The following is a 52521-nucleotide window of genomic DNA, read 5'->3' as shown; positions in this document are numbered from 1 at the left end:
TAAGCTTCTTTTCCAGAAACTCATTTCCTTCAAAGCTACCGGTGACGGTGTAGACTGTTCCATGGATCTCACGTTCGACTTTGATCTCGGGAATCCAGTATGCCGAAAGATTCTTTACTGTAATGTGACCGGCATCGTCAATTCTTGTTTCTCTCATTTTTGGCTGTTCTCCTTTTTCTATTTCTCCGGACAAAAAGAGCCGGGTCACATAGAAACGCACCGATAGACGAACCCGGAGAGTCCGCCAAAATCGATATGTGTCTATGTAACCCGGCAGTCAAACAGCCGGCAGCTGCCCTAATGCAGCTCACTGTATCTATCCTATCCGACAGATACTTTATATGAGCCGAGAACTCACGCCCTTTCGGGAAGAGAACCGGCAACGAATCGGGATGAACCCGATCCCCCCAAGATCCTTTTCAGGACCGATATAAATATACCAATACGTTTTTGCACTGTCAATATACCTGAAAGCGGTTGACGGTTTAAGACGTCAACGTCCTGCTTGGCCAATCTTTCACTACTTGGCGAGCAGGGCATTGGCGTCCACATTTACTACTTGGCAAGCAATGCATACCTGTATGATTCGGTACTTGGCAAGCAGGGCCTGCACATACAGGTTTTGCAAATTGGCGAGCAGTGTCCGGATGGATGATCAGTACCTGGCAAGCAGTGTACAGATCCGGACCTGCGCCAATTTCTGCACTGGCTCGTTGGGAACACATCCCAAACCCAGAAATCGCACTTCGTATGAGCTACGCGTTTTCACGCTATCATATCATCCGTTTTGCAACTTTTTACGCTTAAGATTGCAATGAATGAATTGCCTTGACAATAGTTAAACCATAGTCTACGAGAAAGCTTTTTTGTTTTTCTGAGAATGTACTTCTTTCCGTAATTGATTCATTCGTGGAATGTCTGAAGCATTGCATCTTTTTCCGATAGCCTGTCACTGTTTCATTTGAAATGAAATCGCAACAAATCGATGAATAATCTATAGTGACAAACTTCCCATCCTTTTTTAACATATTCTCGATAAGATTTGCTATCTCTGCAAGTTTTTCATCTGTACTCATATTATCAAAAGAGGCATTCCGATTAGAAATCTCAATAAACTTTTGTTCAATCGCATCTGCCAATTCAATATGATCTGTTTTTTGCTCAAAGGTAAGATTTGCGATATATACTCTTCTTGTCGCATAACGTACAGTACCGCGATCATCATTGCCTTCAGCAATAATCCTGTTTCTAATCTGTCCGTAAGTGAATTCACTTGGCTCCATCGGAGGGCGTGCCAACAATCGAGGGAACTCCCTGATTTCAAAACCCATTTTATACAGATAATAAGTTACAAGATAAAACCAACATTTCTTTTCGTTATCATAATACGATATTTCCGGTTGGCATAACTCTTTGAATTTGGTAATAGCTTCTTCTACATCAAAGACTTCAAACTCGTAGTCATTCACTTCTTGTGGTCCATCAAACAGATTAAATATTTGATTGACATTTTTAATTGAGTCATAAAACCTGTAATGATACTCTGCTTTCGCTATATTAGAAAAATAAAAAGCCTTCAAATCCATACTTAGCACATAATCCTCATTTAATTATTCTCTTCTTACGCAGCTACTCTATACCGCGTGTACACATATTCGTAAATACGCTGACGGTATTCGGAAATGCTGATCTCATCATAGCACTCCGGCAGCTCAGCCCAGAGCGTATCACGGATCAGATTATCGACTGCAGCCTTTGTTTCCTGTTTGTCTGTCCAATGATCCAGCTCAGCAATCTTAGCCTTGATCTTCTTCAGAAGGCTTGCGGCAACTTCCTTGATCTTCTTGATGTCCGTTTTGGAGAGATCGTCCCGGAAAAGCATATCGTAGAGGGACAATTCTTCGTCATTCTCGAAGCCCTCGCGGACATACCGCTGCTCCTCCTTATCCAGGCTATTGGCCAGATCCATCAGATCCATAAAGGTTTTTTCAATGGTGGCGCGATCCTGCTCACTGTTATAATCCGTAATGATCTGCTGATACCGTTCATAATAATTGATACGGTCGGGATTGTTGAAAAGCAGGCGGTCCAGCTTCTGCTGAATCAGCTCCTCCAAATCTTTCATTACAAGGTTCTTTTTCTTGACCTTTGCAAATTCCCGGCGCAGCAAATCAAAGTCGATAGCGCTGATATCAAACCGGCGTGGCTCTTCTTTGACCATAAGCGGCACATCGTCTATTTCAACATACTCGCTGATAATGGAATTGATTTCCACCATCAGATCGGTCGTATCAACGTGACGGCGCTTTTTCTGCAATTCCGCATAAATTGCAGCGATGGCTTCATACTCTTTCCGGGTCTGCCCGGTAATATCGTCACGGTCCGTGTATTTCATCAGGCGGATCAGTTCCGTGGCGTATGTGGAGAATGACTTTTTATCCTCGATGGTGCCGCACACGGCATTGGCGGCGGTCTGAAGAAGCGACAGTTTCATAAAATCGACTGCGGCTATCAGATCAGCAAGCTCAAAGTCGCGCTCTCGTAGGAAAGCCTTTGCTTTTTCGATGGTATCGAGAACACGGGCAATCAGCTCATCTTTATCAACAGTCGGATCGCCGCCGGGTGTGTTGATGTTTGCTGTGTAATCTGCCAGCGCCTTGCGGAGCGCTTTCACGATACCGATATAATCAATGATCAGGCCGTTGCTCTTTCCCTCGTTTACACGGTTGGCACGGGCGATGGTCTGCATCAGCGTGTGCGCTTTCAAAGGCTTGTCCAGATAGAGGCAGGACAGGCACTTCACATCAAAGCCGGTGAGCCACATGGCGCAGACGAACACAACGCGGAGAGGGTTGGACGAATCTTTGAATTCCTTGTCCAGTTCGCGCTTTTCCATCTTCGCCCGGTGATATTTGATATCCAGATCCCATTTTTTGAAGGTCTGAATCTCGTTCTGCTCCTGACTGATGACAACTGCCATCTCAGTTTCTTGCATCCACTTCAGCTTGCGCTCCAGTTCCTGCGCCTCCTGCTGTGTGGCCATTTTGATCTTCGCTTTCAGGGCTTTGATTTCTTCCTTCCAGTATTCCTGAACGAAGTTGTACATACGGACGCAGGTAACCTTGTTCAGGCAAACGAACATTGTCTTGCCACTGGTCCACAGATCGGAATAGTGACCGACAAAATCCTTTGCGATGGATCTCAGACGCGGCTCTGCCGTCATCAGATGGATTTCTTTTGCAAATTCCGCTTCCAGCTTGTCCTGTTGGTCGACGTCGATATCGGCATTCTCGATAGCGTCAAGGATACGGTCGGTGATCTCAGGATTGTGAAGATCGAGTATCTTTTCGCCGCGATTCTCATAATAGAGCGGAACGGTAGCACCGTCCTCCACGGCGCGTTTGAAATCATACACGGAAATGTAGCCGCCAAAAGTACGGGCTGTGATATTGTCGCTGGACAGAAGCGGCGTTCCGGTAAAGCCGATACGAGCCGCCGTCGGGAGCAGCTTCATCATATTGTCGGCAAAGATGCCGTACTGACTGCGGTGCGCTTCATCGGACATGATGATGATATCGTGGTCCGGGTAAATCGGCTGCTCGTCCGGTCTGTTGAATTTCTGTATCAGCGTGAATATGAAGCTCGGATTGCCTTTCAGCTTTGTAACAAGGTCGCCGCCGCTTGTGGCGATAAACTGTGAAGCCTTCGTTTTGCCGAGCAGACCGCAGTTTTCAAAGGTATCGCTAATCTGCTTGTTCAGTTCATCGCGGTCGGTCAGCACTACGATGGTGGGAGACCCGGCAAACTTGCGGCGGACCTTCTGCGCGAGGAATACCATGGAATAGCTCTTACCGGAGCCTTGGGTATGCCAGAACACGCCCAGCTTGCCGTCGTTGAGCTTTCTCGCCTCATATGCCTTGACCGCTTCGTTGACACCGAGATACTGGTGGTTACGGGCAAGAATTTTCACCGTGTTGCCGCCGGAGTGGTCGTAAAGAATGAAGTTCTCCAGTAGATCGAGGAAATTCTCTTTTTTGCAGATGCCGCGCAGCATGGTCTCCAATGCCACGCTGCCTTGTTCTTTTTCATCAAGGCGCTTCCATTCATGGAAAAATTCATATTTGCTGCCCAGCGTGCCAACCTTGGCCTCGGTGCCGTTGGAGAGCATGAGAAATGCGTTGTAATAGAACAGATGCGGTATCGTATCCTGATAATCGGTATAGTTGTCATCGTAGGCGTTCTGCACGTCTACGGTGTTTTTCTTTAATTCCACGAAAAGGAGCGGCAGACCGTTTACAAAGCCGACGATGTCCGTGCGGCGGCGGTAGAGATCACCGTGTATCTTCAGTTCTTTGACTGCAAGGAAGTAGTTGTTCTCCGGGTGCAGGAAATCAATCACAGCGGCTTTTTTCGTTTCCGTTTTGCCGTCTGGGCGCTTGACCGTCACGGGGATGCCGTCGCGGATCAGAAAATATTTCTCTTCGTTGATCTGAAGCAGCGACGAGGTGGAAAGACGCTTCTCCAAAACAGCCGGTGCTTCAAGCATCTGATCGGCAGTGATCCACGGATTGAGCTTTTTCAGGGCAGCACGGAAATAACGCACAAGCAGAATCTCCTTGTACGACTTCCTGCCGAAAGTGCCGTTTTCGCCCAGCACCTCCGTGTTATATGCAAATTTCACATCCCAGCCAAGTTCGTCCCGGAGAAGGTTTCCGGCACTTTCCTGCACAAGAATGTTTTCAGAATAATCGTAGCTCATGCCGCCACCCCCTATCCTTCAACAATTTGCTTCTTTAATTCATCGAATGCTTTTTTGCGTTCTGCCTGCTCTAATTCCATAAATGCAAGAAGACACATTTGATAAGTTTCATCATACCAATGCTCCAATTGCCCCTTGTTAAGTTCAGATACGAATCGCTTATATTTCCCTTTATTTGAGGGATCAACATTGTTATGTCGCAAGTTCAAATTATTGAAGAGGAAAAACAGATCGTCTTTCAAAGAAGATGAGATTTTCTGCAATTCGTTAGATCTTGCTTCAAGTATCTGGGCGAGTTGCAGAATAATATGCTTTTTCTTTTCAATGTCACCTTTAAGGGCATAATGATCATATTCCAACACTTTGTATGATAGTTCTGTCGGAATCAGATTGTTTTCTGATACAGCAATAGCTGCAGGAGATTTTTCAATGAAGATGGTTTTTCCATCATCATTTGCAGATGTGTATCCAATGGCTTCAATCACAAGTCGGATTTGTTCGAGAATAAATGGAATATTCACTTCCATAGATGCAAAGCCACCATATCCTCCAGAGAAGTCCGCCGCTTGGAGGCCAAAGAGCATATTTTGTAGATATTCGCAAAATGAAACCAGATAATCAATATCGAAATCGTCCGGATCGGCTTCGAATTTGAACCCATATTTTTGATCGAATTCTTCTATGCTAAGGCATGTACCACGAAAATAGAAATGTGCAAAATTCTCTCCAAAAACTTCATATAATGATTTTGTTCTATGATCAAAGGCTTTTTGATGTAATATTGAAAACAACTTACTATATTCTTGTCGAATATCTACATTGCCTTCTCTCAACACTTGTGCAAAAGACTTCCTCATATCACACCTCGATTTCACCGCTCATCAGCTTTGGAAGCAAACGATCACGGGCCTCTTGTGAACAAATAATCTGTTCTTTCAAACGCTCGATTTTCTTCTGAATTGCCTCACAATTGGAATTGTATGCCTGAAGAATCGAATCTTCTGGTATATACACCAAGATATCCTCTAACATATGTTTTGTTAAAAACTTTATTGTTGAGCCGCTGGCACCTTGGAATAATTGCCGCATACTTTCTCTGACAGCGTGATACAGAAGATACAAATGATTCTTATCATACGGAGAAAAAACATATGTCCGCTGATATGCCTCAAACTGCCCTCGGTATAATTTCACGTTAAAATCACCATTACCGGCAAGGATAACCGCATCACAATCAAAGGAATATGACGGAGCCTTAATCGGCTCTTGTGCGCAGGTGAAAAACAGATACTTACCATCGGGTGCTCCGAAATTAGCGTCTTTTTTTCCTGTCACGATAGGGGCAATAGAAGCAAGCCCAACTTTTTTCCACCCCTCCGGAACACCGTCAACAATCGGTGTGTCCTCATATCCGGGGAAGCGGAGATTGACAAACCACTCCTTATACAGCCGCTGCGCCGCTTCTTCAAGCAGTTTGATTTGTTTTTGGTTGTTTTCGATAAGGTTGTCGTAGGCAGAGAGAATCTCACCAATTTTTCGTTGAATATCAATATCAGGAAAACAAACTTCTATATCATTAAATACATCATTATTTACGCGTTGCCGTCCTGTTGCACCGGTCATGGAGTTTATCATGCTCTGCTTAACAAAATCAGTCATCATGAAGTAGTAAAGATACTTATTATCAACAGAGTCATCTTTAGGCCGAAATACAAGATATTCAGTTGACCCAAAACCTGTTCCAATATTCTGGCAATAAAAACGTTTTCCGTTTTGGAGGCAAGGTGTTATTCTTGCTATCACCGTGTCGCCATCTTGAAATTTCACACCTGAATCAAATGGCTTCGTTTCAACATTATCCGGAGAACGATAACAAGTGCTCACATTAGCCATTTCAACGAAAGGATAGATATGTCCCTTTGTCATAGTTATTTTAGGATTTAGATCAACACACTCTAAAAATCTCATATTCCCATCTCCTTCATGTTCTGCGAGATGGTATCCATCAGATCATTGGATTCAGCCTGCAGAGACAGGAGATCCCGATGGATTTCAGCCATGCGCTCGGCAAAATCCACACCGTCATCCTCCACAGGAGCCACACCGACGTATGCGCCGGGTGTGAGGGACCAGCCTTTTTCTTCAATTTCTTCAATACTTGCCAGCTTGCACAGGCCGAGCACGTCGGCATAAACGCCGTCACCGAACTTTTCATAAAGCCAGTGCGCCTCTTTGGCAACGGTCAGCATATTCTCGATATAAGCGATCCTGTCATCGTACTGCTGCTGAACACTCTTTTTGTCACGCTTTCCGGCGTCCTCCACTTCGGCTTTCGCGGCCTTGCGGAGAGCGGAGAGTTTCTCTTTCAGCGCGGATACGATATCGGCAAAGGAATCCTGAGAGACGGCATCTTTAAGATCGTCATTTTCGGCAGCTTCGGCTTCTGCGTGCAGATAATCGTGATACTCCTGCAGTAGCGCAGTATACTTTTCGGTTTCGCCTCGATAGAGCCATACGATAGCGCTAAGATTTTTGAGCTGCCATTCGTTCCACTCATTCAGCGTGCGGTCAACAATGGTGTAGTAATTCCGGGCGTCGATGAACAGCACCTTGTCGCGGATGGATTCGCTCTTGGCCTTGTCAAAGAACCACAGAGAGCAAGGCAGCGACTTGGTATAGAAGAAGTTGTTGCCGACGGAGATCATCACGTCAACGTGACCGGTGCGGATCAGCGCTTCCCGGATATCCTTGTCCTTGCCCTGACTGTCTGTGGCGGAGGACGCCATAACAAAACCGGCGCGGCCATGTTCGTTCAAATAAGAGTAGAAATAGGAAATCCAGAGATAGTTGCCGTTGCTGACTTCCTTGTTTTTATTCACGGAAGGCAGACCGAACGGAAGCCGTCCGGCGCTCTCGCAGGATTCGGCTTTGACCTTATCGACGTTGAAAGGCGGATTCGCCATGATGTAATCGCAACAGCCGTTAAGATTATGCGCGTCATGGTAGAAAGTGTTCGCTTCGTCACCGGATTTGATAACGCCAGTGAGACCGTGGACAGCCATGTTCATCAGGCAGAGCTGCGCGTTGTATTCCACCTTTTCCTGCCCATAGAAGGTCATGGTGCTGTTGGCGTTCATACCGGCAGCGTTCACAAAATCACCGCTTTGCACGAACATACCGCCGCTGCCGCACGCGCAATCGAGAAGAACACCCTGTTTCGGCTCAATGATATTAACAATCATTTTTACCAGTGACTTCGGCGTGAAGAAAACACCGTCATCAGATGCGATGTTTTTGGCGAACTTATTCAGGAAATATTCGTAAATGCGGCCTATGATATCGCCGCCGACGTCATCAAGGGCACTGTTATTGAAAATACGGAGAAGCTCTGCGAGAAGCTCATCGGAGAAGTCCGTATAGCTTTTCGGCAGGACACCAGTGAGCTGCTCGCTCTGCACCTCGATGAGCCGCATGGCATTGTTGACCACTTCACCGAGGCTGTTCATCGGATTACCGTCTTTGTTGACAAGACCGGCGGAGGCGATGTTCTCCGGCAGATTGACGAGATATTCGTACTGTGCTTCTTTCGGAAGAAACAGAGCGCTCTTTGCGGAAAAGTCACTGGCCTCAACGGGCAGCACCCGACCGCCGCGAGATGGACGGTCCTTCAGAATTTCCGCCTCTACCTTTTTGAATCGGCTGTACGCATAGCGTAGGAAGATAAGTCCCAGCACGGGCATACAGTATTGATTCGAGGTCAGCTTGGACCCGGCTCTCAGGAGATCGGCGGATTCCCACAGCTCCGCCTCCAATTTGCGTATGTTAATCATCTTTATCTTCTCCTTCCGGGTTTTCGGGTATAAATTTCATCATATCATTAGGAGAGCAGTCCATTGCAAAGCAAATGCTCTCTACCTTATCCAGGGCAATGTATTGCCCGCTCTTAATCTTCGTAATAATGTTTGCGGATATTTTCGCACGTCGCATAAGCTCAGCATTGGAAATATCACGTTCGATCATCATATGCATCAATGGTTTATAACTAACGGCCATATCACCAACCTCCTTATCTCGACCTAATGAAGATAATATATCACATTTCTGTGAATAATTCAATGGATACATTATGGGCTTGAATCGCTGGTTTCAGAATCGCAGAAAGGTATGTTTTATACTTATGCGGTTTTCTTCGGTTCGCTTTCCGGAAGGAAGGAAAGATAAGTCTTTCGCATATCAGTAATAATACTATTAGTCTTAATTGAGTGTGATTTTCACACTTCAAGAAGTTTATTTTTCACACTTCAAGAAGTCTCGTTTTTACACTTCAAGAAGTGTCATCACTGCTGTGTCAGTCAATAAACCTGATAAAATGGCAACAAAAAACGGACTGCTGTAAAAACAACAATCCGTTTTTGTTTGCCAACCCGCTCAGACAGATGCCCAAATCGATTTTGATTCAAAACTTTCTTATGAGCACCCGCCGTGGTTTTTCTTTGGCTTTTTTATTAGATGCGGTCACGCCCAAGGTTAACAGCCGCACGGCTGTTAACTGCGGCGGATGCGAGCGCCGCCATGGGGTCCCCGAAAATCTATGATTTTTGGGGTGTTCGAAGGCGGGAGGAGCGAGCAGGAGCCGCCGCAGCGGTCAAAATCGACAGCGACGTTCAGGAGCGTCCGTCGATTTTGGGTACCGCAAGGCGTGCGGGTCGTTGGTTCGATAAGTGAGACTCCAAGAAGACGAGCCGTAAGGCGAAGTCTGATTGGCAAGTCGAACTTATACACGGAACCGTTTTCGGTACCGCAAGGCGTGCGGGTCGTTGGTTCGATATACTATAACGTTTGCAAAATATTTACCCTTTCAACAATTCATCAAATGATTTGTTTAATACCCGGCTGATCGCAATAAGCTCAATGTCGGTTACAAAACGCTTACCCGCTTCGATTCTTTGTATTGCGTTTTTATCAATGTCCAAACCTATCAGCTGTAATCTGTCGGCAAGCTCTCTTTGCGAGATTTTTATAGCTTTTCTATAAAATGCAACATTTTTACCGCAAATATTGTTTTTATTATCGGGGGATTTGTTAATAAACATATCATTTTCACCCTCTTTGACATTCGGTGCTTGTCATTATTGAAATAATATGATATACTTCCCCATAGAATGACATTCACTGAATGTTAAAATTGTTTTAAGGAGCTGATTATTCGTGGGTAATAAAATAGTTTATGAAAATCTCAGGGGGCACAAAAAGTATTAAATGTTTATGAAGACAAGATAACACTAACCCATATTAAGAATTTCCGTTCTCTTTTGACAAATGATATATTCAACGGCGAAAAGGAAATATATCCGCGATATAAATTCTTTTCAGTTTAAAAAGCCGTCCGACTTAATTTTATGGTATATTCAGTTTGAGGTTCCCGAAATACATATTGGCAGTAATTTTGGAAGTGAAAACAGTTGGACATTCGAACGATCATTAGAGGAAAAAGCTTTTGAAGCTGTTGATTATGTCAGAAAACGTATAAATGAGATTAAGAACAATTTCGGCAAGCCAACAATTGTTAATCAAATCTCTGTCGCTGATGAAATAATAAGATTTAAACAATTACTTGATTCCGGAGTGATTACACAAGAAAAATTTGACAAAAAGAAAAAAGAACTTTTAGGTATGTAACTAATAGAATGTGTTGGAAACAAATTTAGAAAGCGGGGGCTTCATTCGCGCCCCCGCTTAGACTGTAAGTTAAGTTGTCATTTTTGATTCCGGCCTTTCACTTCCGCTTATACGGCTTCGCCTCGTCCGTAAGTCCCGCTAAATAATCCATGCTCGTATCGAGCGCAAGCGCAATGCGGCGGCACTGCTCGAAGGTCATATTGCGCTTACCCGTTTCGATTTTCGAGTAGTCGCTTTGGTCTATGCCCGTTAGCATCTGCATTTTCACTTGTGAATACCCGCGTTGTTTGCGAAGCTCCTTTAAGCGCGTCATTTTGTCACCCCAAAACAATTATGGCAAAATGACCTATTAAAATCAGGGTGAAATTGACCTATAATCAAAGACGAACACAACGGGAGGGAATATCATGTTCGATTACAGGCCGCTTTATCATATACTGCTTGACGCTTCGGAGGAGGCCATAAAAGAAATTGACGCGCAGAACTTCGGACGTGCGCGGGATATACTTATAAAAGCGCAGCGGGACGCGGAGGATATCTATATTGAGGCGGAGAAAGAATAAAAAAGAGCCGCACAGCTTCCTGCACGGCTCTGAAATATCCTGTCTCAATACTTCTCCATGAACGTAGTGTACGCCTTATATGCCATATAAACGTCGGCCTTGGCGGACACCTCGAACGGGGAGTGCATCGAAAGTATCGGTACGCCCGCATCGAGCACTTCCATGTCGAGATTGGCGATGAACTGAGCCACGGTGCCGCCGCCGCCCTGGTCTACCTTGCCGAGTTCCCCCATCTGATAGCATACGCCGTTAGAGTCGAATATATCGCAGATGCGCGCAACAAGCTCGGCGCTCGCCTCGCTCGTGCCGCTCTTACCGCGCGCGCCGGTGTACTTCGAGAGGGCAACGCCGCCGTTAATGAAGGCAGTGTTCATCTTCTCGGTCACTTCGGGATAATTGGGATCGCACGCAAGGTTCACGTCGGCGCTTAAGCACGCGCTGTTTTGGATTATTTTTCTCACAGGAACGCCGCCTAAAGTATCGCCGAGATCGGCCAAAAGATACTCGATGAAACGGCTCTGCGCGCCCGTATTGCCCATAGAGCCTATCTCCTCGCGGTCAACGAGCACACACAGCGCCGTTTTCTGCGGAGCCTCGAGCGAGAGCGCGGCCATAAGCGCGCTGTACGCGCATACGCGGTCGTCCTGACCGTAAGCGCCGACTAAGCTTTGGTCGAAGCCCACGCTTTTTGCGGGGAACGCGGGTACTGCCTCAAGGTCGGCGCGCATGAAGTCGCTCTCTGTTATGCCGTATTTTTTATTTAAGATATCCATGACAGAAAGCTTTATCTTCTGGCTTTCGTCGTCGTCTTTGAACGGGCGGCTGCCGACTAATATATTGAGGCTTTCGCCTGCTACGACTTCGGTCGCCTTTTTCATCATCTGGTCGCCTGCAAGATGCGGCAGAAGGTCGGTTATCGTAAATACGGGGTCGCCCTCGCTTTCGCCTATGTTTATCTCTACGCATTCGCCGCCTTTTTTGATAACTACGCCGTGCAGCGAGAGCGGTATTGCCGTCCACTGATACTTCTTTATGCCGCCGTAGTAGTGGGTTTTAAATAAAGCGACGCCGGAATCTTCGTAGAGCGGATTCTGCTTAAGATCGACGCGCGGCGCATCGATATGGGCCATAACGATATTCACACCGTTTGAGATATCGCTCTTTCCGATAACGCCTAAGACCACGGCCTTGTTCCTTTGTACCTTATAGAACTTATCGCCCGCCTTAAGGCTTAAATTGCCGTCGTATTTTACAAAGCCGTTGTTAGTCGCCACCTCAACGGCGTAGCGCACGCATTCGCGTTCCGTTTTAGCCGTGGAAAGAAAGTCTATATATCCGTCGCAGAATTCGTTTGCGCGAACGCATTCGCGTTCGTCCATGATCTCATAGGCGTTCTTTTTCTTGAAAAACAGCTCGTCTGAATATTTTTTCTTGTCGTCCATGCACTTAACCTCCAAAAATATATGTTATTTTCATTCCTGATCCGAAAAATAATGCTTCTTGTAAAACTCATATGCCGAATTGACCTTTTTTACGTAATTCTTAGTCTCCGTAAACGGGATATCGGAGAGCGTCGCGCCGTTCTCGGAATAGCGCGAATCGCCGAGCCACTTTTTTACGTTGCCGCGTCCGGCGTTGTAGGCGGCTATCGCCGTATCGACGTCGCCGAAATCGTCTATGAGCCACTTAATGAAATACGAGCCCGTGTCGATGTTTACCTCAGGGTCGAAAAGCAGCTCGACGGCTAAATCGCCGCGGCCGTCCTTCTCGTTTACGAAAAAGTACGTATCTTTCGTTATCTGCATAAGCCCCATCGCGTTCGCGGGGGAGACGGCTTCGGGGTCGAAGCGGCTTTCCGTATGTATTATCGCAAATATCAAAGCCGGGTCGAGGTCGTATTTTTCGGCCGCAGCCATGACGTATTCCTGATATTCGAGCGGATACGACTGCTCCTCTATTTTCTCTATTATATTCTGCTCACGAAACGCGAATATAAGCACGGCAATAATTATTACAACTGCGACAATGGCGATAAATTTTCGCTGCGCCTGCTTCTTTTTTCGATGTCTCTTCTTTTGTTTTACGGTACTGCTCAATTTGCACCGCCTTTTCTCATGATCTCGTTTATTACGGCGTTCGTTTCGATGCGCGCCTCGTCGGGGCCCAGGTCGTTGCGTATGACGTGATCGGAGTTGGATATATAGAACTCGTCGTCGTGCTGAACGCCGATGCGGCGCTCGGCCTCCTCATGCGTAATAGAGTCGCGGTTCATTATGCGCTCTATGCGCGTGTTCTTATCGGCAAGTACGCAGACGACGGCGTCGCACAGCTTGTTGAAGCCGCCCTCGATGAGCACGGGCGCGTCGAACACTATAAATCTTTTGCCCTCCGAGCGGTAACGCTCAATGTTCTCACGCATGAGAATGTCAATGTAATAATGCGTTATGCGGTTCAGAGCGTCAAGCTTTTCGGGATCGGAAAACGCGATCCTTGCAAGCTCGCGCCGCTTTAACGCGCCGTTTTCGTCGAGTATCGAGCTTCCGAAATGATCGGCAAGCTCCTTAAGGCACGGCTTACCCGGCTCAACGATCTCCCGCGCCAGCTTATCCGCGTCTATCACGGGTATGCCGCGCCGGGCGAACACGTCGGAAATGAGAGTCTTTCCGCTGCCGGAGCCTCCCGTAAGTCCGATAAGATACACGTCGTCGCTGTAATTCATGTTTCTGCCTCCTTATGCCGCAGACAGCTTAAAGGGTAACGATATCGAACCCCGCCGCCTTTGACAGCCTGTTGTTTATAGCCATGCCAAGCCCGCTCGTATCGGCGTCGGCATATACGAATATTTTCCGGGCAGGCTCCGCGTCAAACGCGCGGAGCGCCGCAAATATATGCGAGCTTTGAGAAAGCATATCGCCGCGCCGTCCGTAGGTGTGTATGAACGGTGTGAGCGCACGAAAGAGCGGCTCGTATTCCTCGAAGCACATTATGCCGAGAGTCTTGTTTTCTGTATGCGCCTCGATATATCGAAAAACATCATCCGCACTGCCGGTTATGAGCGTTACGGGCGCTTTCGGCGCGTAGTGGCGGTATTTCATGCCGGGGGAGAGCACACGTTCGTCCGCAGAGGGAACGCGGTTAAAATCGCCCGCTTTCGCGTCGGGCGAAACGGTGCGTATCATCTCGAGCGTCACGCCGCCGGGACGAAGTATCACGGGCACGCTGCCAGTAAGATCAAGCACCGTCGATTCAACGCCTATCTCGCATTCGCCGCCGTCTAAAACGGCGTCGATGCGCCCGTCCATATCCATAAGGACGTGCGAGGCCGCCGTGGGGCTGGGACGCCCCGACGTATTCGCCGAAGGAGCGGCAAGCGGAAGCCCCGTCGCGCGTATGAGCGCCTGGGCCGTCTTATGCGAAGGGAATCGTACGCCCACGCTGTCAAGACCGCACGTTACTATATCGGGTATGACGGCGCGCTTTTTGAGAATTACCGTAAGCGGACCCGGCCAGAAAGCGCTTGCTATCTTTCGCGCCGTATCGGATATGTCTTTGCAAAGCTCGTCGAGCATTGATATATCCGCAATGTGTACGATGAGCGGATTGTCCTGCGGACGACCCTTCGCCTCAAATATCTTTTTTACCGCCGCTGTGTCGAATGCGTTCGCCGCAAGACCGTAGACCGTTTCGGTGGGCATGGCGACGAGGCCGCCGCGCTTTATTATGTCGGCCGCCTTTAAGACGGCGTTCTCGTCTTTATTTGGGTCAAGCCTGAGCGTTTTCATAACGGTTTCCTTTTTAGCTTCAGGCCTGTGTGCTCTGATTGAGCTTTTCGGCCTGGTCGTTCGTAATGAGCGCGTCTATCATTTCGTCGAGCGCGCCGTTTAAGAAGGCCTCAAGCTTGTAGAGCGTAAGGCCGATGCGGTGGTCGCTTATGCGTCCCTGGGGATAGTTGTACGTGCGTATGCGTTCGCTTCTGTCGCCCGTGCCGACCTGGCTCTTTCGCTCCTTAGCTATCGCGTCGGTCTGCTCCGCAAGGCTTGCCTCGTAGAGCTTTGAGCGCAGCACCTTCATGGCCTTGTCGCGGTTCTTGTGCTGGCTTCTTTCGTCCTGGCATTCAACTACTATGCCCGTCGGCAGGTGCGTTATGCGTATTGCCGATTCCGTTTTGTTTACGTGCTGGCCGCCCGCGCCCGACGCGCGGAACGTGTCTATCTGAAGGTCAGAAGGGTTTATCTCGACCTCGACGTCCTCGACCTCCGGCAATACTGCCACGGTCACGGTGGAGGTGTGTATGCGGCCGCTAGATTCCGTTTCAGGTACGCGCTGAACGCGGTGAACGCCGCTTTCGAATTTGAGGCGCGAATACGCGCCCGCGCCGTCTATCATAAAGGAGACCTCCTTTATGCCGCCGAGCTCCGTTTCGTTTATGTTGATTATTTCCGTTTTCCAATGCTTCGTTTCGGCGTACATCGTGTACATGCGGTAAAGATTGTAGGCAAAAAGCGCCGCCTCCTCGCCGCCCGCGCCGCCGCGTATCTCTATGATAACGCCCTTGTCGTCGTTAGGGTCCTTGGGCAGAAGCAGTATTTTAAGCTCTTCCTCGATTTTCGGTATGCGTTCGGAAAGCTCGCCAAGCTCTTCTTGAACCATCTCTTTGAAATCGCGGTCAAGCTTTCCCGAAAGCAGCTCGCGCGCCTCCTCGGCGCCGTCAAGCGCGGATTTGTATTCGTTTATCTTTTCAACGAGCGGCGTAAGGCTCTTTTGCTCCTTCATAAGCGCTTTCAACTTGTTTTGGTCGGAAACTATCTCTATATCGTTCAGTTTTTCCGATATTTCATTGTAATGCTCGAGTATGGGATAAAGTTTATCAAGCATACTTATGCACCTCTTTGTTTGTTATTTGGTCCGTAAGATTTAGGCGTTGGGCCGAATTACGGAACGTATATTCTTTTCCGCTTTTGAACGGGGAACAAGAACGATATGGCCGCACCCCGCGCATTTTAAGCGCAGCTCTATGCCGCATCTTAAAACGACCCAGCGTCTTTCGCCGCAGGGATGAGGCTTTTTTAGCTCAAGGATATCTCCCGGACGTATGTCCATATTCAGTTTCTCCTTCCATAGCAGCGGATAAAATTCACTATCATATTATTATACCGTCAAACCAGGTCTTTTTCAAGGAAAAACGGGTCAAATTTGTTGTTATATTGGAAACTTGTCCTTACATATATTTATACGCACAGGAAAAATATATGTTAAAGGGCAGGTGTAGGGATGAAAATGGATTTTTACCCTGAGGGAGTATTGTATGAGACTCAGGAAAATACGTCTTATATATCTAAGCTTTCGGGACTTATGGAGGCTTTTCGCACGGGGACGGTAGTTGAGCAGAAGCCGGTAATGTCAACAAGTGCGCATGAGCTTGTGTTCAGCTTCGGAAAGACGGTTGCGGTGATGGCGAGAGAAGAATGCGAGTACGTTCCCGAGGGACGAATAATAAAGGATATAGCCGTGATCTCGAGAGTGAATAAGCCGACGTGTTTTATCGTTACGGATATAGATCTCAGCGGTCCCGAGCCGAGAATAAGCATATCGAGGCGCGAAGCGCAAAAACGCTTTATCGAATATGCAAAAGAGCATATAAGTCCGGGCGACGTAATAGGCGCAAAGGTGACGCACCTTGAGCCGTTCGGCGCGTTCGTGGATATTGGCTGCGGCGTCGTTTCGCTTATACCTACGGAGAGCATTTCGGTGTCGCGCATATCGCATCCAAGCGACCGCTTTGAACGCGGGCAGAATATACTTGTCGCCGTAAAGGGCATAGAAGCCAAAAGCGGCCGCTTTTTCATTACGCATAAGGAGCTTTTGGGCACCTGGGAACAAAACGCCGCCAATTTCAGCGCAGGGCAGACGGTCATAGGCGTTATACGAAGCATAGAGGCTTACGGAGTCTTTGTAGAGCTTGCGCCTAATCTCGTTGGCCTCTGCGAATACCGCCCAGACGCCGTTATAAATCAGCTTGCGGCAGTATATATAAAAAGCATAATCCCCGAAAAAATGAAGATAAAGCTTTCAATAGTGGAGCTTTTTATGCAGAAGGATGCGCCGCATCCTATTGATTACTATGTGCTCGACCATATTGATCATTGGCGGTATACCCCGAAGGATCATACAAAGAAAGTGATAGAAGAGAGATTTGGAGATTGAGAGGGAAATACTTGTCGATGTGCATAAGTACGTAAGGATGAAAGGGCCTTAAAAAACATACTCCAAAGGCCTCACGATTCTCTCATTTTCTACACGCCCTTTGAATAATAATTATAAATACCTTTAAAGGGAGGATATTAAAATGAGAAGAAGATATACGGATAAACGCGCCTTTAGCGGACGAAGACGTAAGCCCGTGTACGGCGCCGCAAAAGCTGTTTTGGTTCTGTGCGCTGCTTTGGCTCTGATTTTATTCATCGGAGCGAGCGCCGAGAGCGACTTTATTATAACAGACGGAGGCGAAAAAAAGGCCGCGCTTTTAAACACGGCAATAGATCAAACTCTTTCGGTAACGCCTGTTTTTTGCGCGCATCAAAGAGCGCTTAGCGCCTACGGGGCAGGAAAACACGCGTCAGGCGCATATGAGAACGCGGGGGAGAATGTTTCCGACGAGGCTTTAGCCTCGGCAGAGACCACACAAAGCGCGCAGGGAGGAACAAATGAGAACAGCGGCGGCGAAGGCAAAATAATGCAGCTTTCCTCTGATGAAGGCGCATCGCCCTCGCTTGCGCTGTCGCATGAGGAGCAGCCGGAAAATACATACAAAATAGAAGACGTTACGCTTTCCCCGAAAAGTGACTCGGGCTATGTCAGGTTTGATAATATATACATAATAAACAATACAAAATTCGGTATAGACCCGCAGTCGCTCATTTCGGAACCGCTTCCTTTTTCATATAACGAAAATGAGATGCAGGTGCTTATAATACATACGCATTCCACGGAGAGCTATTCGCCGAACGGCGCAAAGTATTACGGCGAGAACGATAAGACACGTACTCTTGATAACGAACAGAACGTAGTGCGAGTAGGCGAAGAGATGCGCCGTGTGCTTGAAAGCCGAGGTATAAACGTATATCATGACATGACGGTACACGACTACCCCTCGTACAACGGCTCGTACACGCGCGCGCTTGAAACGATAAACGCTCGACTGAGCGAGTATCCTTCAATAAAAATAGTTATCGACGTCCACCGCGACGCGATAATAGATGCGGACAATACGAAATACCGTCCCGTTGTCGAATACGACGGCGTCAGATTTGCGCAGATGCTTTTATGTATGGGATCAAGCGAGGGAGGTCTTGAGCATAAGGATTGGCAGACGAACCTTTCTTTTGCGATAAAGCTGCAAAAAAAGCTCTGCGACGCCGTGCCCGATCTCATGCGTCCCCTCGCGCTTAAAAAGGAGCGCTACAATCAGCACGCAACGCCGGGCAGCCTTCTTATCGAAGTGGGAAGCGACGGCAACAGCATTGAAGAAGCGCTTGCCTCATCGAGAGTGTTCGCGCAGGCGCTTGCGGACGTATTAAAAGGGGAGTAAAACAAAGCGATATGAAAGCCGTGTTGCATTGAAAAATCCCTTGTGATATACTTGTTTTCGGAAAACGCGTCATTTTTACATTCTTTAAAAAGACGTTTTTTGAAAACTAAGCGCGCCCAAAAAAGCGCGCATATCTAAAGGGTGATACAAGCGTGAAAACGACAAAGCCGCGTCTTTTTTGGGCGTTATGTTTTATTCTGATAATTACAGTTCTTGTTTCGGCGGGAGCACCTGCGTTGGCCGCACCCCAGCCTCCCGAAGTTACGGCGTCGGGGGCTATTGTCATTGACTTTGATACGGGCGGCGCATATTATGAAAAAAATGCCGACACGGCGCGTCCTGCGGCGAGCATGACAAAAATAATGAGCGCTTATATCGTTTTTGAAGAGATAGTCTCGGGCAGGCTTTCTTACGATACATATATTAAGATAAGCGCGCACGCGGCAGCCGTTTCAAACGATACTACGTATTCGGGATACGAGCTTTTTAAGGAGGGGGACAAGTATAAGGTCGATACTCTTTTAAAACTTGTTTTCACGGCTTCGGGAAACGCCTCTATGATAGCCCTTGCGGAGCATATATCGGGAAGCGAGGACGAATTTGTAAAGCGTATGAACAAAAGGGCTGCAGCCATTGGTCTTAACGCACGATTTGCCGACAGCTGCGGCATAAAAGACGAGGGAAACAGCGTGACCCCGCGCGACATGGCGCTCCTTTCACAGCAGATAATCAAGGATTATCCCCGTGTGCTCAAGTATTCTTCGCTGAAAAGCTATGATTTCGGAGGGCGCACCTTCACTTCAACGAATCTTTTGCTTGTAAACGGATCGCTCTCCGGCGTCGACGGTCTGAAAACGGGCACTACGAGCGCCGCAGGCTATTGTTTTGCGGCAACGGCAAAGCAAAGCGGCAGGCGTATGATAGCCGTTGTAATGAACTCCTCAGGCAGTCAGAGCCGCGCGAACGACTGTAAAAAGCTCTTGGAATACGCTTTCGAGTGCGCATCATCGGGCAGCGCGGGCGAAAAAGCCCCAAAAACGATCGTATCGGGATGGGCAGAAAAAGAGGTAGCCGCGGCAAAGGAAGCGGGACTTTTAACGGATGGACTTGGCAGCGATTATACCGTTCCCGTTTCGCGCTTTGACGCCGTGCACCTGTTTATTAAGCTTTTAGAGCGTTCAAGCGGTATGTCGGCAGAGGAGCTTATGGCACAAAGAGGCGTTTCGGCGCAAAGCGGCGCATTTTCCGATACTTCGGACAACGAAGTGCTTTTTTTGAACGCGCTGGGAATAATAAACGGAGTGGGACAAGGCAAATTTGACCCAAACGGCACGCTCACCAGAGCGCAGGCAGCCGCTATGATAAACAGAACGGCGCGCATTTTAGGCATTGAAACGGGAGGCTTTACTCACGGCTTTAAAGACGCGGGGGATCACTGGGTAAATTCAGAACTCGGCTTTGCCGTGAATGCCGGAATAATAAAGGGTATAAGCGAAGACAGATTCGCCCCCGATGCGAAGCTTACAACAGAGCAGGCCGCAGTTATAATATACCGCGCGTTTGAGGCTTTTAAACATTCATGATATGATTTTTACGCTCTTGCGCCCTTTTTACATTTGTCCAGAACTAAAAATACGAAAAAGGCAGCGATATCAACGACTACTATCGTGGCTCCCACAGGCGTGCTTGCGACGATCGAAACGAGTATGCCGACGAGCGCGCACACGACCGACAGTACGGCCGAGCAAACGGTGACAGACTTAAAGCTTTTGAATATTCGCATGGCCGAAAGCGCGGGAAAAATAACGAGCGCGGAGATAAGAAGCGATCCGACCAGATTCATCGCAACTACTATTATTACCGCTATGACTATGGCTATGATAAGGTTGTAAAGATCGGCTTTTATGCCTGTCGCCTTAGCAAAATCCTCATCGAAAGTCACGGCGAATATCTTATTGTAGAAAAGTATGAATATTATAACGACTATCACCGACAAAACGGCGCACATCCACACATGAGTCTGATTTAGCGTAAGTATCGAGGTGGAGCCGAACAGCGTGGAACAAACGTCGCCTGTAAGGTTTGACGATGCGGAGAACACGTTCATTATAAGATATCCCACGGCAAGAGCTCCCACGGAGATCATCGCTATTGCGGCGTCGCCCTTTATCTTTGTGTTCTGGCCCGTGCGTAAAAGCAGCACGGCGCACAATGTCGTGATTATCAGCATGAGAGGCATATTGTTTGAAAGCTTCAGAGCAGTAGCTATTGCAAGCGCGCCGAACGCAACGTGCGAAAGACCGTCGCCTATGAATGAAAAACGCTTGAGCACCAGGGTGACTCCCAAAAGCGACGAGCAAAGCGCGATAAGTATGCCCACTATAAGCGCGTATCTTACAAAGGGATACTCAAAATAAAGCGCAAGCTTTGAGATAAGCTCCGTCATACGGCGTCACTTCCTCTCATGTCGGTAAAGCCGCGGCTTATATCGCTCTTTAAATATTCTTCGGTGCTGCCGAAGAATATGCTTTTTCCTATATGAAGAATTTTGTCGGCGTATTTTACGGCGGCCGCCACATCATGCGAGATCATGATTATCGTCATATTGTCCTTTTTGTTCAGATCGTTGATTATGTGATACATCTCCTCGGTCACCTTGGGGTCAAGACCTGATACAGGTTCGTCCAAAAGCAGCACCTTTCCTGCCGCGCACATTGCGCGGGCAAGCAGAACGCGCTGCTGCTGACCACCCGAAAGCTCGCGGTAGCACCGCTTTGAAAGCGGGGAGAGCCCCATTTTTTCTATGCTATCGCGCGCCAGACGCTTCTGCCCGCGCGAATAAAAGGGGCGCATGCCCGAACGGTTCTGACAGCCCGACAGAACTATCTCCCAAACTGAGGCGGGAAAGTCGCGCTGCACCAGTGTTTGCTGAGGAAGGTAGCCTATATCCGTAGTTCTGAGAGAGCCGCCTAAAACTATTTTACCGTGCAGCGGAGACATAAGCCCCAGTATCGTCTTCATAAGCGTGCTCTTGCCGGAACCGTTCTCGCCTACGATGCAGAGGTAGTCACCTTCGTCTATATGAAAGTTCAAATCACTTACTATTTCCTTGCCGTCATAGCCGAGCGACAGGTTTTCGCATATGAGCTGTGCCATTTTGATCTCCTTGATTCAGGGCTTCCTTTACAAAACTTCGCCGCAAAGATTTGCGATTATTTCGCAAATCAGTATACCACGGCGTAAATAATATGTCAATTACAGACATAAGCTTTTCATATTAAAAATCAGTCTTTTTATACTTGTATATGCTCCCTTTTGTTTGGTATAATTTAATAATAAAAAGCAATCTGCATCTCACAGGAGTAAAAATATATGGCCAATAAAGAGCTGATACGCAATTTCTCTATAATAGCCCACATCGACCACGGAAAATCAACGCTTGCCGACAGGCTTTTGGAAAACACGAATACGGTAGCCGAGCGCGATATGGAGGAGCAGCTTCTCGATAATATGGATATAGAGCGCGAGCGCGGCATAACGATAAAGGCGCGCGCAGTAAAGCTTCTCTATACGGCGAAGGACGGACGCGAGTATGTGCTTAACCTCATCGACACTCCCGGACACGTCGATTTCAATTATGAGGTGTCGCGTTCGCTTGCTGCGTGCGAGGGCGCGGTGCTCGTTGTTGACGCGGCCCAAGGCATCGAGGCGCAGACGCTTGCAAATACGTATCTCGCCTTGGAAAACGACCTTGAGATAGTGCCCGTTATAAATAAGATAGATCTGCCGAGCGCGGACCCCGAGCGCGTTATCCATGAGATAGAGGACATAATAGGCCTTGACGCGAGCGACGCGCCCCAGATATCGGCCAAAATGGGCATAAATATAGAAAGCGTGCTTGAAAAGATCGTTAAGGACGTGCCTCCCCCGAAGGGAGACGAAAATAAGCCCTTAAAAGCGCTTATTTTCGACTCGTATTACGATCTGTACAAGGGCATCATCATTTACGTGCGCCTTATGGACGGCTCGGTGCGCCCCGGCACGAAGATAAAGATCATGTCGACCGGCGCCGTTTTCGACGTCGTGGAAACAGGATATTTCAAGGCCGACGGCTTTGCGCCCTCGCCGGAGCTTGCGGCGGGAGAAGTCGGCTACATCGCGGCCAGCATGAAGAACGTGTCCGACACGCGCGTAGGCGATACGGTGACGTGCGAGCCGGGCGGAGCCGCAGAGCCGCTTCCCGGCTACAAGGCGGTAAATCCCATGGTGTTCTCGGGCATATATCCCGCCGACACGACAAAGTACCCCGATCTTAGAGACGCTCTCGAAAAGCTTCAGCTCAACGACGCGTCGCTTTCGTTCGAGGCGGAGAGTTCCATAGCTTTGGGCTTTGGCTTCAGATGCGGCTTTTTGGGGCTTCTTCATATGGAGATAATACAGGAGCGCCTTGAGCGCGAATATAATCTTGACCTTATCACGACTGCGCCCAGCGTTATATATAAAGTGGAAAAAACGAACGGCGAGACGATATTCATAGACAATCCCACAAATTATCCTCCGCCGACGGAGATAGACCGCGTTTACGAGCCCGTAGTTAAGGCCGACATAATCTCGCCGTCGGAGTTCGTGGGCAATATCATGGACCTCTGCCAGGAGCGGCGCGGCACGTTCAAGACGATGGAGTATATAGACACGAACCGCGTGTCGTTAAAATACGAGCTTCCGTTAAACGAGATAATCTACGACTTTTTTGACAATTTGAAATCGCGCACACGCGGCTACGCCTCGCTCGACTACGAATTTTTGGGATATGTTCAGTCGGATCTCGTAAAGCTCGACATACTTTTGAACGGCGAAGTCGTTGACGCGCTCTCATTCATCGTGCATACGGATAAGGCGTATGCGCGCGCGCGAAGGATCGCGGAAAAGCTTAAAGACAACATACCGCGTCAGATGTTCGAGATACCTGTCCAAGCGGCCATAGGCAATAAGATAATCGCGCGCGAGACGGTAAAGGCGCTGAGAAAAGACGTGCTAGCCAAGTGTTCCGGCGGCGATATCACGCGAAAGAAGAAGCTTTTGGAGAAACAGAAGGAAGGCAAAAAGCGCATGAGGCGGCTTGGCACGGTCGAGGTGCCGCAGGAGGCGTTCATGTCTGTTTTAAAGCTCGATTCATAATGAAAAGCATAGGCCTTTACATCCATGTGCCGTTTTGTGTGAAAAAGTGCGCCTATTGTGATTTTCGTTCATATGAGAATATGGAGCGTTATCGCGACGCTTATATAGAAGCCGTGGGACGCGAGCTTTCGTCGTACCGCGAGGCGCTTGCGGATTATATTGTAGACACGATATATGTAGGCGGCGGCACGCCGTCTGTGCTTTTGCCCGAGCAGATACTTTCATTGGGAGCGCATATACGAAAAAACGTGCGCATAGCCGACAATGCCGAATTTACGTTTGAGGCAAATCCCGACACGGGCACAAAGGAGTTTTTTTCGGCGGCGCGAAGGATCGGTGCGAACCGCATATCAATGGGGCTTCAAAGCGCGCTCGACTCCGAGCTTAGAACGCTCGGCCGCATTCATACCGCGAAGCGGTTCGAGCAGAGCTTTCTTTTGGCGCGCGGCTGCGGATTTAAGAATATAAGCCTTGATCTTATGACGGGGCTGCCCGGCCAGACGCTCGCTTCGCTTTCACGCTCCATAGATTACGCCGTTTCCATGTCAGCAGAGCATATTTCAGCCTACGGCCTTAAAATAGAGGAGGGGACGCGCTTTTTTGAGATGCGCGACGAGCTTTTGCTTCCAAACGACGACGAGTGCGCCGATATGTATCTTTTTCTTACGCGCCATCTGGAGGAGAGCGGATATCTTCAATATGAAATATCCAATTACGCAAAGGAGGGCTTTCATTCGAGGCATAATATGCGCTATTGGCTGGGAAGCGAATATCTCGGAATAGGCTCGGCGGCTCATTCGTTTTTCGGCGGCGCGCGCTTTTCAAACGAGCCGGACGTAAAGAAGTATATAGAAGCCGTAAAAAAGGCGCGTTCGCCCGTGTGCGAAAGAGAAACGCTTACGCGGGAGGACAGGCTTTTCGAGTATATTATGCTTAGGCTCAGAACGACACGCGGCATACGCCCGGGCGAGTTTTACGGCGAGTTCGGATTTGATTTCCGGGAAAGGTTCAAAAGCTCGATAAGCGCTTATACGGCTTTGGGGCATATGCTCTCGGACGAGGCGCACACCGCACTTACGCCAAAGGGCTTTTTGATATCAAACAGCATAATAGCCGATATTCTGTCACAAATCTAAATAAGGGAGGATATTTTATGGTAGTTCAAAGGTTCAAAACGTGTCCACGCTGCACGAACGGCTGCATGATAACTTATCTTGAGGAGGCGGGAAGGATTATCACCATAAAGGGCGCTGCGTGTCCGAAGGGCGAAAAATTCATATACGAAACGGTCGCTCCGCCGGATTCGCTCGTTGAAGCGGACGTTTACGTTAAGAACGGAGCCGTATCCATAGCCAAAGTCAGAAGCGCGGAGCCTGTGCCCGGCCCCATGGTCGAGGCCTTTGAGAAGGCCCTGAAAAAAGCCGAGGTCGAGGCCCCTTTAGAGTTCGGCAAAGTAATAATAAAGAATTTCATGGATTCGGGCATTGATATAATAGCGAGAGCCAACGTAAAAAAATACGTGCAGTAACATATTGATTTTTTGCAGACCGAAAGATCGTTCGCTTTCGGTCTGCATTTTATATTGGGACTGCGGCGCCAAAATTTCTGATAAACTGCCGTGGGCGGGAGGCGCGGGCGCCCCCAAAAGCCTTCCCCCTTGGACCCACCCCAAAAAATGAAAGCATTTTTTGGGGACCCCGGGATCCGCTTCGCGTATTTTTAGGGGCCAGGCGCGAACCAAAATTTCCGTGGGCTTTGCTCCCCCGTCCCCACACGAGGGGAGACCCACAGGCCCATACTGCGGCTCTTACAGCAAATTATTCATCTCCGATCTTCGGCTAGAAGGTCATGATCTAAAGTATACTTCCAGCCTTCCTCGATGTGAGGGCCAATTCAAGATATCTTCTCCACCAATTTGACGGGCGCGTCGCACGCGCCCGACACTCCGGTTTCCGCTAGAAGAAAGCTATTGCTAAAAAGCGGCTTGTTTAATGTTACCTTCTTCTAACGGGCATCGGGGACTTGGAGCGGCTCGGCCGCGGAACACCAGTGATGGCTGTAAGCTTCTAGAATGCGCCCTCATGGCGAAAAGGCTCCAAGCTATAAAGCAAATTGCGCTTATCGCCAGTAGATGGCGAGACATAAGTCATATTTGAGTAACGCCGAGCGGCTGGCGCCGCCGAGAGGCGGCGTTGGAGCGAGGGAGCGGAGAGACGGAGAGGCGGCAGCCTCTCGGGACTTTTGGTACGCCGGGGTCACCTAAAAATACGCGAAGCGGATTTTTTGGGGTGGTCTGAGGTTACAAAAGTACGCCCCCCGGCAGGGGGATCAAATTCTTAAAACGGAGTTTTAAGGTTTTCTCTTGCTTTCAAAGCAAGAGAAGCATATTGAAAAGGAGTCTTAGAACCTTGGTTCTAAAATGATGAAGACGGCATTCTTTTTTACTTTTGTCTTTACATTGTTATCGGGGTATGATAGAATAGTAAAGAATTGTTTACAATGGAGCTTCATATGGGCATATTACATGTTTCCGATTTAAGTAAATATTTCGGCGACAGAGAGATACTTAAAAGCGTCTCCTTTTCCTTGGAGCCCGGGGAGAAGGCGGCCCTTGTCGGAAAGAACGGCGCAGGCAAGACTACGCTTTTTCGCCTGCTTACGGGGGAGGAAAAAAGCGACGGCGGCGTCATAACTTTCGGACGCGACGCTAAGATGTCATATCTTTCGCAATTTGTGACTGAAAACAGGGACAAGACGCTGTGGGAAGAGCTTATGAGTACGTTTTCAGCGTTTATCGAAAAAGAGAACGAGCTTGAGAGCATGACGAAAAAAATGAGCTGCGCCGATTTGAACGAGAGCGAACGCGAACGCCTTATCTCGCGCCACGCCCGCCTGCACGACGAGTTCACTGCAGACGGGGGACTTTATTATAAGAGCCGCGTTGCGGCAACGCTTAAGGGACTGGGCTTTTCGGAGGATGACTTTTCGCGCCCGCTTTCCTCTTTGAGCGGCGGCCAGCTTTCGAAGCTTGCGCTTTCAAAGCTGCTTTTGTCCGACTCGAATCTTCTATTGCTTGACGAGCCGACAAATCACCTCGACATAGAGGCCATTGAGTGGCTCGAGGATTTTTTAAGAAACTTTTCGGGCGCGTTCATAGTTATATCTCACGACAGATACTTTCTTGACCGCGTGACAAGTAAAACGATAGAGATAGACAGGGGCGCTCTTGCCGTTTTCTCCTGCGCTTACAGCGAATACCTTGAGAGAAAAGAGGGCGAGGAAGAATACGTAAGACGCCGCTACGAAAACACTATGCGCGAGATAAAAAGAATAGAGGGCATAGTAAAAAAACAACGCCAATGGAACCGTGAGAGGAACATTAGGACGGCCGAAAGCAAGCTAAAACAGATCGAGCGCATAAAAAAGACGCTTGTTGAGCCGAAGGGGCATGAAAAACGGCTGGATTTTTCTTTTGCGCCTGCAAAAAAAGGCAGCTTCGATGCGCTCTTATGCGAGGACGTAAGCATTTCTTACGACGGCGAACCGATACTCAGGAACGTATCGTTTGACATAACCGATAAAGAGAGAGTCTTTCTTTTGGGGCGTAACGGCTCCGGAAAAACGACGCTGCTCCGCGCCGTTATGGGGCAGATACCTTACACGGGCAGCATACGCACGGGCGCGTCGTGCGAGGTCGCGTATTATGACCAGCTCGGCGGCAACATTCGCGGCGACTCCGACGTTATAAGCGAGGTGTGGAACGACTTTCCCGCACTTTCACAGACCGAAGTAAGAAGCGCGCTTGCGGCGTTCCTTTTTTCGGGCGAGGAGGTATATAAAAGCGTTTCGGAGCTTTCGGGAGGGGAGCGCGCACGCATTGCGCTTTTAAAAGTTATGTTAAAGGGCGCAAACTTTCTCATACTTGACGAGCCGACAAACCATCTCGACATATATTCAAAGGAAGCGCTTGAGGACGCGCTGATAGATTACGGCGGCACGATGCTCGTTATATCGCACGACAGATACTTTATAAACAAGCTGTGCGACAGGATAATATATTTAAGCGGCGGCGAGGCCGGCGATTTTTCGGGCAGCTACGACGAATTTTCGGCGCACAGACGCGAAGCGCAGAAGACGGTGCTGCAGACGGAGAAAAAGTCGGACACGAAGGCGGAATTTCTCAAAAAGAAGCAGACTCAGTCGCTCATCCGTTCGCTCAATATGAAGATAAGCCGGACGGAGGAAGAGATAGCGGCGCTCGAGGACGAGCTTAAAGAGATCGAGCGGCAGCTTTCGGACGGCGAGACGGCGTCCGATTATAAAAAAATGATAGAGCTTACGAATTTGCAGGCCGAAGCGAACGGCCGCCTTTCGGAGGCGTATGAAAAATGGGAGGCTTTGAGCGAGGAGCTTGCAGCCGTGGAAGTCAATAAGCATCAGGAGGCAGAAAAATGAAAAAAGCAAAGGCAGTTTCAACTTTACTCGTTTTCGCTCTCTTAATATCGCTGTTCTGCTTTGCGGGAGCAGAGTATAAAACGAGCGAATGGGCCGATGCGGAGGTGTCGGGATTTAAAGATGCGGGGCTTATGCCCAAAGAGTTTCCCGAAGATCTTACAGTATCGGTAAATCGCGCCGAATTTGCGGCGATAGCCGTAGCGGTCTACGAAAAACAGGCGGGCGCTATATCGGCCGATACGGGCAGCCGTGTGTTTGACGACACGAACGATATAAATGTGCTCAAGGCTTATAAAATAGGCGTCGTGAACGGCGTGTCTGCAGTGCAGTTCATGCCAGAGCGCGGCATAACGCGCCAGGAGATGTGCACTATGATGTCACGGCTTGTCGACGCGCTCGGCGTAAATGCGCCGGTAACGATGCAGTATGTAATATTCGACGACGAGGATGATATATCTGATTGGGCCGATTCATCGGTACAGCTCATGTATAAGCTCGGCATAGTAAAGGGCGTAAGCGACAATGCGAAAACGGCAGTCATAGCTCCGCTTTCGGGAGCGACGAGAGAGCAGGCCATAGCAATGGTATGGCGCCTTTATACGGGATTTATAGCCCCCGGATCGGGCGGACAGACCGTCTCCCCCGTGAAAACCGGCGTTTCGCAGAGTGAGACTTCGCGCATTGCCGCGGGAGACTACACCTCGTTTTACATTGACGACAAGGGCGCACTTTACGCCTGGGGCAGAAACGACAAGTATCAGCTCGGCCTTGAGACAAGCGATCACATAACGGGGGCGCGCCGTGTGGCTACAGGCGTCTCGTCCGTGGCTGCGGCGGGGTCTCACGGCTATTATATAAGCGAAGGCAAGCTGTATGGATTCGGCGACGGCGAAACGCCGCATGTTATGCTTGAAAACGTGCGGTATGTGCTTGCGCAGAGAAACAGAACATATGCCATAACAAACTCCGCGGCGCTTTACGCTTGGGGCGAGGGCAGCCTTTATACGCTCGGCACTGGCAGCGAGGCAGACGTATACACGCCCGTGAAAATTTTAGATAACGTGGCGAAGGTGTCTGTAAGCGGAGGATTTGCCGCAGCGCTAACTTACGGAGGAGATGTATATCAGTGGGGCGATACGCGCATGGTCAGCGCGCTTTACGGCACCGATGATATAAAGAACAAGACGCCCGCGCTTATTATGAGCGGTGTGCGCGACATATCGGCGGGAACGTCGCACATTCTTATGATAACGAACAAAAACGAGCTTTACGGCTGGGGCGGCAATTTTTCGGGACAGATAGACCCCGCGCATCAGGGCGGACGCTTTGACGAGCCTAAGCTTATATCTGTGGGCGTACAGGGCGCGTGGGCCGGAAACGAGATAACGTTCTATACCGATACGGATCAGGACCTTTACGCGATGGGCAGAAACTGGGGCGGCCGCATAGGCATGAGCAAGGTGAAGGTAGACGAGACCGTAAGCGAGCCCACATATATTACTTACAAAGTAGAAAAGCTTTATATAAACGACAATTCCGTGTTTGCGATAAAATCGAACGGCGGAGTATGGTCGTGGGGACAGAATTTTAACTACCGTCTGGGACGCGACACGGAAAACGACGTGCGCGACGCAAGACAGCTCATGTCGGACACGGGAGAGCTTGCCTTCGGATTCGACCATACTTTGCTGCTTACGACGTCGGGCGAACGTCTCTATACGTGGGGACTCAACGAAGAGAATCAATGCGGCCCGACAAGCGAGACATTAAACAGATTCAATGTTCCGTCGCTTTATATATTCAAATGATACAAGACATTAACGGCCAAAAGGAGAAAACTGCCAATGATAGGCATTATTGACGTCGGAGGCGGGGAGCGAGCCATATACGGCGCAGGCGTTTTCGACAGATGCCTTGATATGGGTATCGAATTCGACTGCTATATAGGCGTTTCCGCGGGGGCTGCCAATCAGGTGTCCTTCATTTCGCGCCAAAGGGGCAGAAATTATAAATATTATACTGAATACGCGCACCGCAAGGAATATATGAGCTGGAACAATTTTGTGAGAACGCGAAATTATCTTGATCTCGATTACATATATTCCACTATGGCAAATAAGGGCGGGGAGGACGAAATAGACTTCGACGCCTTAAAGCGAGGCACGAGCGGGCGCATATTTGAGATAGTATCCACCAACGCGAATACGGGGAAGCCCGTCTATTTTTCAGTGGACGATATGGCTCAGGACGATTACGGCGTATTAAAATGCACGTGCAATCTTCCCATAGTGAACGGAGCGTACAAATATAAGGGGAAGTATTATTTCGACGGCGGGCTCTCCGATCCCATACCGATAAAGAGAGCGTTTGAGCTTGGCTGCGATAAGGTCGTCGTAATACTTACGAAGAAGCGCACGTACAGAAGAAATTACCTTCAGGACGCGCTGATGGCCTTTCTCATACCGCAAAGGCCGCTGTCGGCCGTGAGCATGGCAAAGCGCGCATACGTTTACAATACGCAGGTGAAGCTATGTGAGCAGTACGAAAGGGAAGGCCGCGTGCTCATAGTCGCGCCCGAGGATACGGAGGGCATGCTGGCCCTTACAAAGGAGAGGGCAAAGCTCGACAGGCTTTACGAGCGCGGGATGCGAGACGCCGAGGCTATTCGGGGATTTATAAAAGATGAAAAAATAATTTTAAAAACCACTTGACAAATCAAGATCACGGGCGTATGATATCCTCAATATCAGAAATTCGTTGACGAAGAGAAGTAGCTTTGTATAAGCGGTCAAGAGAGCCTGCGGCGGTGGGATGCGGGTACGTGGAGCTAAGTGAATGGACTTCCGAAGAAGCAAAGGCGAAATTTTTTAAAGTAGCCTGCGCCGCGCGCCTCGCGTTACAGGGGCAGGATATCACCGGCTTGTCCGCGTATCTGTTAGAGGAGCCTTTTTAGGCTTGAAATTGGGTGGCACCACGACCACATCGTCCCAATGAATGGGATGATGTGGTTTTTTGTTTTTGCATATATTAAATAATTTATTCATAGAAAGGAGACATGAAAAATGTCGGAAAAAACTATCCCTTATAAGATCTATCTTGAAGAATCGGAGATGCCGACTTCGTGGTACAATATGCGCGCCGATATGAAAAATAAGCCCGCGCCGCTTTTAAACCCCGGAACATTAAAGCCGCTTACCGCAGAGGAAATGAGCGGTATATTCTGTGAGGAGCTCGTGGCTCAGGAGCTTGACGATACGACGCCGTATATAAAGATCCCCGAAGAGATCAGAAACTTCTATAAGATGTACCGCCCCTCGCCGCTGGTGCGCGCTTACTGCCTTGAAGAAAAGCTCGGCACGCCCGCGAAGATATACTATAAGTTCGAGGGCAACAACACGAGCGGCAGCCATAAGCTCAACTCTGCGATAGCTCAGGCTTACTACGCTAAAAAGCAGGGCTTAAAAGGCGTGACGACCGAGACGGGCGCAGGTCAATGGGGCACGGCTCTCTCTATGGCGTGCGCATATTTTGACCTTGACTGCAAGGTGTTTATGGTAAAGGTATCCTACGAGCAGAAGCCGTTCAGACGCGAGGTAATGCGTACCTACGGCGCAAGCGTAACGCCGTCCCCGTCGGAGACGACCGAGGTCGGGAAAAAGATACTTGCCGAGCATCCCGGCACGACCGGAAGCCTTGGCTGCGCCATATCCGAGGCCGTTGAGGTCGCAGTAAAGAACCCCGGCTACCGCTACGTTCTCGGCAGCGTACTCAATCAGGTGCTCCTCCATCAGTCCGTTATAGGCCTTGAGACGAAGGCGGCGCTTGACAAATACGACATAAAGCCCGATATAATAATAGGCTGTGCCGGCGGCGGCTCAAACTTAGGCGGCCTTATCGCTCCGTTCATGGGAGAGAAGCTCCGCGGCGAGGCCGATTACCGCATCATAGCGGTCGAGCCCGCGTCCTGCCCCAGCTTCACGCGCGGCACGTTCGCTTACGACTTCTGCGATACCGGCATGATCTGCCCGCTCGCAAAGATGTACACGCTCGGTTCGAGCTTTATCCCGTCGGCTAACCATGCGGGCGGCCTGAGATTCCACGGCATGAGCACGACTTTAAGCCAGCTTTATCACGACGGCTATATGGAGGCTGTTTCGGTTGAGCAGACGTCCGTATTCGAAGCGGCGGAAAAGTTCGCGCGCATCGAGGGCATACTCCCTGCTCCGGAGAGCAGCCACGCTATAAAGGCGGCTATGGACGAGGCTTTAAGATGCAAGGAAACGGGCGAGGAAAAGACCATCGTGTTCGGTCTTACCGGCACGGGCTACTTCGATCTCGTTGCATATCAGAAGTTCAACGACGGCGAAATGGGCGACTATATCCCCACCGACGAGGAGATCGCGGCCGCAGTTGCAAAGCTGCCGAAGGTAGAATAAGACAAAAAGCAAAATTTGTCGATTGACTTTAATGAGAACTGAAATAAAATAGATACAGAACTAAAAATAGGAAAGACGATGACAAGGTGAGCATAAACGCTCTGAAAACAGACTTTTTTACGTCTGACCTTTGAGTTTCGGGCAGCCCAAAGTGCGGCCCGCTGCGCTGACGCAGCTTGACGCGGCGTCGCGCCAAAGGCAGGCGGTCATCGAAATGCGTCAAAAAAGCTTTCGCCTCCTTTGGGCGAAAGCTTTTTTATCGAAATATGAGGAGGTGTTTTATGAGTCATTTCAGATATGACAAAAACGGAATGATCTATATGACGGTAGGCGAATACTTGGCAGAGGTGGCAAGGCAGTATCCCGATCATCCGGCCGTAAAATATACCGACCGCGATTACGACAGAACGTATAAGCAGTTCAACGAGGACTGCGACAGGATAGCTAAGGCGCTTTTGGCGATAGGCATAAAAAAGGGCGACCACGTTGCGATATGGGCCACGAACTACCCCGAATGGCTGCTTACGCTCTTTTCGACGGCGAAGATAGGCGCGGTGCTCGTCACTGTGAATACGGCGTACAAGGTCTTTGAGGCCGAGTATCTTTTGAGGCAGTCCGACACGAAGGCGCTCGTTATGATAGACGGCTACAAGGATTCAAACTATGTTGAGATAATAAACGAGATCTGTCCGGAGCTTGCCTCATCGAAGCCGGGAGAGCTTAAAAGCCGCCGTCTGCCGTATCTTAGGCACGTTATATACGTGGGAGACGAAACGCCCGCCGGTATGTATAACTTCAAAGACTTGAGCGCAATGGCGAAAAAAATATCGAACGCGGAGCTTCGCGCCGCAAAGGCCGCGCTGTCGCCGCACGATGTGACGAATATGCAGTACACCTCCGGTACGACGGGATTTCCGAAGGGCGTAATGCTTACGCATTACAATATTTTAAACAACGGCCGCTCCATAGGCGACGCGATGAGGTTTACGATGAACGACAAACTCTGCATCTGCGTACCGTTCTTTCACTGCTTCGGCCTCGTGCTTGCGGTCATGGCGTCGATAACTCACGCGACCTCGATGGTGCCGGTCGATTATTACCGCCCGAAGAAGGTAATGGACGCGATAGAAAGCGAGAACTGCACCGCCGTTCACGGCGTACCCACTATGTTCATCGGTATGCTTGAGCATCCCGACTTTGATAAATACACGTTCAAATATATGCGTACGGGTATAATGGCCGGCTCCGTATGCCCCCCAAAGGTAATGAGGGACGTCGTTGAGAAGATGCATATGCGCCATATAACGAGCGTGTACGGCCAGACAGAGTCGTCGCCCGGCTGTACTCAAACGACGGTAGACGATCCAATAGAGCTTAGAGTGACGACTGTGGGCAAAAGATACGACAACGTCGAGACGAAGATAGTCGATCCCGAGACGGGCAGAGAGCTTGGCCCCGGCGAGGTAGGAGAGTTTTTGACGAGAGGCTATCACGTTATGAAGGGCTACTACAAAATGCCGGAGGCCACGGCGCAGGCGATAGACAAGGACGGCTGGCTCCACACGGGAGACCTTGCAACGGTCGATGAAAACGGCTATTATAGGATCACGGGACGCCTGCGAGATATGATAATACGCGGAGGCGAGAACATATATCCGAAGGAGATAGAGGACTTTCTCTATACAAATCCCAAAATAAGCGACGTTCAGGTCGTGGGAGTGCCGTCTGAGCAGTACGGCGAGGAGATATGCGCCTGCATAATCTTAAAGCAGGACGAAACGCTTACCGAGGACGAGGTCAAGGATTTCGTAAAGCGTTCGATGGCGAAGCATAAAACGCCGAGCCATGTGCTGTTCATGGATGATTTTCCGATGACTGCAAGCGGCAAGATACAAAAATTCAAGCTGCGCGATTGGGCGGCGGAGCAGCTCGGTCTTGCGGGAAGCGCCGATGATCATACGGCATAGAGGAAAGGAGATAATTAGCGTGAAAATATCGTTTTCAACACTCGGCTGTCCGGGCTGGTCGTTCGACGAGATTTATGCAACAGCGAAGGATCTCGGCATGGACGGCATTGAGATACGCGGCATAAAGCGTGAGATGTACGCGCCGAAGGCTATACCATTCAAGCCGAAAAATATTGAGGAAACGCTTGAAAAGCTGAAAAGATCGCATATAAGCATAGCCATGCTTACAAGCGAGGCGGAGTTGGGGCTTAAAAAGAAAGCTTATGCGTCTGTGAAAGAGGCGAAGGCATATATAGATTTTGCCGAGCGCGTGGGTTGTGAATATGTGCGCGTTCTGTGCGAAAATGCGATATTCCCATCGGGCGAGTTGGACCGGGAGCTTCTAATACGTCAGTACCGCGAGGTGTTGGATTACGCGCGCGGCAAGAACGTGTATCCGCTCATGGAGACGAACGGTCCGCTTGCGGATTCAAGGGTAATGCGCGATTTTATAAATGAAATCGACCGCGATAACGCCTTTGTCTTGTGGGACATACATCATCCGTTCCGCGTTTTTTCGGAAAACGCGGCCTATACGGCAGAGAATCTGCGCGGCCTCGTGAAATACGTTCATGTGAAGGATTCGGCAATAGAGAACGGCGAGGTAAAATACCGCATGATGGGCTACGGCGACGTGCCGATACTCGACTGCCTGCGAATTCTGAACAACGCAGGCTACGATTCGTATATTTCGTTCGAGTGGCTCAAGCGCTGGCAGCCGGACTTAAGCGAGCCGGGCATAGTGTTTGCGCATTTTATGAATTATATGACGTATCTGATGCGCCAGCTTTGAAGAAAACCGCCTCGGGGCGGTTTTCTTCTATATTATATTACAGAAACGCACAGCCAAGGCGGGCGGTTCTTTTACAAAAGCGCCGCTTTTGAAACGTTGTTCTTGCTTGCAAATCAAGAAAAGCTAAAATAACCCCTCATCCGTCACCTGCGGTGACACCTTCCCCCCAGGGGGAAGGCATGGAAAAGGGAAAAGCAAGAAAAAGGATAATTGAAAAGGGAATATTAGAACCTTGGTTCTAAAAAAACGGCTTTTTTGAGGCGAAAAACGCTTTAAAAACACATTTTTTTAAAAATTTTTAAAAAAATTTTAAAAAAATGCGCACACAAATCTCTTACAACATATTATGTCTACCTACTTGTTGACATAATATATATGCGAAAAATAAGTTTTTTTACAGCGGCAAAGCGTTATATTTTGAATATTACAGTATTGTTACACTTCGCAAACTTCTCTTGACTTAAAAAAATCCGATAATTATAATACTAATATGCAAAGTGTCTCTGACTTTGCATATAAAAAATATTTTTTATAGGAGGAAAGACATATGAGAAATGTCAAAAGAGCATTGTCTCTCGTGTTAGTGCTTGCTTTAGCATTGACTATGTGTGTTGTAGGCGCCGGCGCTGCAAAGTATACCGACGTTCCCGCAACTTACGCATATTCGTCTGAAGTACAGTTCCTCTCCGACATCGAAGTTATCACCGGTTATCCGGACGGTACCTTCAAGCCGGAGAACACGATCACCAGAGGCGAGGCTGCAGCGGTTATCTTCAGAACCTTAGCAGGTAAAGAATCCGCAGCACAGAACTACCAGGGCAGCACCCAGTTCTCCGACGTATCGGCAGAGCATTGGGCATGCGGTTACGTTAATTTCTGCACCGAGATGGGCATAATTAACGGTTATCCGGACGGTACCTTTAAGCCCGATCAGACCGTTACCTACGCTGAGTATGTAACGATGCTTGCAAGAGCACTTGGTCTTGACATCGGCAAGGACCTCAGCTATCCCTACGGCTACATCGCAGAAGCAACTGTTGAAGGCATCAACTACGGCGTAGACCTCGGCGCAAACGATCCCGCTCCGAGAGGCTCCGTTGCAAAGCTGACCTACAACGCTATCTTCGACGCAACCTACAAGAGAATAGCTAACAACATCTACACCACGAAGAAGCCCACCATCGCTGAGAACGTATTAAAGCTCCAGACCATGGAAGGTATAATCTCCTCTATCGAGAGCTATGACTGGACTGGCAGCGGCACTGCAGGCGACGGCAAGATCAGACTTGACTATGCAGACGACCTTAGCAATGACTGGACCAACTACAACGGCAATTACGGCGACACTTGGGTAGGCGACTACTCTCTTGACAACTCTTACCTCGGTAAGGAAGTTAAGATCTGGTTCAAGGAAGATCCGGTAACGGCTTCCGGCCAGAAGATCTACGCTGTAATCGAGAAGCAGAACACCAGCGCAACTCTTCCCCATATCGTTATCAGAGGTCTTATCGGCGACGACCAGACCAAGCACCAGATAACCTACGCTCTTAACGACGTAGACTACAAGGCAAAGCTTGACGATCAGGTTATCCTCGTTGAGAACAACGAAGCTTGGGGCAACCTCGACTTCAGAAGCACCGCAACGGCAGCCGTTATAGCACAGAGCGAGGCTGACCTTGCAACGTATGTAGGTATTCGTGCATGGCTCCCCGTAAGCTGGACCTTCATCGATACCGACAACAACGGCAAATATGATATCATCCACAGAATGGTATACGGCTTTGACAAAGTTTCCAGCATCAACAGCGACGTTATCACTCTTGAAAACTTCGGTTCCGTTGATCGTTCGGATAACGGCAAGGTATACGCTTGGAACGATGGTCTTGAGGATGTAGGCGAAGACGATTGGGTAATCTACTACTCCGACGGCGCTGTATCCAAGGGCGCAGCTTCCTCTGTTGCAACCTACCTGGCAATGGCAGCAGGTCCGCAGTTTGACGAAGCAGGTCTCTATGGCGATACCGATTACGCAACCTTCCAGAAGATGGACTTTGCAACTCTCGAAGTTGAAAAGATCTCCGACCATGACAGATATGTATTCGACGGCACTACCTTCAGAACTTGGTCTGCAAACGGTTCCTACTACAAGGATCTCGTTTCCGGTACGACCATCAACGCTGAAATAGGCGACGAGTTCGATCTGTGGTACACGAAGCAGTTCGGCGGCATCATCGCATCCGCAGAATCCGCTGACATGTCCACCGGCAACTTCATCGTTCTCTATGGTATCGAGTCTTCCGTTCCGGATCGTCCGAACGCAAACTTCACCGTTTACGGCTTCGACGAGAAGGGCAACGACGTTGACTTCGTAATCAAGGGCAACAAGACGAAGGGCTTAAAGGAATACTTTGCAGGCGATGGCGAGACCAGAACCGCTAACAATGTTCCGCTTAACTACGCTAACCTGACCGCATCGCTGGCAGCAGCTACCGCAGCAAGCGGCACGCCGTATGCACTTTGCGAGTACAAGATGAACAGCGCAAACCAGATCACCGAGCTCAATGTTTACGGTAACATCAGTGAGACCGTTAACACTTCCGGCGATTACAAGACCTACTTCAATACGAAGACTCAGGTATTCAACAAGAAGTACAACATCCAGGACAACGCTCTCGTATTTGCAATCAACGGTACTACTCCGTCGAATGCAACCGTTAGAGTTCTCACCGGCAGCTTCCCGAAGGTTAGCGGCACCAGCGCTGACGTAGTAGGCTACAAGCTGAAGGATGGCGAAGACGTTAAGGCACTCGTAACCGTTATCACCACGGGTCACTTCTCGTCCTCCGACACTGAGGATATCATCGGTTACCTCAGAAGCGTTGACAGATTCAGCGATCACTATGAGTACACTATCGCTTACGGCAATGACGCTGCAACGGTTCTTTCCAGCCGTGTAGGTGACATCGACACCATCGTAGCAGACGACGATCTCTTCACGACCGACGACTGGACGACTCAGATGGGCCGCAAGGCAGGCATGATCATGTTCGACGTAACCGCTTCCGGCAACATCGAGAACATGAGAGCTCTTACCACCGCAGCTATGACGACGACCGAGACCAACGCTGACAGCGAGTACCTCGCTGCATACGTTGTAGAGAAGGTTGACAGCGCTAAGAAGACTGTAACCCTCCGTCCGATCACCAACGCTAACGTAAACGCTTCCGCTAAGCCGATCAGCGGTGCAGACCTCTGGAGTGCAGGCGAAGTTGCAGGCATATTCGCAGAATATGATGCAGGCGTAGGCGAAGTATTCTCGCTCGCAAGCGGCGCAAACGTATTCGTAATCAACCCGAACACGACTAACCAGGCTGGTACTACGCTTGGCAGCCTCGGCGACCTCCAGAAGGCAACGACCGATGCAGCTGGCAACATCACCAGAGGTATGGTTGTAACGCTCGCTTACAATGGCGACGACGATGAGATCATCGCAATCTTCGCTAACAAGGAAGTTGTTAAGTAATAAAAGCTTATAAGGCTTAAACGCTTAATATAACCTTAAACAAAAAGACCGCTCGAAAGGGCGGTCTTTTTGCGTCAGGCGGATCTATGATAACCGATGATCGGCTAAAGATTTGTTAAGTTGAAACGGACGCTGTGCCCCGAAGGTATAATAACCGCCTTTGCATATACAGTACAGACCTCGGGACGCTTTCACGCTCAAATAAAAAAGGCGCAGTATCTACTGCGCCTTTTTTGCATTTGATCAAGTCTTAAATTATTTTGCCGGCCATTCGGGAACGAGGTAGCTCTCGCAGTCAGCGATGATCTCGGACATTCTCTGAACGAATCTGGAAGCCGGAACGCCGTCCATTACACAGTGGTCTGCGCTGGTGGAGATGTAGCACATATCTCTCGGAACGATGTTCATATCCTTGTCGTACATCGGCATCTTTATGATCTTACCAACGCCTATGATCATAGCCTCAGGCATATTGATTATCGGGGATGCGCCGTCCATGCCGAACATACCCATGCTGGATACCGTGATGGTGCCGCCCTGGAACCAGCTGAAGTCCATCTTGTTGTTTCTGATCCTCTCTACCATTTCCTTCATCTTTTCGGAGATCTCGAAAATGCTGAGATCCTGGCAGTTCTTGATGTTCGGAACAACGAGGCCGCCGGAAGGAGTAGCAACTGCGAAACCTACGTTTACGGACTCGTAAACTTCGATCTGCTCTGCTTCAACGTTGTAGGAAGCGTTTACGATCGGAACGTCCTGGATAGCGATAGCAACAACCTTGAGAAGTATCTCGGTGTAGCTGATCTTGTAGCCCTTTTCCTTGAACTTCTTCTTTAATTCAACCATACCGGTAACGTCCATGTGTACGAAACCGCTCATGTGAGGAGCCTTCAGCTTGGAAGCCTTCATGTTGTCGGCGATAAGCTTACGCATACCTCTCTTCATCTGTATGGTTTCTTTTATTACTTTTCCGTCTTTCGTTACCATTTTTTCTTCTGCCATGATTCAAATCCTCCGTTTAATTATTTTGTTTAAAGTAGACAAAGATACCTTAATATATATCAATATAATTTTCTCATATTATATTCTAATATCCAATCAGCTTTTTTTATTATATTTTATGAAATATTCTACTACTTTTTGACTAAAAGACCTTAAAACGCGCGTGAGCGCGGTTCTTGAAGCCACAATTTTTCTTCGCAAACATATGCGTTGATACAGCTTTTTTCTTAATGCCTGAGGATTATTCTCATATAATATGCGGCCTCAGCGCAGGCTCTTACTATATATATAATACTTTTTTCTTATCAAGTATTGAAAAACGCTTGCACTTTTGATATAATATTTCATATATTGCAACAATTCATATCGGAGTGTGCGAATTATGATACTGAATAACAAGGATTATCAAAAAATGATGGACTTTTTATACGAGCTGAGAGAGCCGCATAATGATTTTCCGCACCATATGCTTTTGATGCTTTCAAAATACTTTGGATACAATTATCTTACCTTTTTTCCTTCGTTCACTAAGATCTCGCTTATGCCCCCCGACGTTGACAAAAAATATTTCACAAGTTTTATTGCGCTCAATATAGACAGCCGTATTTTAAAGCTTTACAGCGATTACTATTACAGGACCGATATTTTTCAGCCGATCAACCTGCCGAAAAAGCTTTTGAACAAGCCTGTGCTCACGATCCGCGATATAATGCCGGTAGAAAAATTTCAGACGACCGAATATTTTCAGCTTATGAAGCAAATAAACGCCAATTATCAGGCAACGATGTATTTCGTGACGGGTAATGTAAAGCTGGGCGCTATCGGCATATTCCGCGACAAAGAGGAGGGCGATTTCACAAAGAAGGAAGTAAAGATCCTTGAAACGCTCTGCCCGCTTATAACTCAGAGCTATAAGATCGCGCTCGATATCTCTTCAATATCATATAAGCACGGCATACTGAAAAATTCTTATGAGCGGCTCCCCATAGGCATGCTCATATTGGACTCAAAGCTCTCAGTGCTCGAATGCAACAGCGTGGCGTTCGATTATTGTCAGGAGATAGTTGAAAACAAGCTGGGAAGCGACCCGATAGATAAGTTCGATAATATAGTTTCATCTGACGCAGCCTCTAAAAACGTGCAGCGCGTAATATCCCATCTTGGCAACAGTATACTGATGAACAATTCGCAAAATCAGGATTTCAAGATATACATAGACAGCACGGAATACAGCTTTAAGATGAATTCGTTTTTGATCTCGATGAATTCGAATAATATAGAGACGGTGCACTCCATTTATATCGTAAAGCAGGTCGTTCATACGAGCGACTTCCCGAACGAGATATCGCGCAAATTTGACTTAACGAAGCGCGAGCTTGAAATAATCAACCTTATCGACAAGGGATACTCCAACAAAGACATTTCAAATCAGCTGTTTATTTCAAGCCATACGGTAAAGACACATATAATGAATATTTTTAAAAAAGCGGACGTTACGAGCAGAACGTCGCTAATGCATAAGCTGAAGGATTCGACAAATTAACGCGAAGCACGAAAGCGGGAAGGCTCCGGCGGCGACGTGAACGTATCGGACGTAGTGACAAACATAGGTTGGCATACGTTCTACGGTTGCGAAAGCCTCCCCATCCATGCGCCTGCGGGCTCCTATGCGGAAGAATACGAGAAGAAGAACAACATCACCTTCGAGGCGATAACGTAGAGCAATAAAATGTTTAGCCCCCCCGCACAAACAAAGACCGAGAGGATCGCTCCTTTCGGTCTTTTTAACTCCGCTAATTTTTAAGGCTCTGAGGCGGCGCGGGGACATTGATAAATTGCTCTGTGTGTGATAATATATACATATATAAGTTTGGTGGTGAATGCAAATGCCCGAGTTAAGCCGATTTGCCGGTATGGTCATTTATATGCTGTTTTACGACGTAGGGCAGCATAATAAACCGCACGTACACGTTTATTACGGCGAATATGAGGCAGTAATAGCTATAGACGGCGAGCTGCTTGCAGGGTGCTCCCGAGGAAACAGCTTCGAATTGTGACTGGATGGCTTGCCTTTCATGAAGAAGAGGCGTACAAAGCATGGAATCATGCGGTAAGAGGCGAACATTTTGATAAAATTTCGCCGTTGAATTGAGGTGACTGTATGTATATCAAAAATGACATATGCTATGCGGGAGAGCTTTGCGAAGGTATAAAGGTGACCGAGGCAAAGCCGATGAGGGGCAAAATGATGCTTGTGACCTTTTCGACGGGCGAACGCAGAATTTTCGATACAACGCTTTTGACGGGTCCGGCCTTTGAGCCTCTTTCGGACGAAAAGATATTTTCCTCGCCCACGCTTTTTCACGGCGTTATTACCTGGAACAACGGCGAAATAGACGTCGCACCCGAGGCTGTGTATAAGTTGAGCTTCGCTTATACGGACAAAACCGCCCTTGTTTAGCCCCCCACACAAACAAAGACCGAGAGGATCGCTCCTTTCGGTCTTTTTAAATTCCCTAATTCTTCAGACTTTGAAGCGGCGCGGGTATCCTGCCGCCGCGACGAACAAAAGCTTCTGACGAATACGGGCTTACCGCCATGCAGGGGCCGCTGCCCAAGAGCCCGCCGAATTCAACGCTGTCGCCGACCTTTTTGCCGTAGGCGGGTATAATTCTCACGGCGGTCGTCTTTGTATTGACTACGCCTATCGCTATCTCATCGGCTATAATACCCGAGATCGTCGACGCGGGCGTATCGCCGGGCACCACTATCATATCAAGGCCGACGGAGCATACCGCCGTCATAGCCTCCAGCTTCTCAATAGAGAGCGCGCCGCGGCTCACCGCGTCTATCATGCCCGCGTCCTCGCTTACGGGGATGAACGCGCCCGAAAGGCCGCCGACGTGCGACGAAGCCATGGTGCCGCCCTTCTTGACGGCGTCGTTAAGAAGCGCCAAAGCCGCCGTAGTGCCGTGCGCGCCCGTGACTTCAAGCCCCATACTCTCTAAAATATGCGCGACGGAGTCGCCTATCGCCGGAGTGGGGGCAAGAGACAGATCGACGATACCGAACGGTACGCCGAGCATTTTCGACGCCTCTTGCGCCACGAGCTGGCCCATGCGCGTTATTTTGAAGGCAGTCCGCTTGATCGTATTTGAAAGCTCGGAAAAATCGCAGTCGCCCGCGCGTTTTATCGCCTTCTGTACAACGCCCGGCCCCGAAACGCCGACGTTTATCACGCATTCGCCCTCGCCGATACCGTGGAACGCGCCTGCCATGAACGGGTTGTCCTCCGGCACGTTTGAGAAAACGACGAGCTTCGCACAGCCGAGCGAGCCCTCGTCTTTGGTTCTGTATGCGAGGTCCTTTATTATATCGCCCATCTGGAGCACGGCGTCCATATTTATGCCGGCCTTAGTCGTCGCCACGTTTACAAAAGAGCATACGCGCTTCGTTTCGGAAAGCGCGGCGGGTATGGATTCTATGAGGCGTTCGTCGCCCTTTGTATAGCCCTTGTGAACGAGCGCACCGTAGCCGCCGATGAAGTTTACGCCCGTTGTTTCAGCCGCTCGGTCAAGCGCGAGCGCAAGCTTTTCGTATTCCTTTGAGCGGCAGCTTTCGGCCACTATGGATATCGGCGTTACCGATATACGTTTGTTCACTATCGGAATGCCATACTTTTTTTCAATATATTCGCCCGTTGAAACAAGATCGCGGGCGTAAGTAGTTATCTTGTCGTAAACTTTGTCGCAGACGCGGTCTATATCCTCGTGTGCGCAGTCGCGAAGCGATATGCCCATAGTTATGGTGCGTATATCAAGGTGCTCCTGCTGTATCATGCGGATAGTCTGCATAATATCGTAAACCTGCATGGTGTCACCTCAAATTCTGTGCATGGATTTAAAGATGTCCGAATGCTGCGTATGTATTTCAACGCCTATTTCTTTTCCCAGTTCGTCGAGCTCCTCGACGAGCTTTATAAAATCGACTTTTGACGTGCTTATATCGACGACCATGACCATGGTGAAAAGCTCCTGCATTATCGTTTGCGAGATATCGAGTATATTTACGTCGTGCTCGTATAAGATTTTGCTCACGCGGTAGATTATGCCGCGCGCGTCGTTTCCTATAACGCTTATTACTGCGTTCATTTTTCTGCCTCCTGTGATATATGATGCTACATTATATAATAATTCCATGAAAAATGCAAACCGTTGCGATTTAATAAAAATTTATTGTAAAACGATAAAAAGTTATTGACATTATTAAAAAACAAGTATATACTTGCACATGTGGACAAAACAATTCATGTTTGGAGGCAGTTATGGGACAGAGGACGCTTTCGGTGCTGTTAAAAGTGATAATATGCCTTATCGGCGTGTGCGGCCTTGTCATATATCTGGCGGTCATACCAATGTACGGGAACATGCTGGTGGATAAGTACCCCGAATATGCGGGCGCCTACCAGCCATGGATAATATTTATCTGGCTCACGGCGATACCGTGCTATATAGATATGTTCCTTGTATGGAGGATCGCCGACAACATAGGGCGCGACAAGTCTTTTTCGAGAAAAAACGCCGCGTATCTTAAATGGATATCTTTTATAACGGCGGCGGATTCGCTTGTGTTTTTTGCGGTAAATATAATATTCGTAATGGCGGGCATAAGTCACCCGGGGGTGGCGCTGGCTTCGCTTATCGTGGTGTTCTTCGGCGTGGCAGTCTGCGTGATAAGCGCCGCGCTGTCGCATCTTGTTATGAAGGCCGCGCTTTTGCAGGAAGAAAACGAGCTTACGATATAGGGAGAGTGCAATGGAAGAAGATATCATTTTCAATATAGACGTAATGCTTGCAAAACGAAAAATGAGCGTGACGGAGCTTTCGCAGAAGGTGGGCATAACGATAGCCAATATTTCCATACTGAAAAACGGGAAGGCGAAGGCAATAAAGGTGTCTACGCTTGCCAAGCTATGCGAGGCGCTCGATTGTCAGCCCGGGGACCTTTTGGAATACAGAAAGAAGGATACAAATGAATAATAAAGCTTTGACATGTGCGCTTTTGGCCGTGATATGCGCGGCCGCGTTTCTTTTGAACGGATGCACCGCGAAGAACACGCTTCAGTCGTTTGCTGACGAAGCGGGAGTACAGCTTTCAAACGGCAATATTTCACAGGAGGACACCCACGGCGGATTTCACGGCGACGGCACGCTTTTGGCCGTGATACGCTTCGACGAGCCGCAAAGCGGCATAGCGGAAAACGAAAAATGGAAGTCCCTGCCGCTTTCCGATACTCTAAAAACGGCGCTCTACGGCTTTTCGGACGGCAGCGGTCAATATATGATAATGCCGCTTATAGACTTTGAAAGCGCGGGTATTACACAAACGGTACCGCATGTTGAAAACGGATATTATTATTTTGAGGACCGTCATTCAAAGAGTACAAACGCATCCGACGATACGGATCTGCTTGCGCGTTCGTCATATAATTTTACTCTGGCATTGTACGACAGTGATACCGATACGATGTATGTGATAATCGAAGATACCTGATCTATGTTAGATATTACAGGCGGCTTTGGCTTACATAATGCACGGGCAAAATGATTTTACATCTGATGCAAAGTGATTTATAATATTGTCAGCATATATTATTTCGGAGGGAAACGAATGTATCTTATAGATTACCATACACATTCGCACAACAGCTTTGACGGATATATCTCGGTCGATAAAATAGTGAGCCGCGCCGTTGAGCGCGGTATAAAGGAGCTTGCCGTTACGGATCATTACGAATGCTCCGACCTTAGAACGCCCATGGCATATGATTTTGAAAAAAGCGAAGGCGAGATAATCGAAGCGAGGAAAAAATACGGCGACAAGATAAAGATCTTATACGGCGTTGAATTGGGACAGATGCATTTTGAACCTGAGCTTTGCAAGCTTTTCTCTGCGCGTACAAATCTCGACTTTATAATAGGCTCGGTGCATAATCTGAAAAACGATCTTGATCTTTATTTCGTGGAATATGATGAAAAAAACAGCAAAAGCCTTTTTGAAGAATATTTAAAGGAGCTTCACACGCTTGCGGCTGTTTCGGATTATGACGTGCTGGGACATATAACATATCCTCTTCGCTATATAAAGCGCGACGGATATACGATAGATATAAACGCCTATTCTGAAGAGATAGACGCGATACTTAAAACAGTAATTGAGAGAGGCCGCGGAATAGAGGTAAACACATCGGGACTCAATAACGTTCTGGGAGATACGATGCCTCCGTTCGATATAATAAAGCGCTACCGCGAGCTTGGCGGAGAGATAATAACGACCGGCAGCGACGCGCATAAAAGAGCGCATGTGGGGTCAGGTATAGACGACGCCGCAAGAATGATACTTGAAGCCGGATTTGAGTATGTTACTGTATTTGAACAAAGAAAGCCCTCTTTTGTAAAAATAGAGGAATAGTATTTACAAATAAGTGCGTAAAATGTAAAATAAAAAGATAGTATTTATTAAAAACCCAAACGCGGCCGGCGGCGAGCGTTATACGGGTAAAATATATACCGCCGGAGACAGGGAGTAAGATCATGGAACGAATTTTAAAGATTTTGGAAGAAGACGGCCGCATGACCGATAAGGAGATAGCGACAATGCTTTCTTTAAACGAGAGCGAGGTCGCGCGAGCCCGTGAGGAATACGAGAAAACGGGCGTGATCGTAGGTTATAAGGCGTGCATCGACTGGGATAAAACAAAAAACGAGTCTACCGTCGCCATGATCGAGCTTAAAGTTACGCCGCAGTACGGCGAGGGATTTGATAAAATAGCAAAGCGCATATACGCTTATCCCGAAGTGGAGAGCGTTTACCTTATGTCGGGTTCGTTTGACATTATGGTGCTTATACGCGGCAGGACCATGAAGGAAGTGGCGATGTTCGTTTCAACGAAGCTTGCCCCGATGGAAGCCGTCGTGAGCACTTCGACGAGCTTCGTATTAAAGAAGTATAAAGAGAACGGTGTGATTTTCGGCAGAGAATCCGACGATGAAAGAGAGGTAATAGGTTTATGATGGATTATGACAGACTTTTGTCGCAAAAGGTAAAGCAGATAAAGCCTTCTGGCATACGCAAGTTTTTCGACATAGTTGCCGTTATGAAGGACGCGATATCTCTCGGCGTTGGCGAGCCCGACTTCGTAACGCCGTGGCACATAAGAGACGCGGGCATACAGTCGCTTCAGGACGGCAAAACGTATTATACGTCGAACTGGGGACTCTTGGAGCTTCGCACCGAGGCTGCGGCATATTTAAGCCGCAGATACGGCCTTACTTATAAGCCCGAAAGCGAGGTGCTCGTTACCGTAGGAGGAAGCGAGGGCATCGACAATACGATACGCGCGCTCGTTGAGCCGGGCGACGAGGTGCTCATTCCGGAGCCGTCGTTTGTGTGCTATCAGCCCTGCGTGCTTTTGATGGGCGGCGTTCCCGTGCCGATAGAGACGAAGGCAGAGGACGAGTTCAAGCTGACGGCAAGCCAGCTTAAAGAGAAGATAACTTCCAAGACGAAGCTTCTCATACTGCCGTTTCCGAACAATCCGACGGGCGGCATAATGGAAAAGAAGGACCTTGAGGAGATAGCCGAGGTGTTGAGAGGCACCGACATACTGGTACTTTCCGACGAGATATACGCCGAGCTTACTTACGGCATGAAGCATACGTCCATTGCTTCGATAGACGGCATGTGGGAACGTACGGTAGTTATAAACGGCCTTTCAAAATCTCACGCCATGACAGGCTGGAGAATAGGCTTCGTATGCGGCCCCGCGCCGATACTTGAGCAGGTGACGAAGATACACCAGTACGCGATAATGAGCGCGCCGACCGTAAGCCAGTATGCCGCAGTACAGGCGCTAAAGGAAGGCGACAAGGATATAGAGTACATGTGCGGACAGTACAATATGAGAAGAAAGCTCATGCATGAGCGCTTCAATAAGATGGGTCTTAAATGCTTTGAACCCAGAGGTGCGTTTTACGTATTTCCTTCGATAAAATCTACGGGACTTTCAAGCGAAGAATTTGCCGAGCGACTTCTCAGAGAAGAAAAGGTGGCCGTCGTGCCGGGCAATGCGTTCGGAGAGAGCGGAGAGGGCCATATAAGATGCTGCTATGCTTATTCCGTTGAGCATATTAAGGAGTCGCTTGATCGCATAGAACACTTTTTAGGGAAACTTTAAAAAGCCGGAGGAACTATGGAACGTATAGTAATTGACGCCAAGGCCAAGCTTAATCTGTCGCTTGATGTTTTAAGACGGCGCGAAGACAATTACCATGATATGCTTATGGTGATGCAGGATGTTGATCTGTATGATACGATAAGCGTGGAAAAAACCGATACAGGAAAAATAAAGCTTTCGACGTCTATCGAGTTTTTGCCTACGGACGAGAGAAATCTTGCCGTGCGCGCGGCCGTCGCCTTTTATAAGTTCTCAGGTATCGAGCCTCAGGGCGTTGATATAAAGATACATAAGCGAATACCGGTCGCGGCAGGCCTGGCCGGAGGTTCGACCGACGCCGCAGGCGTATTAAAGGCACTGAATGCGCTGTATGAAACGAATATATCAAAAGAAGAGCTTTGCCGAATAGGAAAAACGCTTGGAGCCGATGTTCCGTATTGCATCGTGGGCGGCACGGCGCTTGCAGAGGGCATAGGCGAGATATTGACTCCGCTTCCCGAATTGCCGGACTGTACGTTTATTATAGCGCATCCTGACGTGGCCGTATCGACGAAATTCGTTTTCGGAAAGCTTGATCTAAGCCGCGTGAAATACCGACCCGATACAGCCGGAATGAAGGAAGCGCTTAAAAAAGGCGATTTGGGCGGCGTGGCAAGGCGCATGCTTAACGTATTTGAGCCTATTACCTCGTCAAATCACAAGATAATAAGAGAATTGGAAAGCATAATGCTCGACTGCGGAGCGATGGGCGCAGCTATGAGCGGAAGCGGTCCATCCGTTTTTTCGATATTCGACAATGAAAAGAAAGCCGAAGAGTGCGCCGCCGAACTTAAAAAGCTTGTAAACGACGTATTCATAGTACCTCACAAGAAAAAACGACCGTAAATTGAATATTTTTTTAAAAGCGTGTCCAAAATAGCCGTGGGCGCGCTTTTTTTATTTTTCAACATACGGAGGTCACTATGAAAAACAGATCAAAGTTAAATAAAAGGCTGATACTCCCGGCGCTTATTATAGGTCTTGCTGCCGCGGCGGCGTTCGATGCATTTGCGCTTTCATGCGATCTTTCTTCGGTTGCCGATACTGTCCTACGGCTTCATGTCGTTGCCGAAAGCGACAGAGAAGACGACCAGTTTGTAAAGCTTAAGGTGCGCGATACGATATTGACCGAGACGCAGCGCATAGCGGGCAGCGCAAAGAATAAGGGTGAGTTTGTGGCGCTTGTCAAGGAACATTTGTCAGATATAGAGCGCTTGGCAAACGACACCATATCCGCGCTCGGATACGATTATACGGCTCATGCATGCTTTGAACGCGCTGATTTTCCAACGCGCGAGTATAACGGCGTCACGCTTCCTGCGGGACGTTATGATGCGCTTAAGGTTGTTATAGGACGCGGAGAGGGACAAAATTTCTGGTGCGTAATGTTTCCGCCGCTTTGCGGCGGGGCAGTCGAAGCGAAGGAAAGCAAGGAGTATCTTAAGGATAATCTGAGCGAGGGCGCATTTATGATGATAACCGATCCGCAATCGAGCGTAAGGTATGAGCTTAGGTTAAAGGTGGTAGATATAATAAACGAAATCGGCAGCGAATAAAAAAATAACGCTTCTTTTTAGAATTTATGTTTTTTCTTATTGACATAGTAGGCATTAAAAGTTTAAAGTAAAAACAGTATAATCTAAAGGAGGCAAAGAAGATGATCTATATTGAAAACACCTCTGTAGACCCTTATTATAACATGGCCTGCGACGAGTATATCCTGACAAAGCTCGATTTGGGAGAGGATATACTTACGCTGTGGCGAAACGACAACGCCATAATCATAGGCAAGAACCAGAATGCATTTGAAGAGGTAAACGCCGCATACGTTGACGAGCATGATATAAAGGTGTGCCGAAGAGTTACCGGCGGAGGCGCGGTCTACCACGATCTTAACAACCTTAATTTTTCGCTTTTCATAGATTTAAAGGACAGCTCAAAGCTTGACGACATTAACTTCTTTGTGCTTCCCGTTGTAAAGGCGCTCTCCGAGCTCGGCATAAACGCCGAAGTTAAGGGAAGAAACGACATAACGATAGACGGCAGAAAATTTTCGGGACTGGCACAGCGCATCCATAAGGATAAGCTTTTGTTCCACGGTACGCTCATGTTTGATGTGGACGTGACTATTCTTTCAAAATGCTTGAACGTGAAGCCGGGCAAGCTGCAGTCCAAGGGGCATAAGTCCGTAAGAAGCCGCGTTACAAACATAAAGGAATATATAAAAGAAGACGTTGACGTACTGGGCTTTAAGGAGATATTGAAGAAGCAGCTTTTTGAAGGTCAGGAATATAAGGAGTATAAGCTTACCGACGAGGACAAGGCCGCAATAAAAAAGATAAGAGACGAAAAGTTTGCAACTTGGGCGTGGAATTACGGCGAGTCGCCCGAGTCGAATTTCAAGAACGCCGAACGCTTCGCAGGCGGCGAGGTTGACATAAGAATGATGCTCGAGGACGGAAAGATACAATCAATACGCTTCTACGGCGACTTTTTATCCACGGACGACCTCGACGCGCTGATAGAAAAACTCGAGGGCCAAAAATACGACATAGAGACCGTGGACGGGATACTGTCGCAGATGAATCTTCGCCCCTTCTTCGGCGCGATAACGAAAGACGAGATAATGCGCTGCATGTTCCCGTAAGATAAAGGTCTGTTTTGAGAATTTTTTGACATATCATAAAACCGAACGAAAAAATAACCTCTCCGGTCGTACCGAAGAGGTTATTTTCACTGTTTATTGTCGATATACCTGATAAGATCGCCTACTGTAACAATGCTTGACATATCCTCTCGCTCGATTTTTACGCCCATTTCATATTCAAGCTCCATCGCAAACTCAATGGCGTCGAGCGAGTCTAAAAGCAGGTCTTTTTTAAAGCTTAAGGCAGGCGTTATCTCATCGGATTCCATACCTGTCGCGATACTTATAAGCGGCAATAGCCGGTCATACGTGTCGTCCATTAAAAAAAGATCATCTCCTTTATGTATTTTTTTATCTTATTGCTTTGCGAATACGAACGATATCGTGGCCGTTGCGGCAAGCTCTCCGTTCACTGTCACTTCGCAGTCGGCGTAAACAAAGCGCGCGTTCGGGTCGCGCACGACTGATTTCATTACCATGGTATCTCCGGGCATTATCTTTCTTTTGAAGCGCGCGTTCTCGATGCCCGCGAAGAAACCGAGGCGCGGCTCGTGATCATCTCCCGTGTTTAAGAGCGCGGTAGCGATTCCTGCGGTCTGTGCCATGGCTTCGACCGTTATAACGCCGGGCGTTATCGGAAAGGTGGGGAAATGCCCCTTGTAGAGCGCAAGATCGGGAGACATATATTTAGTTGCAACGGCATATTTGCCGGGCTCGCAGTCGAGCACTTCATCGACCCAGAGAAAAGGATCGCGGTGAGGCAACAGCTTTTTTACTTGTTCGTTGTCGAGTTTCATAAAATCCTATCTCCTTTTAATAAATCGTCAATTTGGTATCATTATATAAAAATATAGAACGTGTGTCAACCAAATAATGCCGTTTTTTCGGCGTCATTTTTTGAACGCAAAGGACACGGTAGCCTGGGCAATAAGCTCGCCGTCACAATACGTCTCGCAGTCGGCATATATGAAGCGTGCGCGCGGGTCGCGCAATACCGATTTGAATGTAAGAGTAGAGCCGGGGAAGGCTTTTTTAAAAAAACGGGCGTTCTCTATGCCGGCAAAAAGCCTGATACCCGCTTTTGTCTGCATGCTTTCGAAAAAAAGCGCAGTTGCTATCCCTGCCGTTTGAGACATTGCCTCAACGAGTATTACGGCAGGTATCTCGGCGCCCGACGGGCAGTACCCTTTGAACATGGGAAGATCGGGATCCATATACTTTTCGGAAACGGCATATTTGCCGGGTTCGCATTGTGTTACCTCATCTACCCAAAGAAATGGATCGCGCTGAAAAAGCAGCTCTTTTACGCGTTCGTGTGAAAGCATCATTTTTAAGAAAACTCCTTTAAAATGTTGTTATGGTACAAATGATATGTGACAAAAGAGAATGGAAATTCAACTCGAACATGGTATGATGAAGTTACCACACCAAATCAACCGTGAAAGAGATGAATTTCCATGACCAGTTTAGCATCTGGCGCGCATTTCCGTCAACAGGTAATCAAGTATTCAGAGAAGAACGGAGCAACAAAAGCCGCAAACCGATACCATGTTAGCCGCAACAGCATCTATCGCTGGTTGAAACGATACGACGGGAGCTGGCAGAGCTTACAGGATC

Annotated in this window: 49 protein-coding genes, 2 pseudogenes and 1 other annotated feature; of the genes and pseudogenes, 29 read left to right on the top strand and 22 right to left on the bottom strand. The window is 48.4% G+C overall.

Annotated elements, in window-relative coordinates; genetic code table 11:
• Positions 1 to 803: 803 nt before the first annotated feature.
• The 7 genes from IJG50_04840 to IJG50_04810 all read right to left on the bottom strand — a co-directional run bounded on the left by IJG50_04840 (position 804) and on the right by IJG50_04810 (position 9852).
• Positions 804 to 1586, bottom strand: a complete 783-nt coding sequence (locus tag IJG50_04840) for a hypothetical protein (GenBank protein MBQ3379177.1) — start codon at positions 1584 to 1586, stop codon at positions 804 to 806.
• Positions 1587 to 1621: 35 nt separating this feature from the next.
• Positions 1622 to 4759, bottom strand: a complete 3138-nt coding sequence (locus tag IJG50_04835) for a type I restriction endonuclease subunit R (protein ID MBQ3379176.1) — start codon at positions 4757 to 4759, stop codon at positions 1622 to 1624.
• 11 nt (positions 4760 to 4770) lie between these two features.
• A complete protein-coding gene (locus tag IJG50_04830) occupies positions 4771 to 5616 on the bottom strand; it encodes a hypothetical protein (protein MBQ3379175.1) in 846 nt (281 codons plus the stop codon).
• Position 5617: 1 nt separating this feature from the next.
• Positions 5618 to 6727 (bottom strand): restriction endonuclease subunit S, encoded by a 1110-nt coding sequence (locus IJG50_04825; protein MBQ3379174.1) that lies wholly within the window; start codon positions 6725 to 6727, stop codon positions 5618 to 5620.
• Positions 6724 to 8589, bottom strand: a complete 1866-nt coding sequence (locus IJG50_04820; protein MBQ3379173.1) for an SAM-dependent DNA methyltransferase — start codon at positions 8587 to 8589, stop codon at positions 6724 to 6726. The genes IJG50_04825 and IJG50_04820 overlap by 4 nt, the downstream gene beginning before the upstream one ends.
• Positions 8582 to 8812 carry a helix-turn-helix transcriptional regulator gene (locus IJG50_04815; protein ID MBQ3379172.1) on the bottom strand — a complete coding sequence of 77 codons (231 nt, stop codon included), beginning with the start codon at positions 8810 to 8812 and terminating at the stop codon, positions 8582 to 8584. The genes IJG50_04820 and IJG50_04815 overlap by 8 nt, the downstream gene beginning before the upstream one ends.
• A 797-nt stretch (positions 8813 to 9609) precedes the next feature.
• Entirely contained in the window at positions 9610 to 9852 is a 243-nt protein-coding gene (locus tag IJG50_04810) for a helix-turn-helix transcriptional regulator (protein ID MBQ3379171.1), read from the bottom strand.
• 481 nt (positions 9853 to 10333) lie between these two features.
• On the opposite strand from IJG50_04810, the pseudogene IJG50_04805 reads away from it, so the two are divergent.
• A pseudogene (locus IJG50_04805) lies at positions 10334 to 10438 on the top strand (SHOCT domain-containing protein).
• A 97-nt stretch (positions 10439 to 10535) separates the two neighbouring features.
• On the opposite strand, the gene IJG50_04800 reads toward IJG50_04805, so the two are convergent.
• Positions 10536 to 10751 carry a helix-turn-helix transcriptional regulator gene (locus IJG50_04800; GenBank protein MBQ3379170.1) on the bottom strand — a complete coding sequence of 72 codons (216 nt, stop codon included), beginning with the start codon at positions 10749 to 10751 and terminating at the stop codon, positions 10536 to 10538.
• 94 nt (positions 10752 to 10845) lie between these two features.
• On the opposite strand from IJG50_04800, the gene IJG50_04795 reads away from it, so the two are divergent.
• Complete coding sequence (locus IJG50_04795) at positions 10846 to 11001, top strand: hypothetical protein (protein MBQ3379169.1); 156 nt, start codon at positions 10846 to 10848, stop codon at positions 10999 to 11001.
• 44 nt (positions 11002 to 11045) lie between these two features.
• On the opposite strand, the gene IJG50_04790 is transcribed toward IJG50_04795, so the two are convergent.
• Genes IJG50_04790 through IJG50_04765 form a run of 6 tightly spaced genes read right to left on the bottom strand, consistent with a single transcriptional unit; the run spans position 11046 to position 16101 of the window.
• The gene (locus IJG50_04790; GenBank protein MBQ3379168.1) at positions 11046 to 12443 is read right to left on the bottom strand and encodes an aminopeptidase; all 1398 of its coding nucleotides are present in this window, start codon (positions 12441 to 12443) and stop codon (positions 11046 to 11048) included.
• A gap of 30 nt (positions 12444 to 12473) precedes the next feature.
• Entirely contained in the window at positions 12474 to 13097 is a 624-nt protein-coding gene (locus IJG50_04785; protein ID MBQ3379167.1) for a lytic transglycosylase domain-containing protein, read from the bottom strand.
• The gene (locus IJG50_04780) at positions 13094 to 13720 is read right to left on the bottom strand and encodes a dephospho-CoA kinase (protein MBQ3379166.1); all 627 of its coding nucleotides are present in this window, start codon (positions 13718 to 13720) and stop codon (positions 13094 to 13096) included. Before IJG50_04780 ends, IJG50_04785 begins: the two co-directional genes overlap by 4 nt.
• A 28-nt stretch (positions 13721 to 13748) precedes the next feature.
• Positions 13749 to 14783 (bottom strand): threonylcarbamoyl-AMP synthase, encoded by a 1035-nt coding sequence (locus IJG50_04775; protein MBQ3379165.1) that lies wholly within the window; start codon positions 14781 to 14783, stop codon positions 13749 to 13751.
• A 19-nt stretch (positions 14784 to 14802) separates the two neighbouring features.
• Positions 14803 to 15876, bottom strand: coding sequence for a peptide chain release factor 1 (gene prfA, locus IJG50_04770; GenBank protein ID MBQ3379164.1), 1074 nt, complete (start codon positions 15874 to 15876; stop codon positions 14803 to 14805).
• 39 nt (positions 15877 to 15915) lie between these two features.
• On the bottom strand, positions 15916 to 16101 hold the full coding sequence (locus tag IJG50_04765) for a DUF951 domain-containing protein (protein ID MBQ3379163.1): 186 nt from the start codon (positions 16099 to 16101) through the stop codon (positions 15916 to 15918).
• Between the two features lie 177 nt (positions 16102 to 16278).
• On the opposite strand from IJG50_04765, the gene IJG50_04760 reads away from it, so the two are divergent.
• The 3 genes from IJG50_04760 (at position 16279) to IJG50_04750 (ending at position 20172) form a co-directional block, all read left to right on the top strand.
• Entirely contained in the window at positions 16279 to 17205 is a 927-nt protein-coding gene (locus tag IJG50_04760; GenBank protein MBQ3379162.1) for a S1 RNA-binding domain-containing protein, read from the top strand.
• A 142-nt stretch (positions 17206 to 17347) separates the two neighbouring features.
• Entirely contained in the window at positions 17348 to 18589 is a 1242-nt protein-coding gene (locus IJG50_04755; GenBank protein ID MBQ3379161.1) for a stage II sporulation protein P, read from the top strand.
• A gap of 236 nt (positions 18590 to 18825) precedes the next feature.
• The gene (locus tag IJG50_04750; protein ID MBQ3379160.1) at positions 18826 to 20172 is read left to right on the top strand and encodes an S-layer homology domain-containing protein; all 1347 of its coding nucleotides are present in this window, start codon (positions 18826 to 18828) and stop codon (positions 20170 to 20172) included.
• 8 nt (positions 20173 to 20180) lie between these two features.
• On the opposite strand, the gene IJG50_04745 is transcribed toward IJG50_04750, so the two are convergent.
• Positions 20181 to 21035, bottom strand: a complete 855-nt coding sequence (locus IJG50_04745) for a metal ABC transporter permease (protein MBQ3379159.1) — start codon at positions 21033 to 21035, stop codon at positions 20181 to 20183.
• The gene (locus IJG50_04740) at positions 21032 to 21745 is read right to left on the bottom strand and encodes an ABC transporter ATP-binding protein (GenBank protein MBQ3379158.1); all 714 of its coding nucleotides are present in this window, start codon (positions 21743 to 21745) and stop codon (positions 21032 to 21034) included. The genes IJG50_04745 and IJG50_04740 overlap by 4 nt, the downstream gene beginning before the upstream one ends.
• 216 nt (positions 21746 to 21961) lie before the next feature.
• Here IJG50_04740 and lepA point away from each other — a divergent pair, with 216 nt between their 5' ends.
• The 10 genes from lepA (at position 21962) to IJG50_04690 (ending at position 38980) form a co-directional block, all read left to right on the top strand.
• Positions 21962 to 23767, top strand: coding sequence for a translation elongation factor 4 (gene lepA, locus IJG50_04735; GenBank protein ID MBQ3379157.1), 1806 nt, complete (start codon positions 21962 to 21964; stop codon positions 23765 to 23767).
• Positions 23767 to 24903, top strand: a complete 1137-nt coding sequence (gene hemW, locus IJG50_04730; protein MBQ3379156.1) for a radical SAM family heme chaperone HemW — start codon at positions 23767 to 23769, stop codon at positions 24901 to 24903. Before lepA ends, hemW begins: the two co-directional genes overlap by 1 nt.
• 17 nt (positions 24904 to 24920) lie before the next feature.
• The gene (locus tag IJG50_04725; GenBank protein MBQ3379155.1) at positions 24921 to 25295 is read left to right on the top strand and encodes a DUF1667 domain-containing protein; all 375 of its coding nucleotides are present in this window, start codon (positions 24921 to 24923) and stop codon (positions 25293 to 25295) included.
• A gap of 983 nt (positions 25296 to 26278) precedes the next feature.
• The gene (locus IJG50_04720) at positions 26279 to 28222 is read left to right on the top strand and encodes an ABC-F family ATP-binding cassette domain-containing protein (protein MBQ3379154.1); all 1944 of its coding nucleotides are present in this window, start codon (positions 26279 to 26281) and stop codon (positions 28220 to 28222) included.
• Positions 28219 to 30030: an S-layer homology domain-containing protein gene (locus IJG50_04715; GenBank protein ID MBQ3379153.1), complete on the top strand. Its 1812-nt coding sequence runs from the start codon at positions 28219 to 28221 to the stop codon at positions 30028 to 30030. Before IJG50_04720 ends, IJG50_04715 begins: the two co-directional genes overlap by 4 nt.
• A 36-nt stretch (positions 30031 to 30066) precedes the next feature.
• Entirely contained in the window at positions 30067 to 30933 is an 867-nt protein-coding gene (locus IJG50_04710) for a patatin family protein (protein MBQ3379152.1), read from the top strand.
• A 37-nt stretch (positions 30934 to 30970) separates the two neighbouring features.
• Positions 30971 to 31215: a binding site (T-box leader), on the top strand.
• 69 nt (positions 31216 to 31284) lie between these two features.
• Positions 31285 to 32658, top strand: coding sequence for a TrpB-like pyridoxal phosphate-dependent enzyme (locus IJG50_04705; protein ID MBQ3379151.1), 1374 nt, complete (start codon positions 31285 to 31287; stop codon positions 32656 to 32658).
• A 281-nt stretch (positions 32659 to 32939) separates the two neighbouring features.
• Positions 32940 to 34625, top strand: a complete 1686-nt coding sequence (locus tag IJG50_04700) for an AMP-binding protein (protein ID MBQ3379150.1) — start codon at positions 32940 to 32942, stop codon at positions 34623 to 34625.
• 19 nt (positions 34626 to 34644) lie between these two features.
• The gene (locus tag IJG50_04695) at positions 34645 to 35457 is read left to right on the top strand and encodes a sugar phosphate isomerase/epimerase (protein ID MBQ3379149.1); all 813 of its coding nucleotides are present in this window, start codon (positions 34645 to 34647) and stop codon (positions 35455 to 35457) included.
• Between the two features lie 547 nt (positions 35458 to 36004).
• On the top strand, positions 36005 to 38980 hold the full coding sequence (locus IJG50_04690) for an S-layer homology domain-containing protein (GenBank protein ID MBQ3379148.1): 2976 nt from the start codon (positions 36005 to 36007) through the stop codon (positions 38978 to 38980).
• 255 nt (positions 38981 to 39235) lie between these two features.
• On the opposite strand, the gene IJG50_04685 is transcribed toward IJG50_04690, so the two are convergent.
• Positions 39236 to 39982 carry a 2-oxo acid dehydrogenase subunit E2 gene (locus IJG50_04685; GenBank protein MBQ3379147.1) on the bottom strand — a complete coding sequence of 249 codons (747 nt, stop codon included), beginning with the start codon at positions 39980 to 39982 and terminating at the stop codon, positions 39236 to 39238.
• 991 nt (positions 39983 to 40973) lie between these two features.
• Between IJG50_04685 and IJG50_04680 the strand changes: the two genes are divergently transcribed.
• The 4 genes and pseudogenes from IJG50_04680 (at position 40974) to IJG50_04665 (ending at position 42443) form a co-directional block, all read left to right on the top strand.
• On the top strand, positions 40974 to 41525 hold the full coding sequence (locus IJG50_04680) for a helix-turn-helix transcriptional regulator (GenBank protein ID MBQ3379146.1): 552 nt from the start codon (positions 40974 to 40976) through the stop codon (positions 41523 to 41525).
• A gap of 36 nt (positions 41526 to 41561) precedes the next feature.
• Positions 41562 to 41702 carry a hypothetical protein gene (locus tag IJG50_04675; protein ID MBQ3379145.1) on the top strand — a complete coding sequence of 47 codons (141 nt, stop codon included), beginning with the start codon at positions 41562 to 41564 and terminating at the stop codon, positions 41700 to 41702.
• Between the two features lie 166 nt (positions 41703 to 41868).
• Positions 41869 to 42134: pseudogene (locus IJG50_04670) on the top strand (DUF4160 domain-containing protein).
• Positions 42135 to 42143: 9 nt separating this feature from the next.
• Positions 42144 to 42443: a DUF2442 domain-containing protein gene (locus IJG50_04665; GenBank protein ID MBQ3379144.1), complete on the top strand. Its 300-nt coding sequence runs from the start codon at positions 42144 to 42146 to the stop codon at positions 42441 to 42443.
• Between the two features lie 55 nt (positions 42444 to 42498).
• Here IJG50_04665 and IJG50_04660 read toward each other — a convergent pair whose 3' ends face one another.
• Together IJG50_04660 and IJG50_04655 are read right to left on the bottom strand one after the other, a co-directional pair.
• Positions 42499 to 43854 carry a PFL family protein gene (locus tag IJG50_04660; GenBank protein MBQ3379143.1) on the bottom strand — a complete coding sequence of 452 codons (1356 nt, stop codon included), beginning with the start codon at positions 43852 to 43854 and terminating at the stop codon, positions 42499 to 42501.
• 9 nt (positions 43855 to 43863) lie between these two features.
• A complete protein-coding gene (locus tag IJG50_04655; protein MBQ3379142.1) occupies positions 43864 to 44133 on the bottom strand; it encodes an ACT domain-containing protein in 270 nt (89 codons plus the stop codon).
• 173 nt (positions 44134 to 44306) lie between these two features.
• On the opposite strand from IJG50_04655, the gene IJG50_04650 reads away from it, so the two are divergent.
• From IJG50_04650 to IJG50_04610, 9 genes are all read left to right on the top strand, one after another.
• A complete protein-coding gene (locus tag IJG50_04650; GenBank protein ID MBQ3379141.1) occupies positions 44307 to 44786 on the top strand; it encodes a DUF2975 domain-containing protein in 480 nt (159 codons plus the stop codon).
• A 10-nt stretch (positions 44787 to 44796) separates the two neighbouring features.
• On the top strand, positions 44797 to 45021 hold the full coding sequence (locus IJG50_04645; protein ID MBQ3379140.1) for a helix-turn-helix transcriptional regulator: 225 nt from the start codon (positions 44797 to 44799) through the stop codon (positions 45019 to 45021).
• Positions 45014 to 45535 (top strand): hypothetical protein, encoded by a 522-nt coding sequence (locus IJG50_04640; protein MBQ3379139.1) that lies wholly within the window; start codon positions 45014 to 45016, stop codon positions 45533 to 45535. The genes IJG50_04645 and IJG50_04640 overlap by 8 nt, the downstream gene beginning before the upstream one ends.
• Before the next feature lie 117 nt (positions 45536 to 45652).
• On the top strand, positions 45653 to 46453 hold the full coding sequence (locus tag IJG50_04635; GenBank protein ID MBQ3379138.1) for a histidinol-phosphatase HisJ family protein: 801 nt from the start codon (positions 45653 to 45655) through the stop codon (positions 46451 to 46453).
• A gap of 122 nt (positions 46454 to 46575) precedes the next feature.
• Positions 46576 to 47055: an Lrp/AsnC family transcriptional regulator gene (locus tag IJG50_04630; GenBank protein MBQ3379137.1), complete on the top strand. Its 480-nt coding sequence runs from the start codon at positions 46576 to 46578 to the stop codon at positions 47053 to 47055.
• Positions 47055 to 48218, top strand: coding sequence for an aminotransferase class I/II-fold pyridoxal phosphate-dependent enzyme (locus IJG50_04625; protein ID MBQ3379136.1), 1164 nt, complete (start codon positions 47055 to 47057; stop codon positions 48216 to 48218). Before IJG50_04630 ends, IJG50_04625 begins: the two co-directional genes overlap by 1 nt.
• A 15-nt stretch (positions 48219 to 48233) precedes the next feature.
• Positions 48234 to 49103, top strand: coding sequence for a 4-(cytidine 5'-diphospho)-2-C-methyl-D-erythritol kinase (locus IJG50_04620; GenBank protein ID MBQ3379135.1), 870 nt, complete (start codon positions 48234 to 48236; stop codon positions 49101 to 49103).
• Between the two features lie 77 nt (positions 49104 to 49180).
• On the top strand, positions 49181 to 49813 hold the full coding sequence (locus IJG50_04615) for a stage II sporulation protein R (protein MBQ3379134.1): 633 nt from the start codon (positions 49181 to 49183) through the stop codon (positions 49811 to 49813).
• A 101-nt stretch (positions 49814 to 49914) separates the two neighbouring features.
• Entirely contained in the window at positions 49915 to 50904 is a 990-nt protein-coding gene (locus IJG50_04610) for a lipoate--protein ligase (protein MBQ3379133.1), read from the top strand.
• Positions 50905 to 50990: 86 nt separating this feature from the next.
• Here the strand turns inward: IJG50_04610 and IJG50_04605 are convergent, their stop codons facing one another.
• The 3 genes from IJG50_04605 to IJG50_04595 all read right to left on the bottom strand — a co-directional run bounded on the left by IJG50_04605 (position 50991) and on the right by IJG50_04595 (position 52232).
• Entirely contained in the window at positions 50991 to 51224 is a 234-nt protein-coding gene (locus tag IJG50_04605) for an acyl carrier protein (GenBank protein MBQ3379132.1), read from the bottom strand.
• 36 nt (positions 51225 to 51260) lie between these two features.
• Complete coding sequence (gene fabZ, locus IJG50_04600) at positions 51261 to 51701, bottom strand: 3-hydroxyacyl-ACP dehydratase FabZ (GenBank protein ID MBQ3379131.1); 441 nt, start codon at positions 51699 to 51701, stop codon at positions 51261 to 51263.
• A 93-nt stretch (positions 51702 to 51794) separates the two neighbouring features.
• Positions 51795 to 52232 (bottom strand): beta-hydroxyacyl-ACP dehydratase, encoded by a 438-nt coding sequence (locus IJG50_04595; protein ID MBQ3379130.1) that lies wholly within the window; start codon positions 52230 to 52232, stop codon positions 51795 to 51797.
• 129 nt (positions 52233 to 52361) lie between these two features.
• On the opposite strand from IJG50_04595, the gene IJG50_04590 reads away from it, so the two are divergent.
• Positions 52362 to 52521 (top strand): helix-turn-helix domain-containing protein (locus IJG50_04590; GenBank protein ID MBQ3379129.1); only part of this gene is annotated, 160 nt, incomplete at its 3' end.

This window comes from Clostridia bacterium, assembly GCA_017405765.1.
Lineage (GTDB): Bacteria > Bacillota > Clostridia > Oscillospirales > RGIG577 > RGIG577.
Note: the sequence above shows the minus strand (reverse complement) of the source record. Positions and strands in the feature narration are given on the sequence as shown.

What these genes read in the sequence shown, in the direction of transcription:
- IJG50_04840 (MBQ3379177.1), bottom strand. Translation starts at nt 1,586, where the DNA reads ATGGATTTGAAGGCTTTTTATTTTTCTAATATAGCGAAAGCAGAGTAT.
- IJG50_04835 (MBQ3379176.1), bottom strand. Translation starts at nt 4,759, where the DNA reads ATGAGCTACGATTATTCTGAAAACATTCTTGTGCAGGAAAGTGCCGGA.
- IJG50_04830 (MBQ3379175.1), bottom strand. Translation starts at nt 5,616, where the DNA reads ATGAGGAAGTCTTTTGCACAAGTGTTGAGAGAAGGCAATGTAGATATT.
- IJG50_04825 (MBQ3379174.1), bottom strand. Translation starts at nt 6,727, where the DNA reads ATGAGATTTTTAGAGTGTGTTGATCTAAATCCTAAAATAACTATGACA.
- IJG50_04820 (MBQ3379173.1), bottom strand. Translation starts at nt 8,589, where the DNA reads ATGATTAACATACGCAAATTGGAGGCGGAGCTGTGGGAATCCGCCGAT.
- IJG50_04815 (MBQ3379172.1), bottom strand. Translation starts at nt 8,812, where the DNA reads ATGGCCGTTAGTTATAAACCATTGATGCATATGATGATCGAACGTGAT.
- IJG50_04810 (MBQ3379171.1), bottom strand. Translation starts at nt 9,852, where the DNA reads ATGTTTATTAACAAATCCCCCGATAATAAAAACAATATTTGCGGTAAA.
- IJG50_04800 (MBQ3379170.1), bottom strand. Translation starts at nt 10,751, where the DNA reads ATGACGCGCTTAAAGGAGCTTCGCAAACAACGCGGGTATTCACAAGTG.
- IJG50_04795 (MBQ3379169.1), top strand. Translation starts at nt 10,846, where the DNA reads ATGTTCGATTACAGGCCGCTTTATCATATACTGCTTGACGCTTCGGAG.
- IJG50_04790 (MBQ3379168.1), bottom strand. Translation starts at nt 12,443, where the DNA reads ATGGACGACAAGAAAAAATATTCAGACGAGCTGTTTTTCAAGAAAAAG.
- IJG50_04780 (MBQ3379166.1), bottom strand. Translation starts at nt 13,720, where the DNA reads ATGAATTACAGCGACGACGTGTATCTTATCGGACTTACGGGAGGCTCC.
- IJG50_04775 (MBQ3379165.1), bottom strand. Translation starts at nt 14,783, where the DNA reads ATGAAAACGCTCAGGCTTGACCCAAATAAAGACGAGAACGCCGTCTTA.
- prfA (MBQ3379164.1), bottom strand. Translation starts at nt 15,876, where the DNA reads ATGCTTGATAAACTTTATCCCATACTCGAGCATTACAATGAAATATCG.
- IJG50_04765 (MBQ3379163.1), bottom strand. Translation starts at nt 16,101, where the DNA reads ATGGACATACGTCCGGGAGATATCCTTGAGCTAAAAAAGCCTCATCCC.
- IJG50_04760 (MBQ3379162.1), top strand. Translation starts at nt 16,279, where the DNA reads ATGGATTTTTACCCTGAGGGAGTATTGTATGAGACTCAGGAAAATACG.
- IJG50_04755 (MBQ3379161.1), top strand. Translation starts at nt 17,348, where the DNA reads ATGAGAAGAAGATATACGGATAAACGCGCCTTTAGCGGACGAAGACGT.
- IJG50_04745 (MBQ3379159.1), bottom strand. Translation starts at nt 21,035, where the DNA reads ATGACGGAGCTTATCTCAAAGCTTGCGCTTTATTTTGAGTATCCCTTT.
- IJG50_04740 (MBQ3379158.1), bottom strand. Translation starts at nt 21,745, where the DNA reads ATGGCACAGCTCATATGCGAAAACCTGTCGCTCGGCTATGACGGCAAG.
- lepA (MBQ3379157.1), top strand. Translation starts at nt 21,962, where the DNA reads ATGGCCAATAAAGAGCTGATACGCAATTTCTCTATAATAGCCCACATC.
- hemW (MBQ3379156.1), top strand. Translation starts at nt 23,767, where the DNA reads ATGAAAAGCATAGGCCTTTACATCCATGTGCCGTTTTGTGTGAAAAAG.
- IJG50_04725 (MBQ3379155.1), top strand. Translation starts at nt 24,921, where the DNA reads ATGGTAGTTCAAAGGTTCAAAACGTGTCCACGCTGCACGAACGGCTGC.
- IJG50_04720 (MBQ3379154.1), top strand. Translation starts at nt 26,279, where the DNA reads ATGGGCATATTACATGTTTCCGATTTAAGTAAATATTTCGGCGACAGA.
- IJG50_04715 (MBQ3379153.1), top strand. Translation starts at nt 28,219, where the DNA reads ATGAAAAAAGCAAAGGCAGTTTCAACTTTACTCGTTTTCGCTCTCTTA.
- IJG50_04710 (MBQ3379152.1), top strand. Translation starts at nt 30,067, where the DNA reads ATGATAGGCATTATTGACGTCGGAGGCGGGGAGCGAGCCATATACGGC.
- IJG50_04705 (MBQ3379151.1), top strand. Translation starts at nt 31,285, where the DNA reads ATGTCGGAAAAAACTATCCCTTATAAGATCTATCTTGAAGAATCGGAG.
- IJG50_04700 (MBQ3379150.1), top strand. Translation starts at nt 32,940, where the DNA reads ATGAGTCATTTCAGATATGACAAAAACGGAATGATCTATATGACGGTA.
- IJG50_04690 (MBQ3379148.1), top strand. Translation starts at nt 36,005, where the DNA reads ATGAGAAATGTCAAAAGAGCATTGTCTCTCGTGTTAGTGCTTGCTTTA.
- IJG50_04685 (MBQ3379147.1), bottom strand. Translation starts at nt 39,982, where the DNA reads ATGGCAGAAGAAAAAATGGTAACGAAAGACGGAAAAGTAATAAAAGAA.
- IJG50_04680 (MBQ3379146.1), top strand. Translation starts at nt 40,974, where the DNA reads ATGCTCATATTGGACTCAAAGCTCTCAGTGCTCGAATGCAACAGCGTG.
- IJG50_04665 (MBQ3379144.1), top strand. Translation starts at nt 42,144, where the DNA reads ATGTATATCAAAAATGACATATGCTATGCGGGAGAGCTTTGCGAAGGT.
- IJG50_04660 (MBQ3379143.1), bottom strand. Translation starts at nt 43,854, where the DNA reads ATGCAGGTTTACGATATTATGCAGACTATCCGCATGATACAGCAGGAG.
- IJG50_04655 (MBQ3379142.1), bottom strand. Translation starts at nt 44,133, where the DNA reads ATGAACGCAGTAATAAGCGTTATAGGAAACGACGCGCGCGGCATAATC.
- IJG50_04650 (MBQ3379141.1), top strand. Translation starts at nt 44,307, where the DNA reads ATGGGACAGAGGACGCTTTCGGTGCTGTTAAAAGTGATAATATGCCTT.
- IJG50_04645 (MBQ3379140.1), top strand. Translation starts at nt 44,797, where the DNA reads ATGGAAGAAGATATCATTTTCAATATAGACGTAATGCTTGCAAAACGA.
- IJG50_04640 (MBQ3379139.1), top strand. Translation starts at nt 45,014, where the DNA reads ATGAATAATAAAGCTTTGACATGTGCGCTTTTGGCCGTGATATGCGCG.
- IJG50_04635 (MBQ3379138.1), top strand. Translation starts at nt 45,653, where the DNA reads ATGTATCTTATAGATTACCATACACATTCGCACAACAGCTTTGACGGA.
- IJG50_04630 (MBQ3379137.1), top strand. Translation starts at nt 46,576, where the DNA reads ATGGAACGAATTTTAAAGATTTTGGAAGAAGACGGCCGCATGACCGAT.
- IJG50_04625 (MBQ3379136.1), top strand. Translation starts at nt 47,055, where the DNA reads ATGGATTATGACAGACTTTTGTCGCAAAAGGTAAAGCAGATAAAGCCT.
- IJG50_04620 (MBQ3379135.1), top strand. Translation starts at nt 48,234, where the DNA reads ATGGAACGTATAGTAATTGACGCCAAGGCCAAGCTTAATCTGTCGCTT.
- IJG50_04615 (MBQ3379134.1), top strand. Translation starts at nt 49,181, where the DNA reads ATGAAAAACAGATCAAAGTTAAATAAAAGGCTGATACTCCCGGCGCTT.
- IJG50_04610 (MBQ3379133.1), top strand. Translation starts at nt 49,915, where the DNA reads ATGATCTATATTGAAAACACCTCTGTAGACCCTTATTATAACATGGCC.
- IJG50_04605 (MBQ3379132.1), bottom strand. Translation starts at nt 51,224, where the DNA reads ATGGACGACACGTATGACCGGCTATTGCCGCTTATAAGTATCGCGACA.
- fabZ (MBQ3379131.1), bottom strand. Translation starts at nt 51,701, where the DNA reads ATGAAACTCGACAACGAACAAGTAAAAAAGCTGTTGCCTCACCGCGAT.
- IJG50_04595 (MBQ3379130.1), bottom strand. Translation starts at nt 52,232, where the DNA reads ATGATGCTTTCACACGAACGCGTAAAAGAGCTGCTTTTTCAGCGCGAT.